Annotated in this window: 59 protein-coding genes, 1 tRNA gene, 1 other RNA gene and 1 pseudogene (1 of these 62 running past the window's edge); 27 read left to right on the top strand and 35 right to left on the bottom strand. The window is 64.6% G+C overall.

Features of this window, described 5'->3' with window-relative positions; all coding sequences use genetic code 11:
• Positions 1-115 precede the first annotated feature (115 nt).
• The gene (locus tag WIMU1_RS15605) at positions 116-748 is read left to right on the top strand and encodes a hypothetical protein (RefSeq protein WP_062798676.1); all 633 of its coding nucleotides are present in this window, start codon (positions 116-118) and stop codon (positions 746-748) included.
• A 553-nt stretch (positions 749-1,301) separates the two neighbouring features.
• Here the strand turns inward: WIMU1_RS15605 and WIMU1_RS26185 are convergent.
• The 3 genes from WIMU1_RS26185 to WIMU1_RS15625 form a co-directional block, all read right to left on the bottom strand.
• On the bottom strand, positions 1,302-1,748 hold the full coding sequence (locus WIMU1_RS26185; RefSeq protein ID WP_147431377.1) for a hypothetical protein: 447 nt from the start codon (positions 1,746-1,748) through the stop codon (positions 1,302-1,304).
• Positions 1,749-2,038: 290 nt separating this feature from the next.
• Entirely contained in the window at positions 2,039-2,398 is a 360-nt protein-coding gene (locus WIMU1_RS15620) for a 4-fold beta flower protein (protein WP_062798681.1), read from the bottom strand.
• Positions 2,399-2,635: 237 nt separating this feature from the next.
• A complete protein-coding gene (locus WIMU1_RS15625) occupies positions 2,636-3,115 on the bottom strand; it encodes a hypothetical protein (RefSeq protein WP_062798683.1) in 480 nt (159 codons plus the stop codon).
• A 182-nt stretch (positions 3,116-3,297) separates the two neighbouring features.
• Between WIMU1_RS15625 and WIMU1_RS15630 the strand changes: the two genes are divergently transcribed.
• Genes WIMU1_RS15630 through WIMU1_RS15640 form a run of 3 tightly spaced genes read left to right on the top strand, consistent with a single transcriptional unit; the run spans position 3,298 to position 4,738 of the window.
• Positions 3,298-3,705, top strand: coding sequence for a major capsid protein (locus WIMU1_RS15630; RefSeq protein ID WP_062798685.1), 408 nt, complete (start codon positions 3,298-3,300; stop codon positions 3,703-3,705).
• Positions 3,702-4,145 (top strand): phage protease, encoded by a 444-nt coding sequence (locus WIMU1_RS15635; protein WP_062798687.1) that lies wholly within the window; start codon positions 3,702-3,704, stop codon positions 4,143-4,145. The genes WIMU1_RS15630 and WIMU1_RS15635 overlap by 4 nt, the downstream gene beginning before the upstream one ends.
• 32 nt (positions 4,146-4,177) lie before the next feature.
• Entirely contained in the window at positions 4,178-4,738 is a 561-nt protein-coding gene (locus tag WIMU1_RS15640; RefSeq protein WP_147431376.1) for a site-specific integrase, read from the top strand.
• A gap of 90 nt (positions 4,739-4,828) precedes the next feature.
• Here the strand turns inward: WIMU1_RS15640 and ychF are convergent, their stop codons facing one another.
• Together ychF and WIMU1_RS15650 are read right to left on the bottom strand one after the other, a co-directional pair.
• Positions 4,829-5,908, bottom strand: a complete 1,080-nt coding sequence (ychF, locus tag WIMU1_RS15645) for a redox-regulated ATPase YchF (protein ID WP_023963187.1) — start codon at positions 5,906-5,908, stop codon at positions 4,829-4,831.
• Positions 5,909-5,976: 68 nt separating this feature from the next.
• Positions 5,977-7,203: an AI-2E family transporter gene (locus tag WIMU1_RS15650; protein ID WP_084248309.1), complete on the bottom strand. Its 1,227-nt coding sequence runs from the start codon at positions 7,201-7,203 to the stop codon at positions 5,977-5,979.
• A gap of 101 nt (positions 7,204-7,304) precedes the next feature.
• On the opposite strand from WIMU1_RS15650, the gene WIMU1_RS15655 reads away from it, so the two are divergent.
• Positions 7,305-8,417 (top strand): DNA glycosylase AlkZ-like family protein, encoded by a 1,113-nt coding sequence (locus tag WIMU1_RS15655; protein ID WP_062798691.1) that lies wholly within the window; start codon positions 7,305-7,307, stop codon positions 8,415-8,417.
• Between the two features lie 4 nt (positions 8,418-8,421).
• On the opposite strand, the gene WIMU1_RS15660 is transcribed toward WIMU1_RS15655, so the two are convergent.
• The gene (locus WIMU1_RS15660; protein WP_062798692.1) at positions 8,422-8,676 is read right to left on the bottom strand and encodes a hypothetical protein; all 255 of its coding nucleotides are present in this window, start codon (positions 8,674-8,676) and stop codon (positions 8,422-8,424) included.
• A gap of 217 nt (positions 8,677-8,893) precedes the next feature.
• On the opposite strand from WIMU1_RS15660, the gene WIMU1_RS15665 reads away from it, so the two are divergent.
• The 5 genes from WIMU1_RS15665 (at position 8,894) to WIMU1_RS26190 (ending at position 13,636) form a co-directional block, all read left to right on the top strand.
• Complete coding sequence (locus WIMU1_RS15665; RefSeq protein ID WP_062798694.1) at positions 8,894-10,411, top strand: AlkA N-terminal domain-containing protein; 1,518 nt, start codon at positions 8,894-8,896, stop codon at positions 10,409-10,411.
• Positions 10,411-10,914, top strand: coding sequence for a methylated-DNA--[protein]-cysteine S-methyltransferase (locus tag WIMU1_RS15670; RefSeq protein WP_062798696.1), 504 nt, complete (start codon positions 10,411-10,413; stop codon positions 10,912-10,914). The genes WIMU1_RS15665 and WIMU1_RS15670 overlap by 1 nt, the downstream gene beginning before the upstream one ends.
• Before the next feature lie 51 nt (positions 10,915-10,965).
• Positions 10,966-12,117, top strand: a complete 1,152-nt coding sequence (locus tag WIMU1_RS15675; protein ID WP_062798698.1) for a DNA recombination protein RmuC — start codon at positions 10,966-10,968, stop codon at positions 12,115-12,117.
• 140 nt (positions 12,118-12,257) lie between these two features.
• A complete protein-coding gene (locus tag WIMU1_RS15680) occupies positions 12,258-12,746 on the top strand; it encodes a hypothetical protein (protein ID WP_147431375.1) in 489 nt (162 codons plus the stop codon).
• A gap of 71 nt (positions 12,747-12,817) precedes the next feature.
• Complete coding sequence (locus tag WIMU1_RS26190) at positions 12,818-13,636, top strand: DUF6542 domain-containing protein (RefSeq protein ID WP_147431374.1); 819 nt, start codon at positions 12,818-12,820, stop codon at positions 13,634-13,636.
• 9 nt (positions 13,637-13,645) lie between these two features.
• Here the strand turns inward: WIMU1_RS26190 and WIMU1_RS15690 are convergent, their stop codons facing one another.
• Both WIMU1_RS15690 and WIMU1_RS15695 read right to left on the bottom strand, forming a co-directional pair.
• Complete coding sequence (locus tag WIMU1_RS15690) at positions 13,646-14,206, bottom strand: nucleosidase (protein ID WP_062798703.1); 561 nt, start codon at positions 14,204-14,206, stop codon at positions 13,646-13,648.
• The gene (locus WIMU1_RS15695) at positions 14,203-15,009 is read right to left on the bottom strand and encodes a fructosamine kinase family protein (RefSeq protein WP_062798705.1); all 807 of its coding nucleotides are present in this window, start codon (positions 15,007-15,009) and stop codon (positions 14,203-14,205) included. The genes WIMU1_RS15690 and WIMU1_RS15695 overlap by 4 nt, the downstream gene beginning before the upstream one ends.
• 6 nt (positions 15,010-15,015) lie before the next feature.
• Here WIMU1_RS15695 and nadE point away from each other — a divergent pair, with 6 nt between their 5' ends.
• Positions 15,016-15,840, top strand: a complete 825-nt coding sequence (gene nadE / locus WIMU1_RS15700) for an NAD(+) synthase (protein ID WP_062798707.1) — start codon at positions 15,016-15,018, stop codon at positions 15,838-15,840.
• Here the strand turns inward: nadE and WIMU1_RS15705 are convergent.
• From WIMU1_RS15705 to trhO, 4 genes and pseudogenes are all read right to left on the bottom strand, one after another.
• Positions 15,809-16,759, bottom strand: coding sequence for an SDR family oxidoreductase (locus tag WIMU1_RS15705; RefSeq protein ID WP_062798709.1), 951 nt, complete (start codon positions 16,757-16,759; stop codon positions 15,809-15,811). The two genes, nadE and WIMU1_RS15705, sit on opposite strands and share 32 nt — an antisense overlap.
• A gap of 445 nt (positions 16,760-17,204) precedes the next feature.
• Positions 17,205-18,125, bottom strand: a pseudogene (locus WIMU1_RS15710) (N-acetylmuramoyl-L-alanine amidase); the annotation flags it as partial.
• A 190-nt stretch (positions 18,126-18,315) separates the two neighbouring features.
• A complete protein-coding gene (locus WIMU1_RS15715) occupies positions 18,316-19,353 on the bottom strand; it encodes a CobW family GTP-binding protein (RefSeq protein WP_062798713.1) in 1,038 nt (345 codons plus the stop codon).
• Positions 19,350-20,207 (bottom strand): oxygen-dependent tRNA uridine(34) hydroxylase TrhO, encoded by an 858-nt coding sequence (gene trhO, locus WIMU1_RS15720; protein WP_062798715.1) that lies wholly within the window; start codon positions 20,205-20,207, stop codon positions 19,350-19,352. Before trhO ends, WIMU1_RS15715 begins: the two co-directional genes overlap by 4 nt.
• A gap of 18 nt (positions 20,208-20,225) precedes the next feature.
• Between trhO and WIMU1_RS15725 the strand changes: the two genes are divergently transcribed.
• The gene (locus WIMU1_RS15725) at positions 20,226-20,921 is read left to right on the top strand and encodes a hypothetical protein (protein WP_062798717.1); all 696 of its coding nucleotides are present in this window, start codon (positions 20,226-20,228) and stop codon (positions 20,919-20,921) included.
• 89 nt (positions 20,922-21,010) lie between these two features.
• The gene (locus tag WIMU1_RS15730; RefSeq protein ID WP_062798719.1) at positions 21,011-21,541 is read left to right on the top strand and encodes a DUF4190 domain-containing protein; all 531 of its coding nucleotides are present in this window, start codon (positions 21,011-21,013) and stop codon (positions 21,539-21,541) included.
• 18 nt (positions 21,542-21,559) lie between these two features.
• Here WIMU1_RS15730 and WIMU1_RS15735 read toward each other — a convergent pair whose 3' ends face one another.
• From WIMU1_RS15735 to WIMU1_RS15745, 3 genes are read right to left on the bottom strand one after another with little or no spacing between them, the layout of a single operon-like run.
• Positions 21,560-22,195 carry an LON peptidase substrate-binding domain-containing protein gene (locus WIMU1_RS15735; protein WP_084248362.1) on the bottom strand — a complete coding sequence of 212 codons (636 nt, stop codon included), beginning with the start codon at positions 22,193-22,195 and terminating at the stop codon, positions 21,560-21,562.
• Between the two features lie 29 nt (positions 22,196-22,224).
• Complete coding sequence (locus tag WIMU1_RS15740; RefSeq protein ID WP_062798723.1) at positions 22,225-23,052, bottom strand: oxygenase MpaB family protein; 828 nt, start codon at positions 23,050-23,052, stop codon at positions 22,225-22,227.
• Positions 23,053-23,086: 34 nt separating this feature from the next.
• The gene (locus WIMU1_RS15745) at positions 23,087-23,650 is read right to left on the bottom strand and encodes a type 1 glutamine amidotransferase domain-containing protein (protein ID WP_062798725.1); all 564 of its coding nucleotides are present in this window, start codon (positions 23,648-23,650) and stop codon (positions 23,087-23,089) included.
• Positions 23,651-23,811: 161 nt separating this feature from the next.
• Here WIMU1_RS15745 and WIMU1_RS26195 point away from each other — a divergent pair, with 161 nt between their 5' ends.
• The 3 genes from WIMU1_RS26195 (at position 23,812) to WIMU1_RS15755 (ending at position 26,124) form a co-directional block, all read left to right on the top strand.
• A complete protein-coding gene (locus WIMU1_RS26195) occupies positions 23,812-23,976 on the top strand; it encodes a hypothetical protein (RefSeq protein WP_157366796.1) in 165 nt (54 codons plus the stop codon).
• 189 nt (positions 23,977-24,165) lie between these two features.
• Positions 24,166-24,738, top strand: a complete 573-nt coding sequence (locus WIMU1_RS15750) for a sigma-70 family RNA polymerase sigma factor (RefSeq protein ID WP_062798727.1) — start codon at positions 24,166-24,168, stop codon at positions 24,736-24,738.
• 117 nt (positions 24,739-24,855) lie between these two features.
• A complete protein-coding gene (locus WIMU1_RS15755; protein WP_255283882.1) occupies positions 24,856-26,124 on the top strand; it encodes a cation:proton antiporter in 1,269 nt (422 codons plus the stop codon).
• 15 nt (positions 26,125-26,139) lie between these two features.
• Here the strand turns inward: WIMU1_RS15755 and WIMU1_RS15760 are convergent, their stop codons facing one another.
• Entirely contained in the window at positions 26,140-27,348 is a 1,209-nt protein-coding gene (locus WIMU1_RS15760; protein ID WP_062798731.1) for an RtcB family protein, read from the bottom strand.
• Between the two features lie 110 nt (positions 27,349-27,458).
• On the opposite strand from WIMU1_RS15760, the gene WIMU1_RS15765 reads away from it, so the two are divergent.
• A complete protein-coding gene (locus tag WIMU1_RS15765; protein WP_062798732.1) occupies positions 27,459-27,851 on the top strand; it encodes a cupin domain-containing protein in 393 nt (130 codons plus the stop codon).
• 22 nt (positions 27,852-27,873) lie between these two features.
• Here WIMU1_RS15765 and WIMU1_RS15770 read toward each other — a convergent pair whose 3' ends face one another.
• From WIMU1_RS15770 to WIMU1_RS15790, 5 genes are all read right to left on the bottom strand, one after another.
• Positions 27,874-29,865: a hypothetical protein gene (locus tag WIMU1_RS15770; RefSeq protein WP_062798734.1), complete on the bottom strand. Its 1,992-nt coding sequence runs from the start codon at positions 29,863-29,865 to the stop codon at positions 27,874-27,876.
• Between the two features lie 98 nt (positions 29,866-29,963).
• The gene (locus tag WIMU1_RS15775; protein WP_120802680.1) at positions 29,964-30,365 is read right to left on the bottom strand and encodes a hypothetical protein; all 402 of its coding nucleotides are present in this window, start codon (positions 30,363-30,365) and stop codon (positions 29,964-29,966) included.
• Between the two features lie 149 nt (positions 30,366-30,514).
• A tRNA-Ala gene (locus WIMU1_RS15780) sits at positions 30,515-30,587 on the bottom strand.
• Positions 30,588-30,734: 147 nt separating this feature from the next.
• Entirely contained in the window at positions 30,735-31,481 is a 747-nt protein-coding gene (locus tag WIMU1_RS15785; RefSeq protein ID WP_062798736.1) for a DsbA family protein, read from the bottom strand.
• Entirely contained in the window at positions 31,478-32,020 is a 543-nt protein-coding gene (locus WIMU1_RS15790; protein ID WP_084248364.1) for a MauE/DoxX family redox-associated membrane protein, read from the bottom strand. Before WIMU1_RS15790 ends, WIMU1_RS15785 begins: the two co-directional genes overlap by 4 nt.
• A 106-nt stretch (positions 32,021-32,126) precedes the next feature.
• Here WIMU1_RS15790 and WIMU1_RS15795 point away from each other — a divergent pair, with 106 nt between their 5' ends.
• Positions 32,127-32,876, top strand: coding sequence for a VIT1/CCC1 transporter family protein (locus WIMU1_RS15795; RefSeq protein WP_371850301.1), 750 nt, complete (start codon positions 32,127-32,129; stop codon positions 32,874-32,876).
• Between the two features lie 81 nt (positions 32,877-32,957).
• Here the strand turns inward: WIMU1_RS15795 and pgm are convergent, their stop codons facing one another.
• A complete protein-coding gene (gene pgm / locus WIMU1_RS15800; RefSeq protein WP_062798737.1) occupies positions 32,958-34,604 on the bottom strand; it encodes a phosphoglucomutase (alpha-D-glucose-1,6-bisphosphate-dependent) in 1,647 nt (548 codons plus the stop codon).
• A 189-nt stretch (positions 34,605-34,793) separates the two neighbouring features.
• On the opposite strand from pgm, the gene WIMU1_RS15805 reads away from it, so the two are divergent.
• Positions 34,794-35,999, top strand: coding sequence for a lipase family protein (locus WIMU1_RS15805; protein WP_062799178.1), 1,206 nt, complete (start codon positions 34,794-34,796; stop codon positions 35,997-35,999).
• Positions 35,993-36,577: an alpha/beta hydrolase gene (locus WIMU1_RS15810; protein WP_062798738.1), complete on the top strand. Its 585-nt coding sequence runs from the start codon at positions 35,993-35,995 to the stop codon at positions 36,575-36,577. Before WIMU1_RS15805 ends, WIMU1_RS15810 begins: the two co-directional genes overlap by 7 nt.
• A gap of 111 nt (positions 36,578-36,688) precedes the next feature.
• On the opposite strand, the gene WIMU1_RS15815 is transcribed toward WIMU1_RS15810, so the two are convergent.
• The 10 genes from WIMU1_RS15815 to WIMU1_RS15860 all read right to left on the bottom strand — a co-directional run bounded on the left by WIMU1_RS15815 (position 36,689) and on the right by WIMU1_RS15860 (position 45,577).
• Entirely contained in the window at positions 36,689-37,534 is an 846-nt protein-coding gene (locus tag WIMU1_RS15815) for an aldo/keto reductase (protein ID WP_062798739.1), read from the bottom strand.
• Positions 37,535-37,621: 87 nt separating this feature from the next.
• Positions 37,622-37,989: a transfer-messenger RNA gene (gene ssrA / locus WIMU1_RS15820) on the bottom strand.
• Positions 37,990-38,105: 116 nt separating this feature from the next.
• Positions 38,106-39,575, bottom strand: coding sequence for a cutinase family protein (locus tag WIMU1_RS15825; protein ID WP_120802678.1), 1,470 nt, complete (start codon positions 39,573-39,575; stop codon positions 38,106-38,108).
• A 533-nt stretch (positions 39,576-40,108) separates the two neighbouring features.
• Positions 40,109-40,582 (bottom strand): SsrA-binding protein SmpB, encoded by a 474-nt coding sequence (gene smpB, locus WIMU1_RS15830; RefSeq protein ID WP_023963127.1) that lies wholly within the window; start codon positions 40,580-40,582, stop codon positions 40,109-40,111.
• 132 nt (positions 40,583-40,714) lie between these two features.
• On the bottom strand, positions 40,715-41,620 hold the full coding sequence (ftsX, locus tag WIMU1_RS15835) for a permease-like cell division protein FtsX (RefSeq protein ID WP_062798741.1): 906 nt from the start codon (positions 41,618-41,620) through the stop codon (positions 40,715-40,717).
• A 66-nt stretch (positions 41,621-41,686) separates the two neighbouring features.
• Positions 41,687-42,376 carry a cell division ATP-binding protein FtsE gene (gene ftsE, locus WIMU1_RS15840; protein ID WP_023963123.1) on the bottom strand — a complete coding sequence of 230 codons (690 nt, stop codon included), beginning with the start codon at positions 42,374-42,376 and terminating at the stop codon, positions 41,687-41,689.
• 66 nt (positions 42,377-42,442) lie between these two features.
• On the bottom strand, positions 42,443-42,931 hold the full coding sequence (locus WIMU1_RS15845; RefSeq protein ID WP_062798746.1) for an Rv3103c transmembrane domain-containing protein: 489 nt from the start codon (positions 42,929-42,931) through the stop codon (positions 42,443-42,445).
• Positions 42,928-43,866, bottom strand: coding sequence for a mechanosensitive ion channel family protein (locus WIMU1_RS15850; RefSeq protein WP_023963119.1), 939 nt, complete (start codon positions 43,864-43,866; stop codon positions 42,928-42,930). The genes WIMU1_RS15845 and WIMU1_RS15850 overlap by 4 nt, the downstream gene beginning before the upstream one ends.
• Before the next feature lie 123 nt (positions 43,867-43,989).
• Positions 43,990-45,102: a peptide chain release factor 2 gene (prfB, locus tag WIMU1_RS15855; protein ID WP_062799180.1), complete on the bottom strand. Its 1,113-nt coding sequence runs from the start codon at positions 45,100-45,102 to the stop codon at positions 43,990-43,992.
• A gap of 64 nt (positions 45,103-45,166) precedes the next feature.
• Positions 45,167-45,577: a hypothetical protein gene (locus tag WIMU1_RS15860; protein WP_030164381.1), complete on the bottom strand. Its 411-nt coding sequence runs from the start codon at positions 45,575-45,577 to the stop codon at positions 45,167-45,169.
• A gap of 132 nt (positions 45,578-45,709) precedes the next feature.
• On the opposite strand from WIMU1_RS15860, the gene hisN reads away from it, so the two are divergent.
• Positions 45,710-46,513, top strand: a complete 804-nt coding sequence (gene hisN / locus WIMU1_RS15865) for a histidinol-phosphatase (protein WP_062798747.1) — start codon at positions 45,710-45,712, stop codon at positions 46,511-46,513.
• Positions 46,514-46,517: 4 nt separating this feature from the next.
• Positions 46,518-47,180: an MBL fold metallo-hydrolase gene (locus WIMU1_RS15870; RefSeq protein ID WP_062798749.1), complete on the top strand. Its 663-nt coding sequence runs from the start codon at positions 46,518-46,520 to the stop codon at positions 47,178-47,180.
• A gap of 13 nt (positions 47,181-47,193) precedes the next feature.
• Here WIMU1_RS15870 and WIMU1_RS15875 read toward each other — a convergent pair whose 3' ends face one another.
• The gene (locus tag WIMU1_RS15875) at positions 47,194-47,637 is read right to left on the bottom strand and encodes a DUF2752 domain-containing protein (RefSeq protein WP_062798750.1); all 444 of its coding nucleotides are present in this window, start codon (positions 47,635-47,637) and stop codon (positions 47,194-47,196) included.
• Between the two features lie 9 nt (positions 47,638-47,646).
• Positions 47,647-48,066: an NINE protein gene (locus tag WIMU1_RS15880; protein WP_030164392.1), complete on the bottom strand. Its 420-nt coding sequence runs from the start codon at positions 48,064-48,066 to the stop codon at positions 47,647-47,649.
• Between the two features lie 292 nt (positions 48,067-48,358).
• Here WIMU1_RS15880 and WIMU1_RS15885 point away from each other — a divergent pair, with 292 nt between their 5' ends.
• The 5 genes from WIMU1_RS15885 (at position 48,359) to WIMU1_RS15905 (ending at position 53,534) form a co-directional block, all read left to right on the top strand.
• Positions 48,359-49,726: an acyl-CoA dehydrogenase family protein gene (locus WIMU1_RS15885; protein ID WP_023963105.1), complete on the top strand. Its 1,368-nt coding sequence runs from the start codon at positions 48,359-48,361 to the stop codon at positions 49,724-49,726.
• Positions 49,727-49,777: 51 nt separating this feature from the next.
• The gene (locus WIMU1_RS15890) at positions 49,778-51,001 is read left to right on the top strand and encodes an acyl-CoA dehydrogenase family protein (RefSeq protein WP_023963103.1); all 1,224 of its coding nucleotides are present in this window, start codon (positions 49,778-49,780) and stop codon (positions 50,999-51,001) included.
• 365 nt (positions 51,002-51,366) lie between these two features.
• On the top strand, positions 51,367-51,699 hold the full coding sequence (locus tag WIMU1_RS15895; RefSeq protein WP_062798752.1) for a transglycosylase family protein: 333 nt from the start codon (positions 51,367-51,369) through the stop codon (positions 51,697-51,699).
• A 122-nt stretch (positions 51,700-51,821) separates the two neighbouring features.
• A complete protein-coding gene (locus WIMU1_RS15900; protein WP_158599257.1) occupies positions 51,822-52,409 on the top strand; it encodes a TetR/AcrR family transcriptional regulator in 588 nt (195 codons plus the stop codon).
• 9 nt (positions 52,410-52,418) lie between these two features.
• Positions 52,419-53,534, top strand: a complete 1,116-nt coding sequence (locus tag WIMU1_RS15905) for a glycosyltransferase (protein ID WP_062798755.1) — start codon at positions 52,419-52,421, stop codon at positions 53,532-53,534.
• A 48-nt stretch (positions 53,535-53,582) separates the two neighbouring features.
• Here WIMU1_RS15905 and WIMU1_RS15910 read toward each other — a convergent pair whose 3' ends face one another.
• Positions 53,583-55,208 carry the 3' portion of a hypothetical protein gene (locus WIMU1_RS15910; RefSeq protein WP_062798757.1) on the bottom strand. 195 nt of this gene lie beyond the right edge of the window, so the window shows 1,626 of its 1,821 coding nt (coding positions 196-1,821); its start codon lies beyond the right edge, outside the window — the gene reads right to left on this strand; its stop codon occupies positions 53,583-53,585.

Genomic DNA, 55,208 nt, shown 5'->3' on the forward strand with positions numbered 1-55,208 from the left:
CCCGTTTGGACCAAACTCAGGTGGTCTGGACTGCGAGGGACCTATATTGCGGTCACCGGCTCTGTCTGCGCTGCGGGGTCCTACCCCAGGGGTGTTGACCAACTACAGTCCAGGCGTGGCCTTTGTGAACACTCTGCTGGTCGGCATCCTCACAATTCTCGGTGTGTGGTTTGCGTGGCGTCAGCTGGTGATCGCGCAGGCTGAGTCGGTCGGCCGGACCACCATGATCAGTTCGATACCGCAGCGACAGGCAGACGGTGCCGTCGATCGTGAGTATGCGATCAAGGTGTGGTCGCATGGTCCGGGCAAATTGCACGCTGCTCGGTTGGATATCACTCACGCGGGTCTCGAGGACCTGCACTCGGATCGTGTCGCCTTGCTCGACTCCACTACACCGCCGATCGAGTGGAACGTCCGGCTGACCGAGGAGCAGGCCGCGAACGCGTGGCTGGTGTTGTCGTGGGGTGCCACGCGCACAACGTTGTTCGGCCGCCCAATGTTGGTAAGCGAGGCGGTGCGGACCCGGTTGAACCTGTGGGATGAGATTGGCCGGCGTCCAGCGATGGAGGTGTGGCGGTACCGGATGCCGTTCTGGTTCTGGAACTCTTACGAGAACCATCGTCGGCGTTGGCTGTTGGGCAGCGGCCGGCAACGGCAGCTCGGTAAGTACAAGACGTTGGCGGTCCGGCCGCGCAAGCTCTCGCAGGGCCCGTTCGTTGACCCCACGGTCCCGAACCGGAGTGAATGACCGGTCGTAGTGCTCGATTCCGACACCGAAGTTCTTGATGGCAGGTAGCTGTCGTTGCGCGTCGGTAAAGGCGCCCCAACCATCGCCGTGATTGTGGGGTGCGGCCGCGGCGAGCATGTGCAGTTGGTTGTCCAGGAGAGCGGCGCAGAACGCCGATCCGAGCCTGGCCGGGAAGCTGCTCAGTGGCCCGGTAGTTCGCTTCGTGTTTGATCTGAGACGGGCTGGCTGCGGCATCGTGAGCGTTCAGTGCGCGCTCGGGCACGGCACCGCGACCCTCACGCTAAACACATACAGCCACCTGCGGGACGACGCCAACGATCACACTCGCAAGGCCTCTGAGGCCATGTTCGCAGAGGCTCTCAAATCTGCTGCGGGACGCCCTGACGGTGGGCCAAGGTCGGCCCTATGACCCGCAGTGTCAAACGTTGAAGCGGAATCCCCTATTGCGCGTTTGCTCCGGCGATTGCTGTTAGTCGTATTGAATCAAAGCAGGTCAACGCCGTTTGTCGCGTTTGTTTGTAATGAGCCGTAACGAAACTCCTGCGGACGCGTCTCAGTTCTGCCAGTCGTCCGGGATCTGCCAAGTCTCGTCTGTTGTAGTCGTCGTGGAATCGACGATCATGCCGATCGTGAGAGTCGACGCAACCCGGACGCGCTCAACGTCGTCAGTGGGACTGCTTGAGGCACCACGTGACACATCGCGGAATCCGAACCATTCCCGGTCCGGGAAATAGGCGGCGATGTACGCCCCATCCGGGAAGTAGTGACCGAGGCGGTCGGTAATTGCTTCATCTACGGTGTCGTTCTCAACGGCAACCACCGTGTTGATGTGGCCGGGATAGTTCTCATGGAACGACGACGGCCGCTCAACGTTCGCATAGCCGAAGATCGCCACCTGGTGGGGGTCTGGCGTGGGTCCGATCCGCTTTGCCCACTGTTCGCTAACAGCGCGGAGTTGAAGGTCGTAGAGCTCATCGGGCTCGGCTGGCTCGCCAGACATGATGTGAAGCTCGGTCACCGTCGGGGGTCCGCCTTCCGGGTTGAACTGCTGCCGGATTAGCCGACCGCCGAGAGTCCGGACTCGCTCCATCACCTTGCGGGGACGTCGTTGCCGAAGGCGCCGGACCTCAGAGACTGGACCCCGGCACATGACGATAGAGATTGACCAGTCGACATAGTTGCCATCCAGGTCCGCCCCATAACTGACATGCAGCTCGACGTCTTGCTCTGGGAGTCCGAGATCTCCGACAAATTGCCTACGGGTGAGATCGGTTCGATCGCTCGTGTCGCTCATGACTTGCCCGACTGCAGAAAGTCCTTCAGATCCTGATCAGACGACGACGTCGAGAGCGGCCGCTGTGCGTGGGCGGCGTACCTGGCGTACTTCGCATATCGCGCGTATTTCGCATACTTCGCCGGTTCGGCGTATGTGGCACTGGGGCACTTCGCCCGGGTGAATCCCACCCTCAGACCGCGCCCGTCGTACAAGACGCCGTCCTTGAACCAACCAAGATGGCGGCCATTCCAGCCGTAGAGTCGGTCCGATTCGATGTAGCAGACTGCCTGACCGGTCCACAGATGAATCGCGCCGTCTTCGACGACGTACGCAACGGGTCGGCCTTTGCGGTCATACAGGGTAGTTTCGCTCATTCCACGATTGTGATTCGTTGGGCTCGGAGTAAATCGGGCGTTCGCTCAGGGCGGACGAACCGTCCCAGAATATTGAGGGGGCGGGCGGGTGCGAGACTGCCCGGTAGGCTCAATTTTTTTCTCTCTCCCCGGCGGATCCGCGCTAGAAAATCGGGCTTGGCGCAAAAGAATATTCTGACTACCCGGGCAGTCAGGCGCGAGGGGGGTAACCCCGGTATTTTCCGGGGTGCCGGGCGGTCAGGCGAACGCAAGTAGCTGTCCCAGGAGGGTCAGCACGACGCCACCGACTGCTATCCACAGATCGCGCACCAGCTGCTTACGGTTCTTCACATTGATCGAGGCTAGGGCTGCGCCGATCCGCTCATCGACCATGTTCGGTTCCCCGTCCAGTCTCGATTCCAGCGTTTTGACCTTGGCGGCGAAGTCGACTAGGTGCCGCTGAAGTTCAGCTTCTACCTCCTCGACCCCCCGGGCAAGGCGTCGTAGCGCGGCATCGACGGTCGGCTGTTGATCGATCGAGATGGTTCTTATCATCGCCGCTGGCGTCTCGGCCGTCACCGTGGTGGTTGCCGCTCCCCCAACAGCAATGTTCTGGTGTCGGCGAAATGCGTTCCGGAACTTGTCCCACATCTTCGTCACGATCCATAGGGACCGGCCGAGGCCGAACAGGGTGGCTACCGTGCCCAGCACTTGGATGACGTTCCCCGTGGTGTTCATGTTTCGGGAGCCTAGCGACATGCACAGCGCCCCTGACCGGGACTGGTGGTAAGGGCGCTGGCGAGGTCTCTGGGCTTCTCTCAAGGGTGGCCCGTGGCCGGCCCTGCTCGCCATACCTCCGCCTCACGGCGGTGAGCTTGACGCCAAGATCAGGCGGTCAGCGGAACCAGTCAGCTTCCTCTGTGGTGTCGCCGGTCTCGGTGCTGTGGCCGAGTTCGGACAGCGGTACCGCGGCGCAGCTCGAAGCTGACCTGGAAGAGCTTGGCGTGATCCATGACCTGCTGATCACCCACCCAGAGCAGGCGCACAACTTGCGCGTGGCGTACGGCGACAATCTCGACGCCATGCTCAAATCCGCTGGTGTCGAGCTGTATTCGAACCCGCGCATCGAGCCCGGAGTCGCCTGGGCCGTGCAGGCGGGCGAGGTCGGGACCGTGGGGTTCGAGTTCCCGCTGACCAGCGAGAGCTGGGACGACCGTTCCACCCGATCGAAATGGGTCCAGTCCTACGCGGTGCCAGCGTTCGCCGTCGACAAGCCATTCGCCGCCAAAAGATCACCGCGCTCGCCTGACCCGAAAGGACCATCATGACGATCACATTCAACGACGAGCAACAGGCACAGTTGTTCGAGCTACTCGGACTGCCGGCCGATGCGAAGCCCGAAGACATTCCCGCGATCCTCGCGGTGATCGAAGACCTCGCGAAACTGGCGGCCGACGGCGCTAAGCCATCTGAGATTGCCGCAGCGGCCAAACGGATCGGACTCGACACCATCGACGCCGCGAGCCTCGAGGCACTGCACCGAGACGCCACCGAGGGCCGGACCATCAAGGCGGCAGCCGTCAAGGAGAAGATCGAGCAGTCGGTCGATGACGCGATCGGCAAGGGCAAGATCACCGCCGCTCGCCGCAAGCACTGGGTCGACCTCATCACCGCCGACCCCGGCATGGGTGAAGTCCTCGCGTCCGTGCCGAACGAAACCGCGCGGTGCGTGACCGCGTCCTGGCCCGCGATGTCAGCGACACAGTGACACTCCCCCGCCAACGCAAGCAGGCGGCCGCAATGTCCATACCGACGCCCGCCGAGGTGGGCTCACTCCTCAACCTGGCTGACGGCCAGTTCGTCGCGTTCGTGGCGCTGTGTGCGTTCGGCGGTCTGCGGCTCGGTGAAGCTGCGGCGCTGCGTGTGTCAGACATCGATTTCATCCGGAGAGAGATCCACGTGCGTCGCCAGGTGCAGCGGGCGAACGGCGGCGACGTCGAGATCCGGCTACCCAAGTACGGCAGTGAGCGGACGATCTATGCGTCACGACGACTCATCGAAACGTTGTCCGAACATGTTCGGTTGCATTGCTACGGAGGCGATCCCGACCGCTGGCTGTATTCAGGCATCGGTGGCCATCCATGGCAACAAGGCACGGTCTGCTATTGGTGGCGCGGAGCGCATGACAAAGCGTCACTGACTTACCGGTTGCACGACCTGAGGCACTTCTACGCTTCTGGCCTAATCGCCGCCGGCTGCGACGTCGTCACCGTTCAGCACGCACCCGGCCACGGCACCGCGACCGTCGCGCTGAACACGTACAGCCACCTGTGGCCCGACGGCCAACGATCGCACGCGTAAGGCCACTGAGGCGATGTTCGCGGAAGCGATCAAAACCGCTGTGGACGCACTGCGAACGGAGGACCCGAATGAAGCCCCCTGGCTGCACTCTCAAACGTTGAAGCGGAACTCCACGACATCCCCGTCGGCCATCACGTAGTCCTTGCCTTCCATCCGGACCTTGCCTGCAGCTTTCGCCGCAGCCATCGAGCCGGCGGCGTCGAGGTCGTCGAATGACACGATCTCGGCTTTGATGAAGCCTTTTTCGAAGTCGGTGTGGATGACACCTGCAGCCTTGGGTGCGGTGTCGCCCTTGTGGATTGTCCACGCGCGCGACTCTTTTGGTCCGGCGGTTAGGTAGGTCTGCAGCCCGAGGGTGTGGAATCCCGCGCGAGCCAGCGAATGCAAGCCGGGCTCGTCCTGGCCGATGGAGTCGAGAAGTTCCTGGGCATCCTCGGCGTCGAGTTCGAGCAACTCGCTCTCCACCTTGGCGTCCAGGAACACGGCGTCTGCCGGGGCCACAACAGCTTTCAGTTCAGCGATGCGGTCGGCGTCGGTGAGCACGGACTCATCGGCGTTGAACACGTAAAGGAACGGCTTGGTGGTCATCAGATGCAGCTCACGAAGTTTCGCGAAGTCCAGCGAGTCCTTCTGTGAGAACAGGGTCTTGCCTTCGTCGAGTACCTTCTGCGCGGCCTGGGCAGCCGCCACGACCTCGACGAGGTCCTTGTTCTTCCGAGAATCCTTCTCCAGCCGCGGCAGCGCCTTCTCGAGCGTCTGCATGTCGGCGAGGATGAGCTCGGTCTCGATCACCTCGATGTCGGACACCGGATCGACCCGGCCGTCGACGTGCACCACATCGTCATCGGCGAACACACGCACCACCTGGCAGATGGCTTCGGCTTCTCGGATGTTGGCGAGGAACTGGTTACCCATCCCCTCGCCCTCCGAGGCCCCCTTGACGATGCCCGCGATGTCGACGAACGACACCGTGGCCGGCAGGATCCGCTCGCTGGAGAAGATCTCCGCGAGCCGGGCCAGCCGCGAGTCGGGCAACTCCACCACACCGATGTTGGGCTCGATCGTGGCGAACGGGTAGTTCGCGGCGAGCACATCGTTGCGGGTCAGCGCATTGAAAAGGGTGGATTTGCCGACGTTGGGCAGTCCGACGATACCGAGGGTAAGACTCACAACCGACCAGTCTAGTTGCCGCCCGGAGCACGTCAGCGCGCCGTACGTCCCCGGCGCCGTGCGAGTGCTTACGCGGGTTCGGGATCGGTGGGCAATTCGCCCTTGGGAACCACCAGATCATCGTCCTCTTCGTCCGCTTCCACCGTCTCGCCGGCGCGGATGGCGATCTGCTCGTCGAGGTACCGCAGGATCACCGTGCCGACCGCCGCGACCGGGACCGCCAGGAAGGCACCGACGATGCCGAACAGCGATCCACCGAGTGACACCGACAGCAAGACGATGACCGCATGCATGTTCATCGACCGCGATTGCAGCCACGGCTGCAGCACGTTTCCTTCCAACTGCTGGACGGCCACGATGATGCCCAGCACGATCAGGGCAGTCCACACACCGTTGCCCACCAAGGCCACCAACACCGCCAGAGCGCCGGCCACAAACGCACCGACAATCGGGATGAACCCGCCCATGAACGTGATGATGGCCAGCGCATACGCAAGTGGCACACCGAGAATCACCAGGCCGAGCCCGATCAGCACGGCGTCGATCAAGCTGACCAGCGCCTGGGTCCGGATGAAGGCACCCAGCGTCGACCACACCCTCGTCATCACCTCTGCGAGGTGCTCGGCGACCGGCTGGCCGCTCGCCCGGCGGAGCCACGGCACAAAACGCGGTCCGTCCTTGAGGAAGAAGAACACCAGGAAGATCACCGTGAAGAGCGTGATCAGAACAGACGTCGCCGCGGTGACGCCGGAGAAGACGCCCGAGGCGATGGTCGCACTGGAGTCCTGGATGCGGCTGGTGATGGCGTCCACGCCGTCGTTGAGCTGATCCTCGCTGAACCGGAACGGCGGACCGTGCAGCCACTCCTGCACCTTCTCGACACCCTCGGTGGCCTGGTTCGCCAGGTCGGTGGACTGGTCGACGACCGACGGTGCGATCGCTCCCATCACCCCGGACACCACCGCCAACGCCAGGACCAGGACCAAACCGGAGGCTGCGGCAGGCGCGACACCCTTGGACCGCAACCAACGCACGGGCGGCCACAGCACCGTGCAGATGATGATCGCAATGGCAATGGGCAACAGAATCGTCCACAACTTGCCGATGACCCATGCCGCGATCCACGCGGCAATAGTGATCAGGATGATCCGGAGGCTGTGCTTGGCCGTCCACGCCATGCCGTTCCCGATCACCCTGCCGCGGGTGGGGTGCGACCGGCGGCGTGGGCCGGTCACGGACTTGGTGACCTTGGGCCGAACTTGCTCCGACGCGTCGTCCGACGGTGTTGTTGCCATGGTGTGATCGTCACATATGACGCCGACCGGGACCGAACTCGACATCGAACGGCTCACAGGATGTCGCCGGTGCTCCGTACGGTTGTCACGAGGAGGTCATCATGCAGTCGATTCGTCGCGAACAGGTTCTTGCTGCCCGGTGGTTCGCTCAGCAACTCGAACGCCCTGAGGCAACCGGCGAGGACTGCGATCTGCTCGACTTCGGAGTGCAGGACACGGGACCCGACGGCGCCCCTTGGGCTTTGACGATCCGGGGGATGTCAGCGGCCGCGATGGATGGTCTCACCGTGGCCTGGACGGTGCGTGGAGCGCCACACTATTACCGGCGGGCCGACCTCGGTGATGTCGCGGTGGCCGTCAGCCCCTACTCGTCACCCGATGCCGCCAAACGGATCTTCGACGCCAACAAGAAGTTCAAGGACGCAGGCGTCGACACCCTGGTGGCTCTGCGCGAGCTGGCCACCACGATGCGCGCCATCGTCACCGACACGATGGTGAAAGGCGAGATGTCGAGCCGGTTGACCACCGAGCTGCCCGAGCACCACCTACGGGACTGCAAACCGTGCGGTGCGGTGCACCCACATGAGCAGACGTTTCGCCTCGCGGCTCTGCAGGCCGGTCTCGAACTGGTCCCGAACACCAGCCCACCGGTGTTGCACAGGGTGAAAGGTCTGCGCCCCAACGAATTCCGTAGGCCTGACGCCTACGCGTCCCCACAATTCGACCTCATCCGCAACTATCTGCGGTTCTACGGTCCTTCCACGGCCCAAGAGGTGGCGGCGTTTGTGGACGCACCGGTGAAAGAGGTCAAGGCGCACTGGCCCGATGACGTTCTCGATGTCGACGTCGAAGGTCAGGGCAAATCGGCGTTGATCGAGGCGATCGACGTCCTGACCGATCCCCCACAGCCGACGGCTGTCCGGCTCGCCGGACCGTATGACGCTCTACTGCAAGGACGCGACCGAGAGATGCTGGTCCCTGAGGTTGATCGCCGTAAAACCGTGTGGCCGGTCCTCGGTAGACCGGGAGTGATTTTTGCGGCAGCCGAACCGGTGGGCACCTGGCGTCCCGCCAAGGCGGGCAAGAAATTACGGATCAAGGTCGAGCCGTGGGTCCGTCACACCACGAAAGTGCAGAAGGCCATCGCTGTCGAGGCCGAGAGATTGGCGCGGTTTCGCGGCGTCGAACTCGCCGGCATCGACACCGTGGAGTGATGCCCTAGGCGCGTCGACGCTGCAGCCAGCGGAACATCCCGCCGACCGCGTCGAGGTCTTGCTGCACCGGATCCACGTCTTTCGGCTGCGGCAGATCCGTACCCGCGGCGGGCCGGACCGACCCGGCAGAAGCGTTCTTCTCGGCCTCGATCGCCGACCGCACCGACTGTTCGCCGTAGAGACCCATCATGATCTCGACACCCCAGCCGGGAAACTGCGACAACGGCGCCTCTTTGCGTCCCCATCGTGTTACGTACATATTTCCACTCTGGCACGGGTTGGACGTTTTGTCCGCCTTTTCCTGCGCAAAGAGCCTGAAAGTCGGCAGTTTCAGGCTAACCGCCACAGCTTCCACGTGATCTGGGACACAGCGTCTCACGCGGGCCGCCGGGCTCGCGTGAGCGGCCCAGAACCCCCGTGACGGCCGCGTCCGATTCCCGCTAGTAAGAGTGCCGGAATACTGCCAGAGTGGTGCCATGCCCACTACCGCGATCAGTGCGAGCCAACTCGACTTCGACCGTTGCTTCCGCGCGCTACAGGCACGCGACGCCCGGTTCGACGGTCAGTTCTTCGTGGCGGTGCGCACCACCGGCATCTATTGCCGGCCATCGTGCCCGGCCATCACGCCCAAGCCCGGCAATGTCTCGTTTGTCCTGACCGCCGCGGCCGCCCAGCAGAACGGCTATCGCGCCTGCCGTCGCTGCCTCCCCGATGCCGTCCCGGGTTCGCCGCGCTGGAACATCAACTCCGACCTTGCCTCGCGTGCCATGCGACTGATCGAGGACGGCATCGTGGACAGGGGCGGGGTGAACGGCCTGGCCCAGCACCTCGGGTACTCCCCACGCCAACTCGGGCGGGTTCTCGGTGAACAGATCGGCGCCGGACCACTCGCCCTGGCCAGGGCCTACCGGGCCACCACCGCGCGGATGCTCATTCAATGCACCACGATGCCGATGTCGGACATCGCTTTCGCCGCCGGCTTCGCCAGCATCCGGCAGTTCAACGACACGGTGCGCGAGGTGTTCGCCCAGACGCCCACCGCTCTGCGTGCCAAAGGTGCCACCAACGCACCAGGTGCCACCGGCAGTGCCGTCACACTCAAACTCGCTGTCCGCCAGCCGTTCACACCACCCTGGTTGCGGTGGTTCCTGTCCGGACACGCCGTGGCGGGTGTGGAGAGCTGGGATGGCCGTATCTACCGGCGTTCGATGTCGTTGCCGCACGGGCCGGTGATCGTCGGCCTGGAGATACTGTCCGACCATGTCCGCGCCGACCTCCGGTTGCACGACATGCGCGACCTGGGAGTGGCGGTGCACCGCGTCCGGCAGTTGCTGGATCTGGACGCCGACGTGGCCGCAGCCAACGAGGTCCTCGCAGCAGATCCTGCTCTCGCACCCCTGATCGTCGAACGCCCGGGCATACGAGCCCCCGGATGTACCGACGCCTTCGAAGTTCTCCTTCGTACGATGATCGGCCAGCAGATCTCCTTACCTGCCGCACGGACCCACGCCGCCAAACTGGTTGCGGCCCTGGGGGAACCTCTGGCCGAGCCGGACGGCGACATCACCCACCTCTTCCCCACGGCCGACGCGGTGGCCGAGCGAGGGACGCAGGTGCTCACCGGGCCGGCCGCCCGCACCTCGGCCATCGTCGACGTGAGCCGAGCCGTAGCCGACGGCCACCTCACCATCCATCCCGGGATGCCGGCAGCAGAGGTGCGTACCCAGCTGCTCGCCCAGCGCGGAATCGGTTCGTGGACCGCAGACTACGTGACGATGCGACTGCTCAACAATCCCGATGTGTTGCTCAGTACCGACCTGGTGCTCAAACGCTCGGCTCAGGACCTGGGGATCGACCTCGGCGCCACCGGGCACTGGTCGCCGTGGCGCTCGTACGCATCGATGCACCTGTGGGCCCATGCTCTCGCGCGAACGGTTCCGATGCTGGCGCCCACACCCACCTCCATCCCTGCACCCACAAGAGAGAAGATCTGATGAGTACAGCTGCCTGGTCCACCATCTCGACACCCACCGGACCGTTCACCATGATCGTCGACAGCGACGGTCAGGTGCTCGCCTCCGGATGGTCCGACGATCCCGAATACCTCAAAGCCCTTGTACACAAGTCGATCCGCCCGCTGACATTGGTGGACAAGCCCGATCTGGGTGAGGTCACCACTGCCGCGAAGACCTACCACCAAGGCGACCTGACGGCCATCGACAACATCCCTGTCCGGCAACGATCGGGTGAGTTCCTCGAACATGCCTGGGACGTGCTGCGAGAAGTCCCCGCCGGGGCTCCGGTCAGCTACACGGAGTACGCGGCCCGCAGCGGCAGGCCCGCCGCGATCCGCGCTGCTGCGAGCGCATGTGCCCGCAACGCCGCGGCCCTGTTCGTCCCTTGTCATCGAGTGCTGCGTACCGACAAGACCCTCGGGGGTTTCCGGTACGGCCTCGACGTCAAACGATGGCTGATCGCCCACGAAGAACGGGCCTGAGACCACCGCGCCTCCCCGACGATGTCCGACCCCTGATGCACCATCAACACCATGGGTACCACCGCAGTTCTACTGCTCGTCCTCGGGCTGGTGATCGGATTCGCGCTCGGATGGTTTGTGCACGCCGGCCGATCCAACACCGAAGTGGCTGTCGCGCGGGCGGAGGCCGAAGCCGCGCATGCCAATCACGATCTACTGGTCCGATCGTTGTCGGCAGCCAGCGAGGATGCCGCCCGCCGCCAGTCCGGGGCGATCGGACAGCAGGTCTCGCACATCGTCGGCCCGCTGCGTGACACGCTCGACTCGCTTGCGGGCGAACTGCGCCGTACCGAACGCAACCGCATCGCGGCCTATGCGGGCCTTTCCGAGCAGGTCACCGGAATGCGCCAGACCACAGCACATCTGGGGTCGCAGGCCGAACAATTGGCCGGAGCGCTGCGTTCCCCACAAGCCCGCGGAAGGTGGGGCGAACTGCACCTCGAGCGCGTGATCGAGGCGGCGGGTCTGCAGCGGCACTGCGACTTCACGACGCAGGCCGCCGGGACCACAAACGACTCGAGCCGCGTCCGGCCCGACCTCGTGGTGCACCTTCCCGGAGGCAAAGACATCGTCATCGATGCCAAGGTGCCGTTGTCGGCATATCTGGAAGCCGCTGAGAGCACCGACCCGACCGCACGCGCGCAGGGTTACCGCGCACACGCCCGCGCCCTGCGCGCTCACGTGCAGCAGCTGTCGTCGAAGTCCTATTGGGAATCTGTCGGCAACTCACCCGAGTTCGTGGTGCTGTTCGTCCCGGGTGAGGCCATCTTGGAGATGGCGTGCCGCGCCGACCCAGACCTCCTCGACTTCGGATTCGACCAGAACGTCGTGATCGCCACCCCCACCAATCTGGTGGCCCTGCTCCGGACGATCGCGCTGGGCTGGCGTCAGGAAGCTCTGACCCGAGATGCCCAGCAGATCCACCATCTCGGCAAAGAGTTGTATCAACGCATCGGGATGGTCACCCGCCACCTGGACAAGCTCGGGGGTTCGCTGTCCAAGGCCGTGGACTCCTACAACGGTGCGATCGGCACCATCGATTCACGGATCACCGTCACCGCTCGCAAATTGTCCGAACTCGACGCATTCGCCGACCTCGACGACCTCGCCCCGCCGGTTCCGATCGACTCCCAGCCCAGACGCACCGGTGCCGGCCTCGTCTGACGTGCACCGACGGGCCCTCTTGGAATGGACAACACGACTTGGAAGTCCCGGTCGCGTGGCTTCCTAGTCATCTTCAAGCCCAGTCCAAGCGGCAGGCGACACAGTGATTCCAGTTCCCTTCAAAACCTGGAGTCAGCCACATGTATGTCAGCCGCGTTCCTCAGACACCGTCATCCGGAACTCTTCGCAGCGCCGGCGTGGTCAGTGGCTGGCTCCTCACCACCGCAGCCGTGGGAGCATTCGCATTCGCAGTCGGAGACAACGCCGACCGCGAGCTGGCCGGCCAGGTGATCACACCTGCGGCCACCGTGGCTGTAGAAACTGCGAACACCGGCTCCCTCGGGGGTGTCCTCACACACGCGAAGGTCACCGCGGCCGTCGTGAACGCGACTCGGACCACCGGGCAACAGCCGGGCTGCAGCAGAGTCGGATCGGCCGACCACGTGCGTAGCCTGCTGATTCGGGAACGAGCCGTCCAGTCATCCAACCGGCGCGGACCACGGACGCTGGCGCGGGCGGCGGACTTCACGTGCCCGAATGCCATCACCGCCACGTTCACGGGAACCCGCGTGGGAAGCGTTCCCGGGTCGGGTCTGCCGGGCCGGGCCTCGCTCGACGGCCCCCGTTAGCGATACTCGCCACAGTTCGATCCAACGGGTTCGTTACCGGGTTTCTCAGGGTTTACCGGTACGGTCGACATGTGATTTCTGGCCCGCGCTCTCGCTCGGGGGTTCCCCTCGATGAGCAATCCGCACTTCCCACCGCACCCGGGGTTCCGTGGTGGGGCGCGGTGTTGCTCGCCGGTGGCCTGACGGTGTTGGGTGCGGTCCTCGCGCTCGCCGGTGACGAAACCAGTCTTGGGTTCGGATTCCGGGCCCTCTACGTGATCGGCTGCATCGCCGCGGTACTCGCGGTACGTCGCCGCGCGCTGTTCACCGCCGTCACACAACCTCCGCTCATCCTGTTCGGCGTCGCGGTGGTGACCCTCTACTTCCTGGTGTCGGACAGTGACTCCGGCGTGAAGCGGCTGATCTTCAACGTGGCCCTTCCGGTTGCCAAGCTCTTTCCTCTGATGGGCTGGACCTTTGCCGCGGTGCTCGCGATCGCGGCGGCCCGGGTATGGCTGACCCATCCCAAGAAGACAGTGGTCCTCACCAAGAGCGATCGTCGCCCGGCCACGGGACGACGCCCTGCCGCATCCGCGGACACTCCGACGCGAACCCGTGCGAGCCGGTCCGACGAACGGACGCCACCCGCAGCCACCACCTCGCGGTCGCGAAGTGGCCAAGCGCCTCGCGCCGGCACCGCCCGATCCACCGAGCCGCGCGACCGCGCTGCCAACCGGGCATCGGATCCGGCCGCGGCCCCCCGCCGCCGCCGGGCCGTCCCGGAAGCCCCCGAGCCGCGTCGCCGGCGTGCATCGTCGTATGACGACCCACCGCCGCCGGGCGCACGGGCCTACCGGGCACCCGATGATCTGACCAACGCCCCCCGGCTCCGGTACCGCGAACCCAGCTGAGTCCTCCGATCAGCACGCGACCGCGACGTGGGTTCTGAGCCAGTCGCCGAGGAGTCCTGCCACCGCATCCACCCTGGCGGGCCAGTCCATGGCCTGCGCATCTGCCTCGTCGCTGACGACCTTGACCAGGCGGCAGAGCGCCCCGAACTCTCCAGCAGCCCGGGCGATCGCGAAACCCTCCATGTCGACCAGCGCCGCCCGATGCGCCAGCGCATCGCGGTGAGCAGGGTCGGCCACAAAGGTGTCTCCGGTGGCCAGTTCGCTGCCGTCCCCGTCAGGCAGTTCGATCCGGTCCACCACCGGGTATCCCATCGCGGTGAGAGCGGCGCTGCTGATGTCGTGCTGATGCACCACCGATGGCACGTACAGGCCGGCCATCGAAGGCCGGAGAGCTCCGGCAGTGCCCACGTTGATCACGGTCACCGACGCGGGGTCGGGATGGGCCGCCAACGACCGGGTCACCGCGATCGAAGCAGCGACCTTGCCGATCCCACAGATGAGCAACGGCAGTTCGGCAGGTACGTGAGCCGCCTCTGATCGGGTGGCCGACACCACCAGGATGTTGCTCAACGCGCCAGCTCCAGCGTGCGGCGGGCAGCCCGGCCCAGTTCGACCCCGTAATGCGGACCGTGGCCGGCCGCGTGCACAGCCAGCGGATGCAACTGATGCAACGCAATCCGCTCGCGCCAACCGGATTCCAGCGGGTGGGTGTCCTGGTACCCCTCGATGACCGACCCCAGTTCCGGGCAGCCGAACAACGCCAGCATCGCCAGATCTGTCTCACGGTGACCCCCGTGCGCGGCAGGATCGATCATCACCACCCCTTTCGATGTCCACATCACGTTCCCGTTCCACAGATCACCATGGATTCGTGCCGGGCGCTCACCGTCGTCGAACGCCCCCGTGGCGATCAACTCACACGCCGCCCTGGTGTCCGACTCGTCGGCCGCACCAAGGTTTCCCGCAGACACCGCATCGTCGAGAAATGGGAGTACTCGCTGGCGGGCGTAGAAGTCGCCCCACGTGGCGGTCGGGTCTGACGGCATCGGACGCCGGCCGATGAACATCTGCCCGTCGAAATCAGGTGGCCCGCTCCCGAACTGGTCGGCCCCCGCATCATGCATCCTCGCCAGAGCGGACCCGAAGTCGCGTGCGGCGGCCTTGCCGGGCGCCGATGTCACCACCCTGGCCAAGGTGATGTGATCGGCTCCCACATCCAACACTCGCACGACAGGAGCTCCGGCGGCGGCGAGCCACCGGAGACCAGCCGCCTCGGCCATGAAGAAATCGGGATGCACTCCGGGCTGATGCTTGCGGTACTCGTCTGCGCTCACCCGTCCAGCGTGCCGGATCACCGTAGGGCGCACTACCATCGCCTCATGACCAGCCTGCAGAAGCGCATCATCACCGAGCTCGAGGTGTCGGACACCATCGACCCCGGAGCAGAAGTGGAACGGCGAGTGGCCTTTCTCAAGCAGTACCTGAAGGCTGCCGGCTCGGCAGGATTCATCCTCGGAATCAGCGGCGGTCAGGACTCCTGCCTCACCGGCAAACTGTGCCAGCTGGCAGTCGAGGGCCTGCGATCAGAAGGAACCGAAGCCACCTTCGTCGCGGTACGGCTTCCTTACGGCGAACAAGCCGATGAAGACGACGCCCAGATCGCACTGACGTTCATCGCGCCCGACCGGTCGGTGGTGTGCAACGTCAAACCAGGATCAGACGCCACTGCCGAGGAAGTCGTCCAGACGATCGGCGAACCGCTCGAAGACCTGGTGCGCGGCAACATCAAGGCCCGCGAGCGGATGGTGCTGCAGTACGCCATCGCCGCCCACGACAACCTCCTGGTCGTCGGCACCGATCACGCGGCGGAGGCCGTCACCGGATTCTTCACCAAGTACGGCGACGGGGGCGTGGACATCACTCCCCTCACCGGATTGACCAAACGACAAGGGGCACAGATCCTCCGGCATCTCGGCGCACCCGACTCGGTGACCTCGAAGGTTCCCACCGCCGACCTGGAAGATGATCGGCCTGCGCTGCCGGACGAAGAGGTGCTGGGTGTCACCTACAGCCAGATCGACGACTACCTCGAGGGCCACGAGGTGGACGGTCAGGTGGCCGAGCGGATCGAATCACTGTTTCTGCGCACCCGGCACAAGCGAACGGTACCGGTCAGCCCTTTTGACGACTGGTGGACGAGCTAGTATTCGAATCCGACTGCACGGCAAGAGCTTCGAGGTTACGACCACTCACTCTCGCCAGCTGGTCGAATCGGTTGTTGGCAATACGCATGACCACCTCGTACGGCAAGGCGAACTTGCGGGCCACCCAGTAACCGAATCGGATGTCCAGCGAGGTGTACACCATGAACTGGTTTTTGCGCACCCCACGCAAAATGGCCTGGGCGGCACGCTCGGGAGAGACGGCCACTTTGTGGAAGTGTTCGATCTGCCGCTGAACCTTCGGGTTGTCCCGGTCGATGCCGGCGATGTCCACGGTGTTGACCAGTGGTGTGTCGACACCGCCGGGGCACACCAGCGAGACCCCGATCCTGTGGCGGCGCAGGTCCATTCGTAGTACCTCGGACACGCCGCGCACCCCGAACTTGCTGGCGCTGTATGCCGCGTGCCAGGGCAATGCGAGCAGGCCCGCCGCCGACGACACGTTGACGAGATGGCCCCCACGGCCACGGCGCACGATCTGCGGAACGAAACACTCGATGATGTGGATCGGGCCCATCAAGTTGACGTCGACCATCTTCTTCCAGTGACGGTGCTCCAGGTTTTCCACTGTGCCCCAAGCAGATACACCGGCGATGTTCATCACCACGTCCATCACACCGACCTCGGCGTCCACCTGCTGGGCGAACCGGCGAACCCACTCGTAGTCCGAGACGTCACCGGGACGATGGAACAGGATCTTGCCGTCGGCGCGCTTGATCTCGGCGACTGTCTCGTCGAGATTGTCGGCGGCGATGTCGGTGAGCACGAGCGCTGCACCCTCACGCGCGGCCGCCACGGCAGTGGCTTTGCCGATCCCGCTCCCCGCACCGGTAATCAGGACCCGCTTGCCCTGCAAGGTGGGCACTGGAGCCTTCATCACCAACAGATCTCGAACACTCATGACCCAACCCTACGGGTCACGTCCGTACTCAGATAGGGAGTTTGCCGCCAAACATCTCGTAGACGATCGACAACATCGCCTGCAGTACCTGCGACGCGGCGTCACTTCCCTCGCTCGACAGCAGACCCTCGATGGCCTCGGGATCGTCGGTCTGCGTCAGCTGTCCGAGCAGCGGCAGGATCGCCTGCAGGCCACTCAGATCGATTCCCTCACTCTGCTCGGTGGTGGGTGTAGTGGACTGCTGACCGGCCAGAGGCAACTGCGGGAACCCGATACCCGGCGAGGGAGTCGTGGTGGTCGTCTTCGGTGTGGTCGAGGGCGTGGTTGCCTTCGGGGTGCTCGTCGAGGGTGTCGTCGTCGATCGCGCAGGTGTTGACGGGGTGGTGGTGGAAGGTGCGGTCGGGGCGACCGTCGATGCCGCCGGCGTGGTCGGCTGTGTACCCGCGGCGGAGGGCGCGGCCGTCGTCGGTGAGGTTCCGGTCGTCGGCGCCGTAGCGGTGGTAGGTGTGGTGCCTGTGGTGGGGGCGGTTGTCGGGGTCGGTGCGGTGGCACCGGTCAGCAAGTACCTGATGGCGCCGTCGACGATGGCGATGGCGTACTTGAGCTGGCCCTCGGCACCCGACAACGCGGCGGCATCAGCCGGGTTCGACAGGTTGCCCAGCTCGGCGAAGACGTCCGGCACCTTCGTCAGGTTGACGGCCGCAATGTCCGCGCGGGTCTGCAGTCCGTCCTGCGCGCCGGCGTAGTTCGCGGGTGCAAACCCCGCACTCTTGAACGCGTCACGCATCTGCTCGGCGGCCTTGCGCCCCTTGCCCGACTGCACCTCGTTCACAGCCGCGTCAGGAATGGGCAGTTCGGGGACGATGATGTGGAAGCCGCTCTTACCCGCATCGGTGCCGGGCGAGGTCGAGTCCGCGTGGATGTTCACGGCCAGGTCGGCGTTCGAGGCGTTGGCCGCGTTGGCCCGCTCATCGATGCACCCTCCCCACCCGGTGTCATCCTGGCGACTCAGGACAACCTTGGCGCCCTGGCTCTCGAGTCCGGCCTTGACCAGCTGGGTGATGTCCCAGTTGACCTTGTGCTCAGGCACCCCATCGGGGCTGGTGGCTCCGGTGGTCTGGCAGGGCTTAGTGCCTCCACGCCCGTCGGGAACCGGTTTGTTCAGGTCGTTGCCCGCAGCCGATCCCTGATGTCCGGGATCGAGGAAAACAGTCTTGCCTGCCAGAGTGTTCCCTTGTGCCGGTGCAGGTTCGGCATGGGCCGCAGTGGGCATCGCGATCAGGGAGGCCGCAACCGCCAGGGAGGTGAGCCCGGCGACGCGGAGGTTCTTCTTGGTCACGGTGTTCCTTTCGAGTACGCCTGAAATCGAGTCCGAGTTCCACCCAATGGGCGCAACATCAGTCACAATATTCACTTCAGTAACAGTCAAGCAGTAGTTGAGACTTTTGGGAAATTGCCGACCTGCAGCTCAGAAACCGTTGTTGGCTTGTGATCTGGTCGATGCGTAACTGTGCGGCGGCACAGGTCGTGACAGGCAGATCCGCAGGTACCCTGCGCTACCGCAGGTAGCGGGTGAGGCTGAGCATGGCCTGCTTGTCGACGTCGCCGTCTGCGCGAGCCTCCAGCAGGACCCGGCGCACCTGCTCCTCGTCGATACCCACCCCTATGACCACGAGTTCGGTACGCCGTGGCTCGTCTTTCTCCCAGCGCTGGGCGTGGACCGTCACGTAGTTCCCCACGGTGTGCAGGACGTACTTCTGCCGATGCCCCACCACGTCGAACCAGACGAATCCCTTGATACGGAACACACCCGCAGGCGGTTGTTCGAGAAAGGCCGCCAGCGCCCGCGGGTTCATCGGGGCGCTCTCGGTCACGGACACCGACTGGTAGTCGTGGTGCAGATGACCACAGTGCTCCTCGTCGCTGTCTTCGTCGCCCAGATCCTCGGCCAGCAGCAGCTCGTCGAGACCCAGCTGCCGCGGAGCCTTGTCATCCACAGGCTTCTCGTCAGCATCCAACAGCAGCCCGACGTCGATCGCGGAGTCGCTGGTCGCGACAATCGGGGCCGTGGCGTTTCGCTCGCGTAGCCGGTCGCGCACGGCGTCGACAGACGATTCCTGGGCCAGGTCCACCTTGTTAATCACGATCATGTCGGCGAGCGCCACATGCTGATCGATCTGCGGATGACGCTCCCGTGTGGCCTCATAATTCGCCGCATCGACAAGGTAGACGAGACCGCCGTACTCGATTCGCGGATGAGTGCTCGCCGCGACCATCCGCACCAGATTGCGCGGCTCGGCCAGGCCGCTCGCCTCCACCACGATCAGGTCCAGAGCGGCGCGCGGAGTGGTCAGCGCAGCAAAGGTGGCCTCGAGTCCCTCGTCGTCGACCGTGCAGCACATGCAGCCATTGCCGAGCGCCACCGTGCCGTCGACCTGACCCGCCACCAGCATGGCGTCGATGTTCACCGCTCCGAAGTCGTTGACCACCACCCCGATTCGCAGACCGGCGCGGTTGCGGAGAAGGTGGTTGAGCAGTGTTGTCTTGCCGGCACCCAGGAACCCCGCGACTATCAGAACAGGAACGGTCGTCATCGCTCCGGTCCGGCGAGGCAGTCGGGGCAGACGACAACAAGGTCTCTGCCGTCGGCGTCGGGATAGTTGGCGACGTTCTTGGTGGCTGCGCCACACTGCGCGCAATGGCCGATGACCTTCGCATGGTCGGAGAAGTCGACGCTCATCCGCTTGTCGAAGACGTAGAGCGAGCCCTCCCACAAGCCGTCGTCGCCGAATTGTTCGCCGTACCGGACGATTCCGCCGTCCAGCTGATAGACCTCACCGAACCCGCGGTTGCGCATCAGCACCGACAGCACCTCGCACCGCACACCGCCGGTGCAGTAGGTCACCACGGGCTTGTCCTTGAGGTGGTCGTAGTCACCGCGGTCGATGACTTCCAGGAAGTCGCGGGTTGTCTGCGTCGGCGGCACCACCGCGTCGCGGAAACGACCGATCTGCGCCTCGATCGCGTTTCGGCCATCGAAGAACACGACGTCGTCTCCGCGGTCCGCGACCAGCTGATGGAGAGCCTCGGGCGTGAGGTGCGCGCCCCCGCCGACGACGCCGCTGTCATCGACCTGCACTTCGTTCGGCGCCCCGAATGTGACGATCTCCGGACGCACCTTGACACTGAGGCGAGGAAAATCGTCGCCGGCGCCGTCGGACCACTTGATGTCTGCATTTTTGAACGCCGGATATGCCCGGGTGCCGCGGACGTAGCGCTTCACCGCGGTGATGTCGCCGCCGACGGTGCTGTTGATGCCGTGCTCGGAGATGATGATCCGGCCCGTCACGCCCGCCGACTCGCATAAAGTTTGCTGCCATAGGCGGATTGCCTCTGGATCGGCCAGCGGCGTGAAGACGTAGAAAAGCACGATCTTGGGTGTCGACACACGGGTAAGGGTACGGACATGTGGAACAGATCGATCGCCGTGGCCATCGCAGCCGTCGCGACCGCGGTGGTGCTCGGCGGCTGCTTTCCGGAGGACGGCCCCACCCGCACGGAACTGCCGCCCACCGACGAATTGTCCACCGAGCAATCGGCGACCTCCACCACCACGACCACACGGAGCACCACGGCCGGGCGATCACAGGGCTTCACCGTGGCCACCGCGATCAGCACCGCGCCCCGCGTCGACAACAGCATGTATCACCAGGCCGCGCAGACACAGGACGGTCCGATAGAGGACACCTCGCAGTTTCATTTCGCGACCGCAGACGGTGCGGTCAACTGCTCCACCGTGCAGCGGGACCGGCCGACCCTTGCGTGCGAACCCACCAACCCCGCCGGCGGCTCCACGACCACCCGCGACTATTGCAATTGGGAGGCCGACTACGTTGTCCTCACCGACACCCCCACCCAGGGGACCTGTGCCGACACACCGTGGGTGTGGGTTCGAGGCTCGGTGTTGCCCACCGGCTCCACGATCTCCGTCGGCACCTTCCAATGCCTGAACGACGACTCCGGCCTGTACTGCCTGAACACCCGATCACTCAACGGGTTTGCCCTGCGCGACGGCGAGTACCGCGCATTGTCCGGCGCCGACCCGGCTCCGGCCGCACTGACCGTAGGCGGCGAGGAATCCACCGCCACACCCGGGCGCTAGCCGGATACACTCGGCACACGAATCGGGCCGCTGCCTGACCAACTCCAGCTGAGCCCGTGCGCTCCAGTCGAGCCTGAAAGGTGACGGCCATGACCTATCCCCCGCCGTACGAGCCACCCTCCAACGATCCGCTGCGCAAACAGGATCCGGGCGCCGGCGACAATCCGCCGCCCGCGGACCCCGGATTCGGCTACCAGCAGCCCGACTACGGTCAGCCCAACTATGGCCAGCCCGACTACGGTCAACCCAACTACGGTCAGCAGGGCTACGGCCAGCCGAACTATGGGCAACAGGGCTACGGCCAGCCGGGTTACGGTCAGGTGCCCGGGTACAACCCCGCGGGATATCCCTACACCCCCGTCGCACAGACCAACACCAGTGCGGTGATCTCGCTGGTGCTGGGCATCGGCGCATTTGTGCTCGTGTGCGGCCTGGTCAGCATTCCCGCGGTGATCTTCGGCAACAAGGCGATCAAAGAGATTGACCAATCTCAGGGAACGCAGAGCGGCAAGGGCATGGCGCAGGCCGGACAGATCCTCGGCTGGATCGGAATCGCGATCTCGGTGATCGGGATCATCGGCTTTGTCATCCTGGTCGCGGCAAGCTCCGGATCGAGCTGACCACCGCTACTGCCGCGGTCAGTTGCTCGGCAGTCCTGAGAACTCGATGACCGCGATCAGGTCGTCGAGGGCCTGGCAGAGTGCATCGATACGCTCTGCAGTCGTCGGGGCCGACAGAATGCGCAGTCGGTCGGCCGGGCCGAGACCCAACCGCACGGCGGTGCCGTAGACCTTCGTCTCCACCGTCTCGTCGTTGTCGAGCGGTTCGATGAGGCGATCGCCGACCGCGATTCCCCGGATCCGCATCAGCGCTTCGGCCAACGAGTCGAGTCGGTGGACCACCGGTTGGAGGTCGAGGTTCAGGTCATCAGTCTGCGGCGACGGCCACAGCTCGATGTCGGCCTTCGGATACGGGTCGTCGGGCAGCCACGACCTCACCCGGAATCGTTCGGTACCCACGCACGACAGGTGGTAGCGACCGTCGGGACGTGGACTGCATTCCTCGATGGAGGCAAGTGTGCCGACGTCCACGCGTTCCTCGCCGCCGCCCACCTCGTGGCCTCGAGCGATCAGGACGACGCCAAACGTGTTGTCGCCGTCCGCGGACGTGCAGTCGGCGACCATTGTCCGGTAGCGAGGTTCGAACACCTGCAAGCTCAACGGTTCGCCGGGCAGCAGCGTCATCCCCAGCGGAAACATCGGGTGTGCGCTCATGTCACCCAGCATGCCTGGCTGCCGGCACCTCAGAACACTCGGATCCCAGCGCGTCGCCGCAGCCGCACGTCCAACACTTGCGCCCGCATCATCAGCTTCAGCACGGGCGCGACACGGTCGACCACTGCCACCATCCGCCGGATGTCGTCGAAGGCACGCTGCTGCGCGGGCGACCACCGGAAGCCCATCTCGTCTCGGAACGGCTGGGGCAGGCTACCTGTGGTCATGAACAGGTAGGGCTTTCCCAGCGTCAAGTGGAGCAAGGTGCCCACCGGACCCACGTGACCTCGCAGGAAACTGAGGTCCGCGATGGCCAGCAGATGCTCGCGCACCGCCGGGTCGATGTGGATCGACCCGAGCTGCTCCTCCCAGTAGCGCTCGAACTGTTCTCGGTCGGCCGGCCACATGTGCGGTCGCACATTGAGAGTTGTCGCCAATGTGGCGGCGTCTTGGTAAATGGCATCAGCCTGGTCAGGAGGTATGGGTCCGTATAGGAACTCGTATTGGTCGACGAACCAGCGGTACAGGCACGCAGCAACCCAGAGTTGCAGGCGTGGATCATTCGCGCTGTATTTCACGGGACTGGCTGCCGTGGACACCACTTGGTGATGAACCGACCGAAGTTGCTCCCGCACGAACTCTTTGTCCTCGTCGTCGCCCATCAACGCGACTGCGAGAAAGGAAAAGGTTGTCCGTGCCCGCTTCACGGGGTGGATGAAGACATTCCCGGAGTCGACCCGACTTTCCCGAACGCCGTGGCCCACAGGCGCCATCGCCAATTGCATGATGACGTTCGCCGTGTTGTTCGCGCTCCCCATGAGGGTCAGCAAATCCGCGGTCTTCGTGGGTGTTCGCACGGTTCCCCTTACTTCAGGGTGATGATGCCCGATGTCACCTGTTGTCGGCGGCGAACTCCCGGATCAGCGCCTCACAGAATGCGGGTAGATCGTCTGGCTTGCGGCTGGTGATCAGCGTGTTCGAACCGGCATTGTCGACAACCACCTCCTCATCGGTCCACTGCCCACCGGCGTTGGTGATGTCGGTGCGCAGGCTGGGCCACGATGTCAGCGTGCGGTCGGACACCACACGGGCCTCGATGAGCGTCCACGGGGCATGACAGATCGCGGCGACCGGTTTGCCCTCGGTGAAGAAGCCGGAGATGAACTTGACGGCTTCGTCGTTCATCCGCAGATTGTCGGGATTGGCGACACCGCCCGGCAGGACCAACGCGTCGAAGTCCGCAGAGGGGACTTCGGCGACCACCTTGTCGACCGGGAATTGGTCAGCTTTGTCGAGATGGTTGAAAGCCTGGATCTGTCCTGATTCAAGCGAGACCAGAGACGGTGTACCGCCCGCTTTCTTGACCGCCTCCCAGGGTTCGGTGAGTTCCACCTGTTCGACACCCTCCGGCGCCACCAAGAATGCGATCTTCTGACCACTCAGTTCGTTTGCCATTGCAACCTCCAGGTCAAAGTGTTGTGCACGTGTGCTTTTGACGCGTTCTGCACTCGCCGATCCGGATACCCGGCGCACCTCCCCAACAAACAGGCGACCATCGGGAAACTCTCTGCCGATTTGGCCTAGACGTGAGCTACATCACAGTCTTACGGTGGGGCATGGCAACCAAGACCTATAGCAAACCAGTGATTCACCATTGTCCAGCCTGCGGCCAGCAGATGGAGGTCGAGGTGAAAGAGTTCCGGACTTTCGGGGGCGACATCCACAAGACCAAGACAGAGCCGCACTGCATCAATCCGAATTGCGTCGCCAAACAGCATTGAGAGCGACGTTCAGGTCGGTCGAATCCACTTCTACTGACGAGTAGTACCGGCTACACCGGGCAGCGCGATTGCCAGCGGTTCGCGAAAGCCCTTGCTCGACTTCTCCACACACAATTCAAACCCGTCTCGGGGCCGGGCGATGGACAGCTGCGACTGTAACGGACTGAGAACATGTTCCTATACGGAAATATGACCGACGCACCCGAGACGGACTCAGAGGAGGACCTCGGCCAACTTCTCCAGCGTGTCTCCACAGGAGACGAAGCGGCGTTTCGGCGCTTGCACGACGCCACCCGAGCACGTCTGTTCGGGTTGATCTATAAGACCGTTCGAGACCTCGGGTACGCCGAGGAAACCCTGCAAGAGGTCTACATCGAGGTATGGCAGAAGGCCGGTCAGTATCAGCCGGAGATGGGCAGGCCGCTGTCGTGGCTCATGATGATCTGTCACCGGCGGGCGATCGACCGGGTGAGGGCAGAAGAACGGTTGCGCAAGAAGACCGCGGTCCTCGCGATGTTCTCGGTCGACATCCCGCAGGGGGGAGCCGATGAGCCCCTCCTGCTGCGCGAGGAGCACCTTCAGATCCGGCGGCACCTCAGCAAGCTGTCGAGTCGCCAGCGTCAGAGCATCGACATGGTGTATTTCGCCAACCTGACGCACGGAGAGACCGCAAAGCGTCTCGGAATCCTGGTGCCGACTCTCAAGACGCGCCTCCGCGACGGGATCCTGCGTCTGAGGTCGCAAATCCACGCCGAGGCGTGATCTCGCCCATCTGATCCGTCGCTGAAAATCGGTACTGAGGTTCGGTACCGGCCCTTCGGGGTACGGAGTGGTCATGGTCAGACCACACACCCCGGAGCGCCCGCGCTGAACGTCGAAATCGTCTACGTGTCGGCCGGCGTCGCACTGCTACTCGCTGCGACCGTTCCCCGACTTTTCCGCGACCGCGCCTTGTCGGCCCCGATGATCGTCCTTGCGATCGGAGCGATCACCGGACTCATCGTCGGGGACACCGGAACCGACCCGGTCTCCCCCCTCTCCCATCCGGCCGTGACCGAGTACCTCACCGAAGCCTGCGTCATCGTGGCGTTGATGGGTGTGGGACTGGCCATCGACCGCCCACTCAACTGGCGCACCTGGAGTTCCACCTGGCGCCTCTTGCTCATCGCGATGCCGCTGTGCATCGCGGGGGTCGCGGTACTCGGTTGGTGGGCCGCAGCCCTCACCCCCGCCGCTGCGGTCCTGCTCGGAGCGGCCCTGGCGCCCACCGACCCGGTGCTGGCCTCAGACGTCCAGGTCGAGGGACCGACCTCGGGCGAGGGCTCCCACCAGGAAGACGATGAGGTCCGATTCGCGCTGACATCCGAGGCCGGCCTGAACGACGCACTCGCATTTCCGTTCGTGTACCTGGCGATATTCCTGGCGACCAAGGGGCCGATCGAGGACTGGATCGTGCCGTGGCTGGCGTGGGAGCTGGTCGGCAAGATCGTGATCGGTGGTCTGGTCGGCTGGTTCGCCGGTGACCTGCTCGGCCGCGGATTCTTCCGTTTCCCGATCAAACACGCGCGGCTGGCCGATCGCGGTGAGCCGATCGTGGCACTGGCCGCGACCTTCGCGGTGTACGGCATCACCGAACTCGTCGGCGGTTACGGCTTCCTGGCGGTGTTCGCCTGCGCATTGGCCATCCGCAACGTCGAACGGTCCAGCGGTTACCACGAGGAGATGCACAGTCTCATCGAACAACTCGAGCACGTCCTGACTTTGGTTGTGCTGCTTCTCGTGGGCGCTGCCCTCACCTCCGGACTGCTGGCCGAACTGACCTGGGGCGGCGTCTTGGTGGGTGTGGCCCTGGTGTTTGTCATTCGACCCGTGGTCGGGTGGCTGTCGCTGCAGGGTTGCGCCGACCTCGGCCCCAAAGAACGCAGGGCCACCGCGTTCTTCGGGGTCCGGGGCATCGGCTCGATCTACTACCTCGCCTACGCGGTCGCCGAAACCGACCTGCCACAGGCGAACATGCTCTGGGCCACACTGTCTTTCACGATCGTCCTGTCGGTGGTGGTGCACGGCGTGAGTGCCGCGAGGGTGATGCGTCTGCTCGAAGGGGAACGCGATGACGCTGCCGCCGCGGACCGGGATCCGAAGCAGTGAACCACCCCCGCGGACTCAGGTTCCCTTGACGTTGAGTACCTGACGCAGTTCGAACTCGATGTCCACGAGCTCCTGCGCGTCACGCATGACAACGTCGATGTCCTTGTAAGCCGCCGGGATCTCGTCGATCCAGTCGGGTCCGTGCCGGTATTCGATGCCGACCATCGCCTTGTCCAGATCTGCCTCGGTGAACCGGCGCTTGGCTTCGGTGCGGGAGAACCGGCGACCGGCCCCGTGCGGAGCCGAGCACAAGCCCGCCGAATTTCCCTTGCCGCGCACGACATATGAGCGGGTGCCCATGGAACCGGGGATCACACCACGCACACCCTCGTGTGCATCGATGGCTCCCTTGCGGGTCAGCCACACGTCCTTACCCGCGTGGCGTTCCTGAACGGTGTAGTTGTGGTGGCAGTTCACCGAGTCCGTCGCGATGTCGGCAGGATCGCCGTCGTGTCCGATCCACTGCGCGAACACCTGTCGGAAGCGATCCATCATCTCCGCGCGGTTCTCGAACGCGAATCGCTGGGCCCACGACAGTTCGGTGAGGTATGCGTCGAACTGCGGTGTCTGCGCCGGCAGGTAGGCGAGATCGGCGTTGGGTAGCCCGATATGCCACTGCTTGCACAACTTCTGAGCGATCTTGATGTGCTTCTGGGCAATCTTGTTGCCGACGCCCCGCGAACCCGAGTGGAGAAACAGCCAGACGCCGCCGACGTTGTCGATGCACAACTCGATGAAGTGGTTGCCGCCTCCGAGCGAGCCGAGTTGCTCACGCCACTTGGGTGAGTGGGACAGGTCCACGCGATCGCTCGCGGCGTCCGCGGCCAGCGACGCCACCCGTTGCGCGGTGAACGGGAACCGGTCCAGCGAGCGGTTGTAGTTACCCGGCGACAGCGGGATGGCCGATTCGATCGATGCCCGCAGCACCGACAGATCACGGCCGGCGAGGTCGTCCTCGCTGTATCGGGTTCGCAGTGCGATCATTCCGCAGCCGATGTCGACGCCGACTGCTGCGGGGATCACCGCGTCGATGGTGGGGATGACAGTGCCCACGGCAGAACCCTTGCCTGAGTGTGCATCTGGCATGAGGGCGACGTGTGGGTGGACAAACGGCATCGACGCGGTCTCTTTCGCCTGCTCGATCGTGTTGTCGTCGACGTGCGACGCGAACGACAAGAGTTTGAACGAGTCGATACGTCGGGGCTTTCCCGCATTGCTGTCCATATGTCGGACACTATCGCCGGGGTCAAGGCGTTTGTGGTTGTCGCATTGTGACAACCACTTGTCACGCCTCACCTGATGAAAGGCAATCCATCACTTCGTCAGGAGTCGCCATGCACATCACCAAGAGTGAGATCCCGGTCAAGATCGATGTACCCGGGGCCAAGGCACGTCAGTTGCCCGATTTTGGGTCGGCGTCCGCCGGACCCGTGGGCGCAGAGTACTTCAGCCTCGGCGCGGGGACCGACATCGCGCCGCTACTCGAAGGTTTGGCCGACGACGCTTGCCACTCGCCTCACTGGGGTTACCTGATCTCTGGCGAGGTGGTCGTCAGCTTCACTGACGGTGCTGCCGAGACGTGCGTCGGCGGCGATATGTACTACTGGCCACCGGGACACTCGGTACGCGTTGTGCGTGACACAGAGGTTGTCATGTTCAGCCCACAGGTCGAGCACGGCGCCGTGATGGATCACATGCTCACCAAGCTGGCCGCCGCGACGCCCTAGAAAAGGCCTTGCCATGGACCACTCAACGAAGCACCGTCCACGTGATCGGCGCAACGGTGTCCGGTGAATAGCTGCAGCAGCTTCCGGTTCGTACGGTCTTCTTGAGGTGGTCTCCCAACACGGGGTCGTGCTCGGCGACACGGTCGAGCGCATACCGCAATGATCTGGTGACGCTGGTCCGGGCTCGTTCGGCGGCCCCACCGGAGTGGCGCAGCCGCCCGCCGAGTCCGACTGCGCCACTCAATTCGGCGAGCAGGAACTCGCGGTCGCGTTGCGCCAGATCGACCCGCCCGATGTCGTTGTTGTGCTCCGCCTCCGCGATGTCCTGATCGACCTCGTTCAATCGCCGGAGATACGCGGCACGGGCCTGTTCATCGATGATCGGGACCGGCTCGGCCACCTCATGGCCACCACACAGGTCCATCGCCCGAAACTCGTGACCGGGCCGCGACACCAATGTTGCCAAATATCGGAGGCCTCTGAGGTCGGCGAGAACCGTCTCGGTGTGACGGAACGCGAGCCGCCACCGGTCACCGGTCCACGCCATCGTCGCCGTCAGGGGTTCCGCGGTCGTCGCCGAGGAGTCCCCGGCCAGCAGCGCGGCCACTTCTGCCGACCGCCTGACCGCTCCGAACGACTCGAACTCGGCGTGAGCAGCCTGCCAGTCCAGACGACTTCGCACCGTGTCGCCCGCAGCTGCACAGGCAGTCCCCAGCATTACGCGGGCCACGGCCGCCTCATAAGGTGCGTCCAGCTCACACCACTGCACCACGGCGATGCCGGCTTCACCGACGGCGAGCTCCGGGATGCCGGCCAACAGGTGTGCCCGAGCTGTGGCCAGCGCCGCGCAGGCAGCCAGACCCTGACCGACGAACTGTTCGCTGATGCTGCGCAGGCGCGCAGCAGCCAGCGTTGCCGTAGCGGCGTCGCCACCGGCGTAGGCGATCTCGGACTGGGCGTCGAGTAACGGTACGAGCCGCAGGTCTCCGAACGGTGGCCGTTCCTTCCACGGCAGATCCGGCGGGTTGTTCACGGCGTCAGCGATGAGTTTCGTCGCCGCGCCGATCTCGCCCTGCTCCAGCCGCAGCAGCGCGAGGCCCGGCAGTGACGGCCATGCCCGTCGATGCGCCTCCAAGAACGCATCCTCTGCGCCATTCAGATCACCGAGGCGGAGCCTGATGTTGCCGAGTTCGACCAGCGGCCAGCCGAATTCGCGACGCATCCAGGGACGGAGTTCGTCACAGGCCGCGAGGGCCTCGCGTTCGGCCGCGGCGCCGGGGCCGCTGACTCGCAGTAGTTCGGCGCGGTGCACGCGGCATCGCCCATGTAAGCCCCCGTACGCGTGACCGTGGCGCCAGTGGTCCATGACGTCGGTCCATTCGCGGGCCCGGTCGTAGGCGAGCAATCCCTGCGCGGCGCAGATGAGTTCGCAGTAGAGCATCCCCGTGGTGAACGGATCCACGGCGCCCGACATGAGCTGCAGTGCAGCATCGTCGAGAATGGCGAGGCCCGGTTCCACCTCGCCGTCAGCGATGAGCAGACGTGCGGTCGCCACCTGCCCGAGGAGTACGGCAGGCGAGACATCCAGCTGTGCGCCGAGTTCCATCGATCGCTGAGCTTGCCGACGTGCTCCGTCCGGGTCACCGCACATGAAACGTTCGTACGTTCTCACCATCGCGAGCAACGCGTGAGCCGGCACCTCACCGAGCCCCGCGAGCTCGCGCTCGGCTCGCGCGACCCAGCCGCGAACCGGTGCCATCAAGCCGGTGTCGACCAGAAGGTGAAGTGCCACATGTGCTGCAGCCCAGCCCGCACCCGCATGCTCGCCTGCATCGCGTCGACGCTCGTACAACGACTCCCACACGCCGACAGCAACTTCGAACTCGCCGTTTCCGTAGTGCGCCATCGCGCGGGCCTCATCGGCCTCGGAGGATGTCTCGTGGGCGAGCAGAGCCAGCGCGGCGGTCCATTCGTCGCGCGCCATGGCCGCCTTGGCGTCGGAGAGGCCGGTCATCGCCCCAGATCGCTCATCGGCCCAGTATGACCGGGCACGATGTTCATTTGGGCGAAGTCACAAACCTCCGACTTTCGGGCGCGAACTGTTCACCCGTGTCAGGTGGCCCGCGTCGGCTGATACCGGCGTATCAAGCCGACCACGAGTGCAGCCGCTCCGGCCAATCCGAAGATCACGACCTCGCTGGTCTGGTCTCCGCGCGCGGACTCGCATGCCTGCACTTGGCTGGTGTTGTCGCTGAGCCCGAGACTGTTGGCGGAGTTGTCGCCGAGATACCGATCGGCCAGCGCCCGGGTCAAGTCCTTGGTGGTGTCGCCCAAGTTGAACTCGGCGTCCTTCGACACCGCCGACGAGTCGTCTTTGAGTGCCCAGCTCCCGCAGCCCGTGCCCTGCGAGTTGTCGACCGGCCAGAACGCGAACGCCGCAGCCACGACGAGCAGTATCGCCGCCGCGATGAGGAACACCCGACCCGGTTGCCCAGATCTCTTCGGCAGGTTCACAGCAGCGGGGTCCTTTCACGAACGAACGTCTTCTTTGATTCCTCGTTCATGACGCAAAGTTGTTACCGGTGGGCTTCGCGGCCCACAAACGAACAATCCACCTGCCGACGACGTATGTCGTGGACAGGTGGATCATCTTGTTTCAACGGTGGAGCTAAGGGGACTCGAACCCCTGACCCCCACACTGCCAGTGTGGTGCGCTACCAGCTGCGCCATAGCCCCGTATTCGGTTTTTGCACCCGCGCCAGGTTGTTTGCCCTGGTGCTGCGTGCTCGATCGAAATTACACCATCGGCGCGAACCCGGCCAAATCCGCTGTAGCGGCGACTTCGGCCGGGTTCGTTCCCGGGTTCACCGGGGTGCGATGTTGTCAGTTGTTTGCGCCACCGAGGATCTGATCGACCCAGCCGGTTCCGTTGGTGATGGTGACCTTCTTACCGTCTTGCAACACACTGGGAGTTCCGACCTGACCGTCGAGCGCCTTGGCAAGCTGGGTCTGAGACTCGTCAGCGATGGACTCGGCAGCCTGGACCTGAGTGCCGTCGGCGATGCACTGCTGGGTGGCATCCGATGCGCCGACTTCCTTGGCGAACCCGGCCAGCGTCTGGTTGTCGTGGTCGTCGCCGCCCTCCTTCGGCTGCACCGCGAAGAGCTTGGAATGGAACGCAAGTTTCACGTCCTGGTTCTCGGCGTCGGCCACGCACTTCATCGCGCCCGCTGCCCGAGAGCTGTAGTCACCCGACCCCGACTGCTCGTTGAGGAAGGTCAGCATGTGGAACCGCACCTGCAGCTGGCCACTGTTGACGGCGTCGGTGATCGTCTGGCCGGATTGCTTTTCAACGCTGGCGCACGCCGGGCACTGGAAGTCCTCGAACATGTCGATGGTGTGCGGCGCTGTCGGGCTGCCCACCACGAAGGTCGCAGAGTTGGACAACACGGCGCTGTCGGCGCCGCCCTTGTTGCGCTGGCTGTTCCAGATGATGCCGCCGATGACCACCGCCGCGATCACCAACACCGCGAGGCCGGCGAGCACATACGTGGTGGTGCTCGACTGCGCCTGGGGCTGGTACTTCGACTTCGCCGTCTTGGGAGCGGGCCGTTTGTTGTTGCTACTCAATGCTTTTCCTCGGTTGCCATTTCATCATCTACACCCGCGGCCGTCGCGGGGTCGTTGGAGTCATCGTCGTGGTCGTCGCGGGCCGCCCGTGGTCGAGAGCCCGGGCCGAGCGCCAGGTGGCTTCGCGGGAAAACGATCAGCCACGCTGCGAGTGCCAGGAACCCGACATCCCGAAGGATCTCGGTGAGGTAGTTCCGCCACGACACATCGGCTTCCCCACCGCCTCCGAAACAACCGCAGTCGATCGTGTAACCCCGTGCCCACACCGACACGATGGCCGCGATCAGCAGCACCAGCAACACCGCCGAGGCGATGGCCGCCGGACGTACGGCCAACCCGATCAACAGAAGCAGTCCCAACGCGATCTCAGCCATGGGTAGCACCAGCGACACCGCGTACGCGGTCGAATCCGGAAACAGGTGATACGCCTTCACCGCGATCTCGGACTGGTCGGGATCAACCGCCTTGATGCCACCGGCGATCAGCCATACCGCCGCCAAGCCGATACGGACCGGCACGCTCACGACGTATCTCCACACGCGCACCAGCCTAACGACCACCGCCTGAGAGGTCGCTTAGCAAATCAGCAAGCTTCAGACACGTGCGGAGCAGAGGTCGACAGGTGTCGGCCGATACCATCTCGTGGTGACCATTCCAGGTTCCCCGGACCAGACACCGCACCCTGCTGACGTGGGTGTGGAAGAGGTCGGGCACACCCACGCCAACGTGGCAGGCGGTCGACTCCGTGCCGCGACATTCGGCGCGATGGACGGCTTGGTCACCAACATCAGCCTCGTCGCCGGTGTCGGCGCGTCAGGCGCCAGCGGGCACACGATCGTGCTCAGCGGAGTCGCCGGGCTGGTGGCCGGAGCGTTCTCCATGGCCCTTGGTGAGTTCGCCTCGGTCTCCACCCAGAACGAGCAGGTGGACGCCGAGGTACTCGTCGAGCGTCGGGAGATGCGCAAGCACCCTCGAGAAGAACTGCACGAGCTGGTCGAGGCGTTCATCGACATGGGGATGTCGGAGCAGACCGCGACGGCGGCGGCCGCTGAGATCCACCAGGACACCGACAAAGCTGTGAGCCTGCACCTGACGCAGGAACTCGGCGTGGATCCCGATGAGAAGCCGTCACCGAAGGTGGCCGCGGTCTCGTCGTTCGTGATGTTCTCGATCGGCGCGGTGCTCCCGCTGATCCCTTATCTGCTCGGGTTTGAATCGCTCACTGCAGGATTGCTTGTGGGTGCCGCCGGCCTGATCCTGGTCGGCGGGCTGGCTGCCCGGATCACCGGCCGACCGATCTGGAAAGGCGCGCTGCGACAACTCCTTTTCGGTGTCATCGCAGCCGGCGCCACCTATCTCGTCGGATTCTTGATCGGGGTGCCCGCGGGCGGCTGACCCAGTCCACGCACGGTCTTGCGTGTCGCGCTTCGGTTCGAACCGGAGCGGGGCGCACAAGACCGTGCGGCGTCTGGTCTCTCAGCTCGATCCGAGCACACCGTCCACCAGTTCCTGGGCCTCGTTCTGAACCTGAGCCAGATGGTCTGCGCCGTTGAAGGATTCGGCATAGATCTTGTACACGTCTTCGGTACCCGAAGGCCGGGCCGCAAACCACGCGTTCTTGGTGGTCACCTTCAGACCACCGATCTTTGCGCCGTTCCCCGGCGCCTCGGTGAGCACTGCGGTGATCTCCTCGCCGGCCAGCTCGGTCGCCTTGACCTGCTCGGCCGACAGCTTGCCGAGCACCGCTTTCTGCTCGCGGGTGGCCGGGGCATCGCGACGCGCGTACGCGGGCGACCCGCCGTATTGCTCGGCCAGCTGCGCATACCGTTCGGACGGTGAGATGCCGGTGACGGCAAGGATTTCCGAGGCCAACAGCGCCATGATGATGCCGTCCTTGTCGGTGGTCCACACCTGCCCGTTCTTGCGAAGGAATGACGCGCCCGCGCTTTCCTCACCACCGAAACCGACCGAACCGTCGAGCAGGCCGGGCACAAACCACTTGAAACCCACCGGCACCTCTACGAGCTGTCGGCCGATCCCCGCGACCACCCGATCGATCATCGACGAGGACACGAGGGTCTTCCCCACTGCCGCATCCTTCGGCCAATCGGGCCGGTGGGTGAACAGGTAGTCGATGGCAACCGCCAGGAAGTGGTTCGGATTCATCAGGCCGCCGTCGGGCGTGACAATGCCGTGCCGGTCAGAGTCGGCGTCGTTGCCAGTGGCGATCTGGAAAGAATCCCGCGCGTCGATCAGCGATGCCATTGCGTTCGCGGAACTGCAATCCATCCGGATCTTGCCGTCGGTGTCGAGGGTCATGAACGAAAACGTCGGATCCACAATGGGATTGACGACAGTCAATCGTTCCAGCGTGTAACGGGCACCCAGCTCGGCCCAGTACCCAACTGACGCGCCGCCCATCGGATCGGCACCGATACGCACACCGGAGTTCCTGATGATGTCCATGTCGACCACAGAATTGAGGTCGTCCACATAATTGGCGCCGAAGTCATAGGTCCCGTAGAACTCGGACTCCTTGGCCCGTTCGAACGGGATTCGTCTGACGCTGCCCAGACCGCTCTGCAACAACTCGTTGGCGCGAGCGGCGACCTGAGAGGTGATGTCGGTGTCCGCAGGTCCACCGTTGGGCGGGTTGTACTTGAAGCCGCCGTCGCGTGGAGGGTTGTGGGACGGCGTCACGACGATCCCATCGGCACTCGGTCCCCCGCCGCGGTTGTGCGTGAGAATCGCATGACTCAACGCCGGTGTCGGAGTGAATCGGTCTTTGTTGTCCACCAGCACATGGACGTCGTTGGCCACCAGGACTTCGATGGCCGTCTGCCATGCGGGCAGCGACAACGCGTGGGTGTCGCGTGCGATGAAGAGCGGTCCGGTGATGCCGGCGACGGTGCGGTACTCGACGATCGCCTGGGTGGTCGCAATGATGTGGTCCTCGTTGAACGCACCGTCGAGACTGGAGCCGCGATGGCCCGACGTGCCGAAAACGACTTGCTGGGCCGGATTTTCCGGGTCAGGCTTTTCCGAGTAGTAGGCGTCGATCACCGCCGACACATCAATCAGATCTTCCGGTAGTGCCAGGGTCCCCGCACGCGGGTGAGCCATTGAAAATCCTTCCGGTTGTCTGCGACCGGCCGGCGGGCGGCGGTCACAATCCTCGGCGTCTTTGACTGGACCATCCGAATTCTGCCACCGATCGCGGTCGCCATGGGGTTGGCGCGGGTTACACTCCTCCCGAACACCGCTCCAAACGTCTGGGCGGACGACCTCGGTCGGGGTGACGGAGGCACAACAATGCGCGTTCACACGTTGTTTCGGCGTGGGCTGGGAGTGAAGGTCGCGGCCGCCGTCTTCGCAACCGCCGCTGCCATCGGGTTCACCGCTGCGCCCGCAAGCGCTGCCCCGTTCATGCCGGCCACCGACTCGGATCCGTTTTATGCAGAGCCCGCGGGCATCGAGGGTGTTGCCAACGGTGACGTGCTCCGAGTGCAATCGCTGCCGAGTCCGTTCCCCGGATCCAGTGCACAGAAGGTGTTGTTCCGCAGCACCAATTCGCAGGGCGAGCCGATCGCCGCTGTCACGACGGTCATCGTTCCCGACGGTGGAGCCCGCCACGACCTGCTGTCGTATCAGCCGTTCACCAACTCGCTCGGGCCGCAGTGCGCGCCGTCGCATCAGATCTTCCGTGGCGGTTTGCAGGAGCAGCAACTCATCGGTCTGGCGCTGGCGCGTGGCGTCGCGGTGAACATTCCCGACCACCTCGGACCGACCAGCGCATACGGGGCGGCCCGACTCGGCGGCACCATCACGCTGGACTCCATCAGGGCCGTCCAGTCGAGCCCCGGATTCCGGGTCGGCGATTCTCGCACGGTCCTGGCCGGGTATTCGGGTGGCGCCATGGCCACTGCCTACGCAGGCGTGTTGGCACCCACGTACGCCCCGGAACTCGATCTCGTCGGTCTGTCCGCAGGTGGCACACCGGTGAACCTCGAAGCGATCGCCCGCACGCTGGGGGTGGCCCCGAACCCGCTGTTCGGCCTGGGCTTCGCAGCCTCCCTCGGCCTCGAACGCGAGTACCCGAACGAGGTGTCATTGTCTGAGCAACTGAACGATCGGGGGGCCGCGCTGGCCAACCAGATCCGCAACGCGTGCACCGACCAGATCGTCGATGCCGGTGCCAACATGAAGATCGCCGACGTCGTCAACTCGGGCACCCTGGCCAACACTCAGGCCGGTGTCGATGCCCTCAACCGCAACAGCGTCCAGATGTTCCCAGGCGCGCCGCGGATGCCGGTGCTGCTCTACCAGGGTGCCGATGATCAGCTCACTCCCACGTCCCGGGTGCTGGCCACCGCTGCACACTGGTGCCGCCAGGGAACGCGGGTACAGACGGTGATCGTCCCGGGTGACCACGGCTCCACCATCGCGTCCGGTGTCCCGATCGCATTGAGCTACCTCAACGACCGCGTGGCAGGGGCGCCGGCACCCAGCACATGCTGATACCCGGTTTGCCGGTGGCGGCATCGGTCTTGGTGTTGCCCGGTGGCACCGACAACTCCACGACGCCGTTCAGCCGGCGTCAACCCGCGCCGATGCGGATGTACCCGTTCACGTTGTCGCTGCGTGCGCTTCCGCGAGTAGTGGTGCACCAGGCCGTCTACGACGTCCACGGGTGGAACGGCGAGCACAACAGTCCCCTCGCTCCGGCCCAAGCCGCCTTTGACCACCTCATCGACGCGCACCCGGATTCCCCGGTGATCCTGGTCGGGCATTCGATGGGCGGCAGGGTTGCCGCGCACCTCGCCGCCGACAAGCGGGTGGCCGGCGTTCTCGCCTTGGCGCCATGGTGGCAGCACGCGGATTGGGAGTACATCCACGGCGAGGCACGGGTCTTGGCGCTGCACGGGACTGCCGACCAGCGAACGTATTCGGCCCGGACGGAAAAGGGCATCACCCAACTCCGCGAACGTGGGGTCGACGCCGAGTTCGTGCCGATCGAGGGCGGCGGTCACGCCATGCTCGACCACGTCTGGACGTGGCAATCGACTGCCCTGACTTTCGTCCGCAGCTTCCTGTAGTCGAAGTTCGCGCCACCTACGACGAAACGCCCCGGTTGCAACCGGAGCGTTTCGAAGTGAGCGGAGCGAATTTCGGCCTGAGGGGTCGGCCTGAGGGGTCGGCCTGAGCGGTCAGCCGACGTAGTCGAACGTGTCGGGATTCGGGCCGACCCGACCGTCCTCGCCCTTGTCGAGCGCGTCGATCTTGGCAACTGCGTCGCTGTCGAGTTCGAAGTCGAACAGCGCGAAGTTCTCTTGCACCCGCTTGGGGGTCACCGACTTCGGGAAGATGATGTCGCCGCGCTGAATGTGCCAGCGCAACACAACCTGTGCCGGGCTCTTGCTGACCTCGGCGGCCAGGTCGGTGATCACCGGATCGTCGAGAACCTTGCCCTGCGCGATCGGTGACCAAGCCTCGGTCGCGATGCCGTGGTCCCTGCCGTACTTGCGCACGGTGTCGTTGGACAGATACGGGTGAACCTCGATCTGATTGACCGCCGGCACCAGTTCGGTCTCCTTGGCGAGCCGCTCGAGGTGCTCCACCTGGAAGTTCGACACACCCACGGACTTCGAACGGCCCGACTTCGCGAACTCGATCATCGTGTTCCAGGTGGAGACGTAATCGCCGCCGTACTGGGTGGGCAGCGGCCAGTGAATGAGGAACAGGTCGATGTAGTCGAACCCGAGATCGGACAGGGTGGTGTCGAACGCTTTACGCGCAGCATCGGGCTCGTGGAACGAGTTGTTCAGTTTGCTCGTCACGAAGATCTCGTCGCGCGGGATGCCCGAGGCGCGAATGCCTTCGCCCACCTCTTTTTCGTTGCCGTACATCTCTGCGGTGTCGATGTGCCGGTAACCGATGTCGAGTGCCGTCTTGACCGCATCGGCGGTGTCCTCGGGTTTGATCTGGAAGACACCGAAGCCCAGCTGCGGAATGGTGTTCCCGCCGTTGAGAGTGATGTTCGGAACCTGAGTCATCGTCGTACTCTCCTCATTGGTTGTGCCCTGGACACAGAAACGGGGAGAGAACCATTGTTTGGTTCTCCCCCCGTATCCGTGATCTGACGGTGGAGCTGCCGGGAATCGAACCCGGGTCCTTCGCCGTTTCAGCAGGGCTTCTCCGTGTGCAGTTCGCTAAGCCTCTACTCGGATCTCTCGGTCACGCGAACAAGCCGAGATGACGATCCCAGTCGCTGTTTGATGTCCCATTGCGGTCCGCGACCGCCCGCAACGGTTAGCTCTCTGAATGATGCCGGTACCCGGGGCGAGAGCTCACCCGGGCCGACAGACCAGCCGTCGCTTAGGCAGCGAGGGCGTAGTCGCGCTGATTCTTATCGGCGCTTAATTGGTTGCTATGACGCTTACGGTGGTCTCTAGCCTGCACCGACACGCTTCCCCTACCTTGACGCACGCAGTCGAAACCGTTCAGCCCCTCGATAGGTTCCACCGCACCGAAGTACGGCAGACATACATCGTAACAAGCACTGCGGCCCGAATCATTCCCATTTCGATTCGGGCCGCAGTGTCGTCACCCTCTCGGGTGCTGTGATCAGGCCGGTTGCACGGCTGTACCGATCACTGCCAGTGCCTCGGCGAGCGGGTCGCGCGAGTTGATCACCTTCTCTGCCGAGTCCAGCACCACGTCGACCACCTCGGGAAGCTGCGGTGCCACCACGCCCACACTCTCGACGACGGCGGTTGCGATCTCGACTGCGTCCGGTGCCTGATCGGCCAACGAAACCGACCCTTGCTCGACCGTCGAATCGAAGGACGCCACCGGAGTGTCGCCAGCCGGCGAGTCGTTCACCGCCGACTCCCGCAACCACGTGCTCACGTATTCCGAGCCCGTACGCCCCGACGAATCGGCAGGCTGGTCGAAATAGCTGACGTGGCTCGGCCCCGGGTACCAGTAGCTGGGTTCGGTTGCCATCGTCACGAGCCCGAGATTGTCGCGGAGGCCGGCCTCCCTCTCGTACTGGAGTCTCGCCTCCCAGGAGACGGGAAGATCCACCACGAAGCCGAGCACTCCGGAGACAGACAGATCGTCCGGGGTGGGCACGGCCACTGATGGCGAACTGTTCTTCTCCACCGCCTGGCCGAGCGATTCCGAACCCGACAGCCAGTCCGGCGTGGCGAGTACGTACGCACCGGTCCGCAGTGCCGTACGGACTAATGCGTTCCCGAGATCAGACGCAATGCCTGACGGGTCGGTGGTGTCGATGTGCATCTGTTCGGCGATGTTCGCGCCCGTCCGGACCACCTGTGCATCCTCGGGAATCGAGCACGCGAAGTCGCCTGTCTCACAGAGAGATACGACCCGACCGGTGAGCGCACCGAATCCGGCCGATCCAACCGACCCGATGCCACCGCCGACCGCGACCTCAGTGGTACCGGACAACGTGCGAGCCCCGTTCAGCGGTGCCCGAAGACCCGGTGCCCCGGGTACGAGACCCGTACCGGCGGCGCGGTTGGGATCGGAGATCAGGTACACGCCGCGTACCCGATCGGGCGCCACAGGCCCCCGGTTCTCGCCGATGTCCGCGGCGACCTTGTGTGCGATATCGGCGCCCTGGCTGTAACCGACGATCGCGATGTCGGTGCCCGGTCCGCACTGTGCCCCGATCTGGCGGATCTGGGCGTTGGTGGCCTCGACTCCTCGCGCGGAGGAATCGGCGTATGTGGTCCCGTCGGCGGTGTAGCCGAAGTCTGCCGGGTACGGAACGTAGGTGGTTTGCATTTCCCCTGGTGGCACCCCACGCCCGGCTTCTTCGATCGTGGGGGCCAGAACTCCGGCCTGCTGGTGCGGGTCCCGGTTGACGCTCGAGTCGAGCGTGCCCGGTACCACCACCACGTGCAGGTCCGGGCAGTCACTGATCGGCCGGGCCGATGCGACCTGCGGTGCTGCGGTCAGCGAGATCGCCGCTGCCGCTACAGCGGCAGCGCCCAGCACAGAACCCCGTAAACGGCGTCTGGCCGGTGAAGAGGTGAGGCCACCGGTGTGGCCTCGCGTTCGATTCATGCTCGGTTGCTCCTGTTTTGACACGCACCACAAAGGGCGACATGTTCTTTACGATGTGCCCGAAAACGGCCGATTGGCCACCCGCATCAACGAGGGCTTTCCAGAAATGACACATGGCGATCATCTGTCATCCGATTGAACGGCGCGCGGCGAGAAAGGCACGCGCACACAAATTGCTGGGCGCGACAGGTGAACGAAATGGTCCACGTCGGCTCAGCACTTGAGGTTTGGGCCACCGAGGCACGTGAATGTGATCTTCATCGCTCAATGCGGTCCGGGGACACGGCGGACCGTGCGATGAGGTAGTTCGTGTCCGCTTGCGGCCGAGCGACTCTCGGCCGGCGCCCGATCACCCGCCGGGCGAAGAGCCATGGCTCTCAACTCGAAAGTCCGGCACAGTGTCCGATCGGCGATTCGAACGGAACCTGTGCGCGCGGACCCACGAACAAATCGCAGAAGAAAGCACGGTGGACAAATAGATGAATTGTCCAAGATCAATTCAGGCGGCGACGCCGAATATGCGGTGGGTGTTTTTAACGCATTCCCTTGACGCGCCGGCCCAATTCACGAGTGACCTCGCGTTCGGCGTCTCGACGGGCCAGATCATGCCGTTTATCGTGAGCCTGTTTACCGCGCGCCAGCGCCAATTCCACTTTGACCTTGCCATCGCTGAAATACATCGACAGCGGTACCAGGGTCAGGTTGCCGTCACGGATTTTCCCGATCAGGCCATCGATCTCACGGCGGTGCAGAAGCAGTTTGCGATTGCGGCGGGGGGCATGGTTTGTCCACGAACCGTTGCCGTACTCCGGGATGTGTAGGCCCCGCAACCACACCTCGCCGTTGTCGACGGTGGCGAAGGCATCGACCAGTGACGCCTTACCATCGCGCAGGCTCTTCACCTCGGTGCCCAGCAACGCGACGCCCGCCTCGTAGGTGTCGAGAATGGCGTAGTTGTGCCGCGCCTTACGGTTCGTCGCAATCGCCTTGCGACCTTTTTCCTTCATCGATTCACCTACCTTCGTCCCGTCTTCATGCGCTTGTGGTGCGCCGAGCTGTTCATTTCACCGAGCCACGCAACACTACACACGCTGCGTCCGGACGTCGCGTGATTTGTCTACCGGCCGAGAACGGCGGTGTCACTCGCGGACGTAGTACCGCAGCGTGCCGTATGCCGTCACGCTCGAGAGCACCACACCGATGATGATCAGCCACGGGGCCACGAACAACACGTCGGCCGTCTGGATCTTGGCCAGGATGTTCACCCCGTAGAGGTCTTGCAGTGCCCGGTCGAAGAACAACGCCTTGGCTCCGAATAGTCCCGCGATGGCCAGCAGTGAACCCACCACGGTCGCGACCACCGCTTCGAGGAGGAACGGCAACTGGGTGTACCAGCGGGTCGCACCCACCAGGCGCATGATGCCCACTTCCGTGCGTCGGGTGTAGGCAGCCACCTGAACAGTGTTGGCGATCAACAAGATCGCGGCGATCGCCTGCACCAGCGCGATGGCGAAGGCGGCATTACGTGCCCCGTCGAGGACGCTGAAGATCCGTTTGACCAGCTCGCGTTGATCGAGGACGCCGTCCACTCCGTCGGCGTCCTTGAACTGATCGAGGACCGCACCGAACTGATTCGGGTCCGCCATCCTGACCTTGAACGATGCGGGAAGAGTGTTCTCCCGCACCAGCGCGGCGATGTCCGGGTTGTTCGCGAACGTCGTGGTCTTGGCGTCTTTGAACGCCTCGGCGCGGTCGATGTACTGCACCGACTCCACGCCACGGGCAGCTTCGATCTGCTCACGCAGCGGCGCACACGGCGCGGCCTTGCAGTCGGGGTCGGCGTCGGTCACCGGATCGGAGATGAAGATCTGCATCTCCACCCGGTCGAGGAAGATGTCCTGGGTCTTGTCGGCCATCTGCACCACCAGCAACCCGGCGCCGAACATGCCCAGCGTGATCGCGGTGGTGATGGTCATCGCCATGGTCATCGTGACGTTGCGGCGCAGTCCGTTCAGGACCTCGCTCAATATGAAACTCGCGCGCATGTGAGTTCGGGTGTCCTCCCGGTCGGGACTACAGAAGTAGGTGAAGGTCGAAGGGTCGGAGTCGGCTCAGCCGCCGAGCCCGTAGACGCCATGGGCGTCGTCACGGGTGAGACGGCCGTTGCTGAACTCGAGCACACGGCGCCGCATCGCATCGACGATCTGGCGGTCGTGTGTTGCCATCACCACCGTGGTCCCGCGTCGGTTCACCCGATCGAGCACCTCGACGATCTCCCGGCTGGTGTCGGGATCCAGGTTGCCGGTGGGCTCGTCGGCGAGCAGCAGCAGCGGCCGGTTCGCGATGGCGCGGGCGATGGCAACGCGCTGCATCTCACCGCCCGACAGCTCGTAAGGCATGCGGTCCGCTTTGCCGGACAGCCCGACGTACTCGAGGACTTCCGGAACCACCTTCGACACGGTGCTCTTCGGCTTCCCGATCACCTCGAGGGCAAACGCGACGTTCTCGGCCACCGACTTCTGCTGCAGCAAACGGAAGTCCTGGAAAACACATCCGATGGACTGGCGAAGCTTCGGCACGCGTCTGCCCGGCAATTTGTTCACGTGGAAATCGCCCACATACACATCACCCGAGGTGGGTTTGTCTTCCTTCAACAGGAGCCGGAAGAAGGTGGATTTACCTGATCCGGAGGGGCCGATGAGAAACGCGAAATCGCCCTTGTCCACCTCGAGAGAAAGATCTCGCAAGGCGGGCCTGGTCGATGCCTTGTATTGCATCGTCACATTCTTGACGCTGATCACGGTCTGCCAGTGTAACCACGGATCCTGGCCATCCGGCTCAGACTTGCCCGGGCCCGGGCACCGAGATCACCTCGCGATGCTGGGGGTGGGGATCTCCAATCCCGGGATCAGCCCGCCCCGGGGCTGCTCGGTCTGCGTGGGGACCGTGGTCTCGAGGGTCGACGAGCTCGAGGGTGGCTCGACCTCCACGGACGACTCGGTGGTCTCGGGTGTGGTCGTCGTAGCGGTTGTTGTCGTCTCCTCGGTGGTCTCCGGAGGCGGCGGTGTGGTGGTGGGGACCTGTTGCTGCCGGCTGGTCGTCGCCTGCGCCTTCTCGTCGTCGAGATTGCTGTAGTACTCCGACCGCTGGCCGTACAGGAGCATGGCGCCGATGAACAGCAACACCAACGCTGCTGTGGTGGTACGAACCCTGCCGCCGAAGAGTGTGCGCGGGATCCGGTGCCACCACGCTGGGCGGTCCTCGGTCTCTGCGGCGGCCGGCGTGGGCGCACCGCCGGCGGGGATGTTCGCCGAGTTCAACGGCTCGTTGTCCGGGTTCTGTTGGTTGTCGGTCATCGGCTTCCCTCCTCGGCTGCGACGGGTGACACGGAATCGGTTTCGATGACGCTGCCCGGGGCCAGTGCGATACCGGCGCGACCGAATGCCCGGACGATGCGCGAGCGGAGGTCGCGGCTCACCTCGAACTGTTTGCCCGGCAGGGTGCGGGCGACGATGCGGACCGTCATGGTGTCCACCTCGATGTCGATCACGCCCATCGCGGTCGGCTCATCGAGCAGCAGGTTGCGGGTGCGCGAGTCGGTGAACGCCTGGTGCCCGATCTGGGCGATGAGGTCGTTCACCTTGCTCATGTCGGCACCGATCGGCAACGGGATGTCCACCACCGACCGCGCCCAGTCCTTCGACAGGTTGATGGCCTTGACGATCTGGCCGTTGGGGATGGTGATCATCTCGCCATCGGCGGAGCGCAGTTTGGTGATGCGCAGTGTGACGTCCTCCACCGTTCCCTCGGCGGGTTCGGTCGCGCCGACGATGGCCAGGCTGACCACGTCTCCGAATCCGTACTGCTTCTCGGTGATGATGAAGAATCCGGACAGCAGGTCCTGCACGATGCGCTGCGCACCGAAACCGAGTGCCGCACCGAGCACTGTCGCGGGCGCGACGAATCCGGTGATGGGGACGTTGAACTGCCGCACGATGTTGAAGCCGGCGATGATGTACACGATTGCGATCGCCGCCCAGGCGAGGATCTGCGCCACCGAATGGCGATGCTTGATCGCCTCCGAGCGCACGAGGGCATCGGATTCGGTGAACTGCGAGTCGATGCGCGCGGTGATCCGTCCGACCACCCACTGGATGAATCGGGTCGCGAGCAGGGCGCCGAGCACCCAGAGAACGATGGAGAGTCCCTGTAGGGACAGCCATCGGACGAAGCGGCTGGTGCCGGCCGGGGTTTCCGGCGCTGCGGTCACGAGCGCGACGAGGTCTTGCATCAAATCGGGTTGCTCCTCCGGGTCGTGTGTTGGGATCGAGCCAATACCGTCCGGCGCCTACTCGAAGCACGCGGCCGGTGGACACCGGTTCAGGCGGGTGGTGCGGTCAGGCGTTGTGCGGCCTCAGGCGTTCTGTGCCATCCGCCAGCGAATACCGGATTCGATGAACCCGTCGATGTCGCCGTCGAGAACCGCGGTGGGGTTGTTCACCTCGAACTCGGTCCGTAGGTCTTTGACCATCTGATAGGGATGCAGCACATATGACCGCATCTGGTTGCCCCAGCTGGATCCGCCGTCTCCCTTGAGGGCGTCCATCTCGGCGCGTTCTTCCTTGCGTTTGCGCTCGAGCAGCTTGGCCTGCAGCACGCGCATGGCGGCTACCTTGTTCTGCAACTGACTCTTCTCGTTCTGACAGGTCACCACGATACCGGTGGGAATGTGTGTCAGACGCACAGCGGAGTCCGTGGTGTTCACCGACTGTCCACCAGGGCCGGATGAACGGTAAACGTCAACGCGCAGTTCGGTTTCCGGGATCTCGATGTGGTCTGTGGTTTCCACCACAGGGAGCACCTCGACCTCTGCGAACGACGTCTGCCTACGACCCTGGTTGTCGAACGGACTGATCCGCACCAACCGGTGGGTGCCCATCTCGATGGACAACGTGCCGTACATGTACGGTCCCTTGACCGCGAAGGTGGCCGACTTGAGTCCGGCTTCTTCGGCGTAGGAGGTGTCGTACACCTCGACCTTGTAGTTGTGCTTCTCCGCCCAGCGGATGTACATGCGCATCAGCATCTCGGCCCAGTCCGCGGCATCCACTCCACCGGCGCCGGATCGGATGTTGACCAGCGCGTCACGGTGGTCGTATTCACCCGCCAGCATCGTCTTGACCTCCATCGCCTCGATGTCGGCCCGCAGTGCGATGCGCTCGGCGTCGGCGTCGGCCATCGCCTCGGTCTGGGACGCGCCTTCCTCGGATTCGGCCAATTCGTAGAGGAGTGGCACGTCTTCCAGTCGCTGCCTCAGCTCGGAGACGCGCCGCAGCTCGCCCTGGGCGTGGGACAGCTCGCTGGTGACCTGCTGGGCGTGTTCCTGGTTGTTCCACAGCTCTGGATCGGCGGCCTGGTGTTCGAGTTCGTCGATCCGTCGCCGGAGCTCCTCGAGGTCGAGCACCTTCTCCACTGTGGTGAGGGTCGAGTCGAGGGCGTCGAGGTCTGCTGAAACGTCTGGATGCACGGTCACCCAGGCTACCGGTCCTTCGAGACCATGGCGGCGACCGCCGCAGCGGGACTCTCGAGGATCAGTGCTTACGCAGGTCCGGGCCCGACGTGCCCGGACCACCGCCGATCGACCCGGCGATCTGCCAGGTCGATTCGGCCTTACCCGGTTTGTAGGTGACCGGGACCTGGTCGCCGATCTGCGGCCACGCCGACGACATCGGCATCACGAACCGGCCGTAGACATCGGTCGGCGCTGTGTCCGGCCCGGTGATCGTGCCCGAGACAGTGCAGAAGGCCTGGTGGTTCTTGTCACCTTCGATGGGTTTGTCCGCCACCCCGGTCAGCGTGAGGGTGCCGGGCACCCGATCGGTGAACGCGGCGTTGCCCTCGCGAGGGGCAGCGGCGCCACCGGACCGTCCGCGTTGCCACTGGATCAACAGCACCGCGAGCAACCCGGCGAGCATCAGCGTGATGATGATCGAGAACCACATGAAAATCGCACTCCTGGGGTCGGAAGCGGTCGCCGGTCCGGTCGTTCGCGGCACGCCTGTCGGTTGTCATCAGGTTAGCCGGACGACCTGGCGACAATGGCCGGCAAGCAGGTGTCTGTAGTTTTAGCGTCCATGAACTCGCCGACGCAGTCCGACCTCGACGTGGCGCTGACGCTGGCCGACGCCGCCGACGCCATCACCATCGACCGTTTCGGCGCGGTGGATCTGCGCGTCGACTCCAAACCCGATCTGACCCCGGTGTCCGACGCCGACCTCGCCGTCGAGACGACGCTGCGTGAGAGGCTCGCGGACCTGCGTCCCGACGACGCGGTTCTCGGCGAAGAGTTCGGGGGCGAGGCGCAGATCAGCGGTCGTCAGTGGGTGATCGATCCGATCGACGGCACAAAGAACTTCGTGCGCGGGGTGCCGGTGTGGGCCACCCTGGTCGCGCTCCTCGTCGACGGGGTGCCGCAGGTGGGTGTGATCAGCGCGCCCGCTCTCGCGCGCCGGTGGTGGGCTTCGGCGGGCGAGGGCGCGTTCGCGCAGCGTCCGGACGGCTCGGCGCGGCCGATCACGGTGTCGCAGGTGACCGAACTCGACGCGGCGAGCCTCGCGTTCTCGAGCCTGTCGGGGTGGCGCGACCGCGGGATCCGGGATCAGTTCATCGCCTTGACCGACGCTGTCTGGCGGGTCCGCGGTTATGGCGACTTCTACAACTACTGCCTCGTGGCCGAGGGCGCGGTCGACATCACCGCGGAGCCGGAGGTGTCTTTGTGGGACCTCGCGCCGCTGGACATCCTGGTGCGTGAGGCGGGCGGGACGTTCACCTCGCTCGACGGAACGGCCGGCCCCCACGGCGGGAGTGCGATCGCCACGAACGGCGCCTTGCATACGGCCGTTCTCTCGTCGCTACGGCCGCGCGACGGCGCATACTGACACCATGCAGATCACACACTTCGGGCACTCCTGCATCCTGGTCGAAAACGACGGCACCACAATCCTTTTCGATCCCGGCAACTTCTCGCACGGGTTCACCGGGCTCACCGGGCTCGACGCCATCCTGATCACGCACCAGCACCCCGATCACGTTGATGTCGCGGCGTTGCCCGATCTGGTCGCCGGCAATCCCGACGCGGTGCTGTACGCGGATCCGCAGACAACCCGTCAGCTCAACGACGACGATGTCGCAGGCTCGTGGACCGCAGCCCACCCGGGCGACGAGTTCGCCGTCGGCGGCCTCACGGCCCGCATCACCGGCGGCACCCACGCGGTGATCCACCCCGACATCCCCACCATCGACAACGTGGCCTACCTGTTGGGCGACGATGCCGGTGGGGCACAACTGATGCACCCCGGGGACTCGCTGTTCGTGCCTGAGGTGGAGGTGGACGTGCTGGCCATGCCGACCATGGCGCCGTGGATGAAGATCAGCGAGGCGATCGACTATCTGCGCGCAGTCTCGCCGAGGGTGGCCTTCCCCATCCACCAAGGCCTACTCGGCGATGCGGGCCTCAAGATGCACTACAGCCGGTTGTCCGAGATGAGTGATCCCGCAACCGACTTCATTGTCCTGCCCGGGGAGGACGCGCTCGACCTGACGTGACGGCTCCAGCCGATCACGAGACGTCGGGGAACAGACCACCACCGACTACCTGGTCGACGACGCGCACGATTCCGTACGCGATCCACAGGGCGATCACCGCCCAGAGAACGGGATGCTTGACGGCTCGCGCGAGACCGACCACCGATCGTCGCCTCGCCAGCAGTACGCCGGCGAGCGCAACGAACACCATGGTCGCGGCAAGGCTGATCGGGCCGAAAAAGTTGTAGGCGAAGGCATCAGAGAACTGGCCGTGGGCGGTAGCCGTCCAGCTGCGGGTGAGCCCGCAACCGGGGCAAGGCAGCCCGGTGACCAGTCGTACCGGGCACAGCGTGGGCCCCGATGTGCTGAGAGCTGGGCTGATCAGGAACGCTGCAGCGACCGCACCCAGACCGAGACCGGCGGCAATCCGAACATTCCGTTCGGACTGCCGCCGGTCTGCGGTGGGCGGGGCCGCCACGTCAAGCCATCACTTCAGGGGGACACCGTTGGAGTCGGGGAGCTTGCGCATCGCGATCAAGACTATGTCGATGAGTGTCCAGATGCCGAGGCCACCGCAGGTGAGCAGCTTGGCGATACCGAGGCCGGTGTAGCCGAGGTAGAAGCGGTCGATGCCGAGACCGCCGACGAATACGGAGATCAGCAGGGCGGTGAGCCATTCCTTGTCCGAGAACAGGCCGGGCACCTGAGAAACCGGGAACCAGTTGCTCGACTGGGTGCGCACCTGCGTCTCCGGCTTGACCTGTCCGGAGCGGACAAGCCCGGCGAGGTCTTGGTACCCCATCGGGCCCTGCTCCTGGCCGAAGATCGAAGCGTAGAAGGTGTCGTTGTACGGGCCGCCCTGCGGCTGGGGTGGCGGTGCCGGATACCCGGGAGGAGGTTGTGTCATGAGGAGCAGGATATGGCACGGCACCAGACTTCGGCTGGTCCTGGACCATTTTCTGAACATTTGAATGACGGCCGGAGAAATCCCCGTGAGCTGCGCAAACAGTAGTTCGCATTGCTAATCGGTTGGTAGTCGCACCCATCTGTGACCGGCGGCCCGAACGGGCGCGTGACAACCGACCTTACTGAGTAGTAAGGTCCGTGCTGTCCGCTTTCTTACCGACCGGTAAGATCGGTGAGACGCGGTCGTCCGACCGACACCTCACGCCCAACACGTAGAAGACAAGCTGGTGAGAATGAGCACTCATACCGAGCCCCGCGACACCTCCGCTGTGGGCAAGAACCCCCACCGCCGTAGCGCCATCGGAGCAGCGATGCGAGTCCTGACCACGGTGACCGGCTCCGACTTCGCCGACAAGTACAAGATTCGCGAGCCGCTGAACCGCATCGCGTACGAGGGAACCAAGACCGGGTTCAAGACGATCGGCGCCGCAACCCGCGCCTTCTCCCGCGCCCAGGGTGGCGACAAGGCGAAGCGTTTGTCCACCACCCCCAAGGACTACTTCAACCTGTTCCCCGACGACGAACAGAAGATGATCGCGGACACCGTCAAGGAGTTCGCGGGCGAGATCTTGCGCCCGGCAGCCCACGACGCCGACGCCGCAGCCGCAGCCCCACCCGAGATCCTCGCTCGCAGTGCCGAACTCGGCATCACGATGATCAATGTGCCCGAAGAGTTCGAGGGCGCCGCCACCGAGCGTGGCGTGGTCACCAACTCGCTCGTCGCCGAAGCGATGGCTTATGGCGACATGGGCTTGGCACTGCCGCTACTGGCACCCAGCGGTGTCGCCACCACGCTCACCCAGTTCGGCAGCGACGCGCAGCAGAAGACCTACCTGCCGGACTTCGCGGGCGAGAACGTGCCCCAGGCCGCCGTCGTCATCGCCGAGCCACGCCCGCTCTTCGACGCAATGTCGCTGCAGACCAAGGCAACCCGGGTACCCAGCGGCTACCGCCTCAACGGCGTCAAGTCGTTTGTGCCTGCTGCGGCGTCTTCGGAACTGTTCATCATCGGCGCACAGCTCGACGGCCGTCCCGCCCTGTTCATCGTCGAGTCGAATTCCAAAGGCCTTGTCGTGGAGGCAGATCCCGGCATGGGTGTGCGCGCTGCCGGTATCGGTCGGCTGCTGCTCACCGACGTGACCGTGCCCGCCACCGCATTGCTCGGTGAAGAAGAAGGCGACAGCGCTTTCACCGACTACCGCGACGTGGTCCGGCTGGCTCGGCTCGGTTGGTCCTCGCTGGCAGTCGGTACGGCCCATGCCGTCCTCGACTACGTCATCCCCTATGTGAACGAGCGCGAGGCGTTCGGGGAGCCGATCTCCAACCGTCAGGCCGTCGCATTCATGGTCGCGAACATGGCGACCGAGCTCGATTCGATCCGGCTTGTCACCCTGCGTGGAGCTGCCCGTGCCGAGCAGGGACTGTCTTTCGCCCGCGAAGCGGCGCTGGCCCGCAAGCTCACCGCCGACAAGGGTATGCAAATCGGTTCGGACGGAGTGCAATTGCTCGGCGGACACGGCTTCACCAAGGAACATCCGGTCGAGCGCTGGTTCCGCGATCTGCGCGGTGCGGCCATCGGCGAGGGCATCGTCGTCATCTGACGACCGCTCCCCCATCCGACCCGACACTCTTGCACAGAAAGACATCAAGCCATGGCAATCAATCTCGAACTTCCCCGGAAGCTGCATCAGACGGTCGACCAGGCCCATCAGGCTGCCGCGCAGATCTTCCGGCCCATCTCTCGTAAGTACGACCTCCGCGAACACGACTACCCGGTCGAGCTCGACACCCTGGCGAGTCTGTACGACGGACTCAATGAAGCCGGGGCCGCCGGAGCCGGCGCCGACGGCGGACGTAGCCAGCAGAAGAACAAGAAAGAACTGCCCGCAGGCGCAGTCGTCAACGGCGGCAACATGCAGTCGGTGCTCAACACGATGGAAACCTCGTGGGGCGACCTCGGTCTGATGCTGTCGATCCCCTATCAGGGGCTGGGCAACGCCGCCATCGCGGCCGTCGCCTCCGAAGAGCAGCTCAAGAAGTTCGGCAAGGTCTGGGCGTCGATGGCCATCACCGAACCCAGCTTCGGCTCCGACTCTGCCGCGGTCTCGACCACCGCGACCCGGGACGGCGACGATTACATCATCAACGGCGAAAAGATCTATGTGACAGCCGGATCCCGTGCCGACCACATCGTCGTCTGGGCCACAGTGGACAAGAGCGCCGGCCGTGCGGCGATCAAGAGCTTCGTCGTTCCCCGTGAACACGAAGGTGTGACGATCGAGCGTCTCGAGCACAAGCTCGGCATCAAGGCTTCCGACACTGCCGCGATCCGTTTCGAGAACTGCCGCGTTCCGGCCGAAAACCTCTTGGGGTCACCGGAAGTCGACACCAAAAAGGGTTTCGGCGGGGTCATGCAGACCTTCGACAACACCCGCCCGATGGTCGCGGGAATGGCGGTCGGTGTGACGCGGGCGGCGCTCGAGGAGCTCCGAACGCTGCTCGAAGAAGCAGGCGTGGACATCGATTACGACAAACCGGCCAACAATCAGCACGCCGCTGCAGCAGAGTTCATCCGCATGGAATCGGATTTCGAAGCCGCATACCTGCATTCACTGCGGGCAGCGTGGATGGCGGACAACAAGGAGCCGAACTCCAAAGAGGCTTCGATGTCGAAGGCGAAGGCCGGGCGTACCGTCACCGACGTGACCACCAAGGCCGTGGAACTCGCGGGCAGCCTTGGCTATTCGGAACGCTCCCTTTTGGAGAAATGGGCCCGCGATTCGAAGATCCTCGATATCTTCGAGGGAACCCAGCAGATCCAGAACCTGATCATCGCACGTCGAGTTCTCGGGAAGACGAGCGCAGAACTCAAGTGATCTGATGGACGAAGGACCCCGTCCGCATCGAGGGGTACGGACGGGGTTTTTTGTTGCCTCGGGCAAGGTTTGAGGCATGACCGCCCGCCCAGAGCATGTGCCACATCACATTTGACCCGTGTCGACGATCACATTTTCCCGATTGCATCCCCGGCCCGTAACGCCTCGAGAACACCGATCTGACCAGCATTGACGACGAATCATCAAGTGCCCGAAGCGCACGTTCGCACCCAACACCCCGATGTGACCTCAACGCTTCGAGTACGTAACGTCGCTGAACGTGTCGTAGAAGACGGCAACACGGAAGTCCTGGATACAACGATCCCGCTCGCCTGATGTTCTGGGCAAGCGGCAGAGGAGGAACCATGACCAACATGCGCAAGCTTGCCGCCCGCACGGCGATCGCCGGAGCCCTGACGCTCGCACCGATGGGTGCGTTCGCAGCAACTGCCTCGGCCGAGGGTGCCCACAACTGGGACGCCGTCGCACAATGCGAGAGCGGCGGGAACTGGGCCATCAACACCGGCAACGGCTACTACGGCGGACTGCAGTTCAGCCAGTCGACCTGGGAGGCCAATGGCGGCGTCGGCGTTGCGTCGGACGCAAGCCGTGAGGAACAGATCCGAGTGGCCGAGAACGTGCTCGCCTCGCAGGGCGTCGGCGCCTGGCCCGTCTGCGGGCAGTATCTCTACAGCTGACCCCCGTTTGAACCGATCTCGCCCGGACCGCACTCGCGGTCCGGGCGAGATGCATGTGGAGGCCCTCATTTCGAGGTAGCGCACGTTGACACGAAATGACTCTGCGGTTAGCGTCGGATCCGATGAAAACGACGCGAAACTACGTCATGCGTTCGCGTGCCGAGTCCGCCGGTCTGACCCGGCGGCGGGCACTGGAGGCCACCGTCGCACTCGCCGGTGAGAAGCCGTTCGCAACGATTGTGCTCCCTGAGGTCGCCGCTCGCGCCGGCGTGAGTGTGCAGACCGTCCTGCGCCAATTCGGTAGCCGTGATGGTCTGCTGGATGCCGCCACCGAGTTCGTCGCCGAACAACTCCGATCACATCGATCCAGTCCTCCGGGCGACGTCCGGGCCGCTCTGGAGGTGCTGTTCGACCACTTCGACGACCACGGGGACGCGGTGATCATGCTCTTGGGTCAGGAGGGGTGGGACCGCCGCGCCGCCCAGCTCACCGAGTCCGAACGGCAGGCCCACCGTGCGTGGGTGAGTACCGTCTTCGCCCCACAGCTGGCCGACCGGTCGGTTGCGGCACGGACCGAGCTCATCGACATGCTGGTGGTGGCGACCGATGTGTACACCTGGAAGTTGCTGTGCCGCGACCGCACGTTGTCGAGGAGCACAGCGCAGCGCCGGGTATCTCGAATGGTGTCGGCGATACTCGCGGCTGCATAAGCTCAGGCCGTGCCGACGCCGACGCAGCCCGCCCGCATTCTGTTCGTGACCTTCGATGCGGGAGGGAACTTCCCGCCGGTCGTCACGCTGGGGCGGGAGTTCGCCCGGCGAGGACACCACGTAACCGTTCTCGGCCACGCACAGCAGCGGCGCAAGGTCGAGGCCGCCGGGTTCGAGTTCATCGCATACTCGAATGCGCCGTCGTGGTCGTCCAGCAGGCACAAGAGCGCCGCGTCCACGTTGCGGAGCTACCTCGCGCTCTTCACCACCCGGACTCTGGTCGATGACGCCGTCGCCGCCGCACGTGAGGCCGACCTGGTGGTTGTCGATTGCATGCTGTTGCCGGTGATGTCCGCGCTGAACGCTCTGCCACAGCCGACCATCGCCCTGTTCCACGCGTACTACGCCTATCTCGACGGGCCCTGGCGTCGCGGACCGATCGGAGTGGTCGCCCGGCTGCGCGGCTTGAGTTCACATCGGATCTGGGGTTCCACGGATCTGCAGGTGGTGATCTCCGACGAGGCACTCGATCCTGCCGGGCGCCACCGCCGCGCAGCAGGCAACATCTTCTGGGCCGGGCCCGCCGAACCGGCCGCCAGACCCCTCACCCCGCGGACTCCCCCAACGGTGTTGGCCAGCTTGAGCACCACCTATTTCCCGGCCCAGCAACAGACCATGCAGAACATCCTCGACGCTGCTGCCACCCTGCCCATCCGGCTGATCGCCACCACCGGACCCGCCATCGACCCGTCCCGGTTGCGGGTGCCCGCCAATGCCGAGCTCCATGAGTACGTTCCGCATGCCGACGTCCTGCCGGAGTGCGTCGCGGTCATCGGTCACGGCGGGCACTCGACAACTTCCCAGGCCCTCGCCCACGGACTCCCACTCGTCGTGATGCCGATGCACCCACTGTTGGACCAGCCGATGGTGGGTCGATCCGTGGCCAGAGCGGGTGCAGGCATCGTTCTGCGGAAAAAGGCGTCGGCCGCTCGTATCGCCTCGGCGTTGTCGCGCATCCTCGACGAGCCCGGCTATTCCACATCGGCGCGGGCGATCGGTGATCGCCTCGCGTCTGGCGACGGAACAACGCGAGCAGTAGAACGAATGCTCGCCGAACTGCCGTGACTGCCGCCGTTCGGGTTACCGTGCGTCGCAGACAATTCGCGCCCCGAGTCACTCATCCAGCTCGGTCGATCCCGGTGCTTCCTTAGCGCTCCCCTCGCTCTGCTCAGGGGCCGGAGACACCGACGGCAACGACGCCGACGGTGAGGTAGACGACGGTGAGGTGGGTGGCGGGAGCGGGGTCTCGGACGGCGTCGCCGACAGGATCGGCAGCGAAATCAGCCATCCAGCCGTGCCATTCGGTTGCCACAGCACGGGCGCGACCGGATCGGGGACCTCGAAGATCACCCAGCCGGCCGCGGTGCGGCCCGGAGTCAAGGTGGAAAGCGTTTGCCCGAGTGATCCACACGGTTGACCCCAGCTCGAAATCGGCGCGCCTGAACCGTTGCCCTGACTGAACTGAGATGACTCCACACCATTCAGCGCGTACTCACCGGTGTGCGTGGACGGGGTCACCGTCATCCGCACCGCCACGGTCACCGCGGGAGAAGTGTTGCAGCTCTGATCGATCAGGACCTCGTCGATCCGCGCTGCGCCCAGGTCAGCACCATCCGTTCCGACAAGGGCGAACTCTTCCCCGGGTGAGGGTGTGGTGGGTCCGTCCGGGACCATCACCGGTGGTGACGGTTCTGCGGTGTCGGCCGCACCTTCCGGCGGTGGTCTCACCGGGATGGCCTCGGCTGTGTCGGATGTGGTTGTGGTCGAATCTGTTTCGTCAGGTGAGGGCGTGCTGGTCGGCGTACCGGTCGGGCTCGGATCAGCAGTAGAAGTTGTGGGGTCAGTACCACCGCACTCGGCTGTCCCGTCATCCACTGGCGCGTCGTCAACTGGCGCGTCGTCGGCGTCCACAGCGGGCGGGGCCGGCGTGGTGGTCGGGGTGCCTGTCTTCGTCACCCTGGTCGTCGTTGTATCGGGAACAGCCACCTCCTCGCCCCCATCTTGGGCAACGGCCGGACACGTGGCCTGCGCGGCCTGGCGCGCACTCAGCGCCGACGGGGCGCTCAGCGGCGGGGGCTGACCTGCGGTGCCGCATTCGGCGCGGGCGAGGACAACGTTGCGCAGATTTACCTCAGGCGTGGCCGGAAAGACGTACGGCTGGGTCCACGTCATGATCAGCTCCGACCGGATGGAGGTCGCTGTCTGATCGACTTTCCACCAGATCCACATCTCCCGTACCGTCCCTATCCCGTAGCTGGGCGGCCCGTTGGCAACAGTCGGAACAGGCACTTCGCGCACAAGGAATCCGTTGTAGAGAAACGTCACCCGCCCGCTGGGGGTCGGAGCCAGCAGCTGACCCGGTCGACAAGAAGCCGACAATCCAACGGGACTGCTCACCCCCAACAAGCTCACCCCGAGTAAACCGTCGCCTTCGTATTCGAAGTTCAGATTCGATGTCCTGGTGGCTGCGCTCGAAACGGCGTCGGCCGGCGCAGATCCACACTGGGTCCCGGCAGCGTGGCGTACACACTGCGAGGAAGTCAGGCTGAAGTCCACACTGCCCGGCCACGGCAACCCACCGTTCGCCGTGCTCGACGACGTCGAGCTTCCCTGTTGGGGAGCAGCGCGGGTCACCGAGCCACCCGAAAACGTTGCCACCGTGCTCAGTGGCGAACGGCTGGGGCGCTCGATGGTGCCGGCTCCCGCTGATGCCCGTGCCCACCCTGTGGGGACGTATGC

Origin of the sequence: Williamsia muralis NBRC 105860, assembly GCF_001598915.1 — a bacterium.
GTDB classification, from domain to species: Bacteria; Actinomycetota; Actinomycetes; order Mycobacteriales; family Mycobacteriaceae; genus Williamsia; species Williamsia muralis.

What these genes read in the sequence shown, in the direction of transcription:
- WIMU1_RS26185 (WP_147431377.1), bottom strand. Translation starts at nt 1,748, where the DNA reads ATGTCTGGCGAGCCAGCCGAGCCCGATGAGCTCTACGACCTTCAACTC.
- WIMU1_RS15620 (WP_062798681.1), bottom strand. Translation starts at nt 2,398, where the DNA reads ATGAGCGAAACTACCCTGTATGACCGCAAAGGCCGACCCGTTGCGTAC.
- WIMU1_RS15625 (WP_062798683.1), bottom strand. Translation starts at nt 3,115, where the DNA reads ATGAACACCACGGGGAACGTCATCCAAGTGCTGGGCACGGTAGCCACC.
- WIMU1_RS15635 (WP_062798687.1), top strand. Translation starts at nt 3,702, where the DNA reads ATGACGATCACATTCAACGACGAGCAACAGGCACAGTTGTTCGAGCTA.
- WIMU1_RS15640 (WP_147431376.1), top strand. Translation starts at nt 4,178, where the DNA reads ATGTCCATACCGACGCCCGCCGAGGTGGGCTCACTCCTCAACCTGGCT.
- WIMU1_RS15650 (WP_084248309.1), bottom strand. Translation starts at nt 7,203, where the DNA reads ATGGCAACAACACCGTCGGACGACGCGTCGGAGCAAGTTCGGCCCAAG.
- WIMU1_RS15655 (WP_062798691.1), top strand. Translation starts at nt 7,305, where the DNA reads ATGCAGTCGATTCGTCGCGAACAGGTTCTTGCTGCCCGGTGGTTCGCT.
- WIMU1_RS15660 (WP_062798692.1), bottom strand. Translation starts at nt 8,676, where the DNA reads ATGTACGTAACACGATGGGGACGCAAAGAGGCGCCGTTGTCGCAGTTT.
- WIMU1_RS15665 (WP_062798694.1), top strand. Translation starts at nt 8,894, where the DNA reads ATGCCCACTACCGCGATCAGTGCGAGCCAACTCGACTTCGACCGTTGC.
- WIMU1_RS15670 (WP_062798696.1), top strand. Translation starts at nt 10,411, where the DNA reads ATGAGTACAGCTGCCTGGTCCACCATCTCGACACCCACCGGACCGTTC.
- WIMU1_RS15675 (WP_062798698.1), top strand. Translation starts at nt 10,966, where the DNA reads ATGGGTACCACCGCAGTTCTACTGCTCGTCCTCGGGCTGGTGATCGGA.
- WIMU1_RS15680 (WP_147431375.1), top strand. Translation starts at nt 12,258, where the DNA reads ATGTATGTCAGCCGCGTTCCTCAGACACCGTCATCCGGAACTCTTCGC.
- WIMU1_RS15695 (WP_062798705.1), bottom strand. Translation starts at nt 15,009, where the DNA reads ATGGTAGTGCGCCCTACGGTGATCCGGCACGCTGGACGGGTGAGCGCA.
- nadE (WP_062798707.1), top strand. Translation starts at nt 15,016, where the DNA reads ATGACCAGCCTGCAGAAGCGCATCATCACCGAGCTCGAGGTGTCGGAC.
- WIMU1_RS15705 (WP_062798709.1), bottom strand. Translation starts at nt 16,759, where the DNA reads ATGAGTGTTCGAGATCTGTTGGTGATGAAGGCTCCAGTGCCCACCTTG.
- WIMU1_RS15715 (WP_062798713.1), bottom strand. Translation starts at nt 19,353, where the DNA reads ATGACGACCGTTCCTGTTCTGATAGTCGCGGGGTTCCTGGGTGCCGGC.
- WIMU1_RS15725 (WP_062798717.1), top strand. Translation starts at nt 20,226, where the DNA reads ATGTGGAACAGATCGATCGCCGTGGCCATCGCAGCCGTCGCGACCGCG.
- WIMU1_RS15730 (WP_062798719.1), top strand. Translation starts at nt 21,011, where the DNA reads ATGACCTATCCCCCGCCGTACGAGCCACCCTCCAACGATCCGCTGCGC.
- WIMU1_RS15735 (WP_084248362.1), bottom strand. Translation starts at nt 22,195, where the DNA reads ATGAGCGCACACCCGATGTTTCCGCTGGGGATGACGCTGCTGCCCGGC.
- WIMU1_RS15745 (WP_062798725.1), bottom strand. Translation starts at nt 23,650, where the DNA reads ATGGCAAACGAACTGAGTGGTCAGAAGATCGCATTCTTGGTGGCGCCG.
- WIMU1_RS26195 (WP_157366796.1), top strand. Translation starts at nt 23,812, where the DNA reads ATGGCAACCAAGACCTATAGCAAACCAGTGATTCACCATTGTCCAGCC.
- WIMU1_RS15750 (WP_062798727.1), top strand. Translation starts at nt 24,166, where the DNA reads ATGACCGACGCACCCGAGACGGACTCAGAGGAGGACCTCGGCCAACTT.
- WIMU1_RS15760 (WP_062798731.1), bottom strand. Translation starts at nt 27,348, where the DNA reads ATGGACAGCAATGCGGGAAAGCCCCGACGTATCGACTCGTTCAAACTC.
- WIMU1_RS15765 (WP_062798732.1), top strand. Translation starts at nt 27,459, where the DNA reads ATGCACATCACCAAGAGTGAGATCCCGGTCAAGATCGATGTACCCGGG.
- WIMU1_RS15770 (WP_062798734.1), bottom strand. Translation starts at nt 29,865, where the DNA reads ATGACCGGCCTCTCCGACGCCAAGGCGGCCATGGCGCGCGACGAATGG.
- pgm (WP_062798737.1), bottom strand. Translation starts at nt 34,604, where the DNA reads ATGGCTCACCCGCGTGCGGGGACCCTGGCACTACCGGAAGATCTGATT.
- WIMU1_RS15805 (WP_062799178.1), top strand. Translation starts at nt 34,794, where the DNA reads ATGCGCGTTCACACGTTGTTTCGGCGTGGGCTGGGAGTGAAGGTCGCG.
- WIMU1_RS15810 (WP_062798738.1), top strand. Translation starts at nt 35,993, where the DNA reads ATGCTGATACCCGGTTTGCCGGTGGCGGCATCGGTCTTGGTGTTGCCC.
- WIMU1_RS15815 (WP_062798739.1), bottom strand. Translation starts at nt 37,534, where the DNA reads ATGACTCAGGTTCCGAACATCACTCTCAACGGCGGGAACACCATTCCG.
- WIMU1_RS15825 (WP_120802678.1), bottom strand. Translation starts at nt 39,575, where the DNA reads ATGAATCGAACGCGAGGCCACACCGGTGGCCTCACCTCTTCACCGGCC.
- smpB (WP_023963127.1), bottom strand. Translation starts at nt 40,582, where the DNA reads ATGAAGGAAAAAGGTCGCAAGGCGATTGCGACGAACCGTAAGGCGCGG.
- ftsX (WP_062798741.1), bottom strand. Translation starts at nt 41,620, where the DNA reads ATGCGCGCGAGTTTCATATTGAGCGAGGTCCTGAACGGACTGCGCCGC.
- WIMU1_RS15845 (WP_062798746.1), bottom strand. Translation starts at nt 42,931, where the DNA reads ATGACCGACAACCAACAGAACCCGGACAACGAGCCGTTGAACTCGGCG.
- WIMU1_RS15850 (WP_023963119.1), bottom strand. Translation starts at nt 43,866, where the DNA reads ATGCAAGACCTCGTCGCGCTCGTGACCGCAGCGCCGGAAACCCCGGCC.
- WIMU1_RS15860 (WP_030164381.1), bottom strand. Translation starts at nt 45,577, where the DNA reads ATGTGGTTCTCGATCATCATCACGCTGATGCTCGCCGGGTTGCTCGCG.
- hisN (WP_062798747.1), top strand. Translation starts at nt 45,710, where the DNA reads ATGAACTCGCCGACGCAGTCCGACCTCGACGTGGCGCTGACGCTGGCC.
- WIMU1_RS15870 (WP_062798749.1), top strand. Translation starts at nt 46,518, where the DNA reads ATGCAGATCACACACTTCGGGCACTCCTGCATCCTGGTCGAAAACGAC.
- WIMU1_RS15880 (WP_030164392.1), bottom strand. Translation starts at nt 48,066, where the DNA reads ATGACACAACCTCCTCCCGGGTATCCGGCACCGCCACCCCAGCCGCAG.
- WIMU1_RS15885 (WP_023963105.1), top strand. Translation starts at nt 48,359, where the DNA reads ATGAGCACTCATACCGAGCCCCGCGACACCTCCGCTGTGGGCAAGAAC.
- WIMU1_RS15890 (WP_023963103.1), top strand. Translation starts at nt 49,778, where the DNA reads ATGGCAATCAATCTCGAACTTCCCCGGAAGCTGCATCAGACGGTCGAC.
- WIMU1_RS15895 (WP_062798752.1), top strand. Translation starts at nt 51,367, where the DNA reads ATGACCAACATGCGCAAGCTTGCCGCCCGCACGGCGATCGCCGGAGCC.
- WIMU1_RS15900 (WP_158599257.1), top strand. Translation starts at nt 51,822, where the DNA reads ATGAAAACGACGCGAAACTACGTCATGCGTTCGCGTGCCGAGTCCGCC.